At 37.7% G+C, this 57,671-nt stretch carries 47 protein-coding genes and 2 rRNA genes (1 of these 49 running past the window's edge); 44 read left to right on the forward strand and 5 right to left on the reverse strand.

The features are described from left to right. Together A37Q_RS0100005 and rrf are read left to right on the forward strand one after the other, a co-directional pair. A 23S ribosomal RNA gene (locus A37Q_RS0100005) occupies positions 1-111 on the forward strand; the annotation flags it as partial. A gap of 39 nt (positions 112-150) precedes the next feature. Continuing rightward, positions 151-265 (forward strand): 5S ribosomal RNA (gene rrf, locus A37Q_RS0100010). A 535-nt stretch (positions 266-800) separates the two neighbouring features. On the opposite strand, the gene A37Q_RS0100015 is transcribed toward rrf, so the two are convergent. Continuing rightward, a complete protein-coding gene (locus A37Q_RS0100015) occupies positions 801-1,070 on the reverse strand; it encodes a hypothetical protein (RefSeq protein ID WP_018298206.1) in 270 nt (89 codons plus the stop codon). Between the two features lie 232 nt (positions 1,071-1,302). Between A37Q_RS0100015 and A37Q_RS0100020 the strand changes: the two genes are divergently transcribed. The 10 genes from A37Q_RS0100020 to A37Q_RS0100070 all read left to right on the forward strand — a co-directional run bounded on the left by A37Q_RS0100020 (position 1,303) and on the right by A37Q_RS0100070 (position 12,338). Continuing rightward, entirely contained in the window at positions 1,303-2,478 is a 1,176-nt protein-coding gene (locus A37Q_RS0100020) for a class I SAM-dependent methyltransferase (protein ID WP_018298207.1), read from the forward strand. Positions 2,479-2,529: 51 nt separating this feature from the next. Further along, a complete protein-coding gene (locus tag A37Q_RS0100025) occupies positions 2,530-3,918 on the forward strand; it encodes a phosphomannomutase/phosphoglucomutase (protein ID WP_018298208.1) in 1,389 nt (462 codons plus the stop codon). Positions 3,919-4,360: 442 nt separating this feature from the next. Next, a complete protein-coding gene (clpB, locus tag A37Q_RS0100030) occupies positions 4,361-6,928 on the forward strand; it encodes an ATP-dependent chaperone ClpB (RefSeq protein ID WP_026196408.1) in 2,568 nt (855 codons plus the stop codon). Positions 6,929-6,937: 9 nt separating this feature from the next. Further along, a complete protein-coding gene (locus A37Q_RS0100035) occupies positions 6,938-7,609 on the forward strand; it encodes an SDR family oxidoreductase (RefSeq protein ID WP_018298210.1) in 672 nt (223 codons plus the stop codon). 278 nt (positions 7,610-7,887) lie between these two features. Beyond that, positions 7,888-8,622 carry a 30S ribosomal protein S2 gene (gene rpsB / locus A37Q_RS0100045; protein ID WP_018298211.1) on the forward strand — a complete coding sequence of 245 codons (735 nt, stop codon included), beginning with the start codon at positions 7,888-7,890 and terminating at the stop codon, positions 8,620-8,622. Between the two features lie 33 nt (positions 8,623-8,655). Then, positions 8,656-9,525 (forward strand): translation elongation factor Ts, encoded by an 870-nt coding sequence (gene tsf / locus A37Q_RS0100050; RefSeq protein ID WP_018298212.1) that lies wholly within the window; start codon positions 8,656-8,658, stop codon positions 9,523-9,525. 3 nt (positions 9,526-9,528) lie between these two features. Next, entirely contained in the window at positions 9,529-10,242 is a 714-nt protein-coding gene (gene pyrH, locus A37Q_RS0100055; protein WP_018298213.1) for a UMP kinase, read from the forward strand. 9 nt (positions 10,243-10,251) lie between these two features. Further along, the gene (gene frr / locus A37Q_RS0100060) at positions 10,252-10,809 is read left to right on the forward strand and encodes a ribosome recycling factor (protein ID WP_018298214.1); all 558 of its coding nucleotides are present in this window, start codon (positions 10,252-10,254) and stop codon (positions 10,807-10,809) included. An 8-nt stretch (positions 10,810-10,817) separates the two neighbouring features. Then, complete coding sequence (uppS, locus tag A37Q_RS0100065; RefSeq protein ID WP_018298215.1) at positions 10,818-11,537, forward strand: polyprenyl diphosphate synthase; 720 nt, start codon at positions 10,818-10,820, stop codon at positions 11,535-11,537. Between the two features lie 9 nt (positions 11,538-11,546). Further along, positions 11,547-12,338, forward strand: coding sequence for a phosphatidate cytidylyltransferase (locus A37Q_RS0100070; protein WP_018298216.1), 792 nt, complete (start codon positions 11,547-11,549; stop codon positions 12,336-12,338). Here the strand turns inward: A37Q_RS0100070 and A37Q_RS0100075 are convergent. The 3 genes from A37Q_RS0100075 to A37Q_RS0100085 all read right to left on the reverse strand — a co-directional run bounded on the left by A37Q_RS0100075 (position 12,316) and on the right by A37Q_RS0100085 (position 17,841). Beyond that, positions 12,316-12,624 (reverse strand): DUF4286 family protein, encoded by a 309-nt coding sequence (locus A37Q_RS0100075; protein ID WP_018298217.1) that lies wholly within the window; start codon positions 12,622-12,624, stop codon positions 12,316-12,318. The genes A37Q_RS0100070 and A37Q_RS0100075 overlap by 23 nt on opposite strands. A 109-nt stretch (positions 12,625-12,733) precedes the next feature. Further along, positions 12,734-16,027, reverse strand: coding sequence for a translocation/assembly module TamB domain-containing protein (locus A37Q_RS0100080; RefSeq protein WP_018298218.1), 3,294 nt, complete (start codon positions 16,025-16,027; stop codon positions 12,734-12,736). After that, a complete protein-coding gene (locus A37Q_RS0100085; protein WP_205617784.1) occupies positions 16,024-17,841 on the reverse strand; it encodes an autotransporter assembly complex protein TamA in 1,818 nt (605 codons plus the stop codon). Before A37Q_RS0100085 ends, A37Q_RS0100080 begins: the two co-directional genes overlap by 4 nt. A 149-nt stretch (positions 17,842-17,990) precedes the next feature. Between A37Q_RS0100085 and tadA the strand changes: the two genes are divergently transcribed. The 28 genes from tadA (at position 17,991) to A37Q_RS0100225 (ending at position 51,604) form a co-directional block, all read left to right on the forward strand. Further along, on the forward strand, positions 17,991-18,467 hold the full coding sequence (gene tadA / locus A37Q_RS0100090; protein ID WP_018298220.1) for a tRNA adenosine(34) deaminase TadA: 477 nt from the start codon (positions 17,991-17,993) through the stop codon (positions 18,465-18,467). Positions 18,468-18,727: 260 nt separating this feature from the next. Further along, positions 18,728-19,624, forward strand: a complete 897-nt coding sequence (locus A37Q_RS0100095) for a D-alanine--D-alanine ligase (protein WP_018298221.1) — start codon at positions 18,728-18,730, stop codon at positions 19,622-19,624. Then, positions 19,621-20,343, forward strand: coding sequence for a cell division protein FtsQ/DivIB (locus A37Q_RS0100100; protein WP_018298222.1), 723 nt, complete (start codon positions 19,621-19,623; stop codon positions 20,341-20,343). Before A37Q_RS0100095 ends, A37Q_RS0100100 begins: the two co-directional genes overlap by 4 nt. Before the next feature lie 214 nt (positions 20,344-20,557). Beyond that, positions 20,558-21,796, forward strand: a complete 1,239-nt coding sequence (gene ftsA / locus A37Q_RS0100105) for a cell division protein FtsA (protein WP_018298223.1) — start codon at positions 20,558-20,560, stop codon at positions 21,794-21,796. Positions 21,797-21,854: 58 nt separating this feature from the next. After that, positions 21,855-23,093: a cell division protein FtsZ gene (gene ftsZ, locus A37Q_RS0100110; RefSeq protein WP_018298224.1), complete on the forward strand. Its 1,239-nt coding sequence runs from the start codon at positions 21,855-21,857 to the stop codon at positions 23,091-23,093. A gap of 320 nt (positions 23,094-23,413) precedes the next feature. Continuing rightward, on the forward strand, positions 23,414-23,635 hold the full coding sequence (locus tag A37Q_RS0100115) for a Flp family type IVb pilin (protein ID WP_018298225.1): 222 nt from the start codon (positions 23,414-23,416) through the stop codon (positions 23,633-23,635). Positions 23,636-23,734: 99 nt separating this feature from the next. After that, a complete protein-coding gene (locus A37Q_RS0100120) occupies positions 23,735-24,178 on the forward strand; it encodes an A24 family peptidase (protein WP_018298226.1) in 444 nt (147 codons plus the stop codon). A gap of 190 nt (positions 24,179-24,368) precedes the next feature. Beyond that, positions 24,369-25,130 (forward strand): CpaB family protein, encoded by a 762-nt coding sequence (locus A37Q_RS0100125; RefSeq protein ID WP_026196409.1) that lies wholly within the window; start codon positions 24,369-24,371, stop codon positions 25,128-25,130. Further along, positions 25,093-26,460, forward strand: a complete 1,368-nt coding sequence (locus A37Q_RS0100130; protein WP_169710215.1) for a type II and III secretion system protein family protein — start codon at positions 25,093-25,095, stop codon at positions 26,458-26,460. Before A37Q_RS0100125 ends, A37Q_RS0100130 begins: the two co-directional genes overlap by 38 nt. Further along, positions 26,453-26,911, forward strand: a complete 459-nt coding sequence (locus A37Q_RS0100135; RefSeq protein ID WP_018298229.1) for a hypothetical protein — start codon at positions 26,453-26,455, stop codon at positions 26,909-26,911. The genes A37Q_RS0100130 and A37Q_RS0100135 overlap by 8 nt, the downstream gene beginning before the upstream one ends. A gap of 21 nt (positions 26,912-26,932) precedes the next feature. Continuing rightward, positions 26,933-28,192, forward strand: a complete 1,260-nt coding sequence (locus tag A37Q_RS0100140; protein ID WP_018298230.1) for a hypothetical protein — start codon at positions 26,933-26,935, stop codon at positions 28,190-28,192. Further along, positions 28,189-28,641: a TadE/TadG family type IV pilus assembly protein gene (locus A37Q_RS0100145; protein ID WP_018298231.1), complete on the forward strand. Its 453-nt coding sequence runs from the start codon at positions 28,189-28,191 to the stop codon at positions 28,639-28,641. Before A37Q_RS0100140 ends, A37Q_RS0100145 begins: the two co-directional genes overlap by 4 nt. After that, the gene (tadF, locus tag A37Q_RS0100150) at positions 28,589-29,098 is read left to right on the forward strand and encodes a tight adherence pilus pseudopilin TadF (protein ID WP_083906933.1); all 510 of its coding nucleotides are present in this window, start codon (positions 28,589-28,591) and stop codon (positions 29,096-29,098) included. Before A37Q_RS0100145 ends, tadF begins: the two co-directional genes overlap by 53 nt. Before the next feature lie 139 nt (positions 29,099-29,237). Beyond that, the gene (locus A37Q_RS0100155) at positions 29,238-30,767 is read left to right on the forward strand and encodes an OmpA family protein (protein ID WP_018298233.1); all 1,530 of its coding nucleotides are present in this window, start codon (positions 29,238-29,240) and stop codon (positions 30,765-30,767) included. An 8-nt stretch (positions 30,768-30,775) separates the two neighbouring features. Then, on the forward strand, positions 30,776-32,032 hold the full coding sequence (locus A37Q_RS0100160; RefSeq protein ID WP_018298234.1) for a TadA family conjugal transfer-associated ATPase: 1,257 nt from the start codon (positions 30,776-30,778) through the stop codon (positions 32,030-32,032). After that, a complete protein-coding gene (locus A37Q_RS0100165; protein ID WP_018298235.1) occupies positions 32,029-32,958 on the forward strand; it encodes a type II secretion system F family protein in 930 nt (309 codons plus the stop codon). Before A37Q_RS0100160 ends, A37Q_RS0100165 begins: the two co-directional genes overlap by 4 nt. After that, a complete protein-coding gene (locus A37Q_RS0100170; RefSeq protein WP_018298236.1) occupies positions 32,958-33,794 on the forward strand; it encodes a type II secretion system F family protein in 837 nt (278 codons plus the stop codon). Before A37Q_RS0100165 ends, A37Q_RS0100170 begins: the two co-directional genes overlap by 1 nt. A gap of 191 nt (positions 33,795-33,985) precedes the next feature. Further along, complete coding sequence (locus A37Q_RS0100175) at positions 33,986-35,497, forward strand: VWA domain-containing protein (RefSeq protein WP_169710216.1); 1,512 nt, start codon at positions 33,986-33,988, stop codon at positions 35,495-35,497. A 205-nt stretch (positions 35,498-35,702) separates the two neighbouring features. Beyond that, positions 35,703-36,413, forward strand: coding sequence for a tetratricopeptide repeat protein (locus tag A37Q_RS0100180; RefSeq protein ID WP_018298238.1), 711 nt, complete (start codon positions 35,703-35,705; stop codon positions 36,411-36,413). A gap of 9 nt (positions 36,414-36,422) precedes the next feature. Continuing rightward, positions 36,423-37,349, forward strand: coding sequence for a phosphatase PAP2 family protein (locus A37Q_RS0100185; protein WP_018298239.1), 927 nt, complete (start codon positions 36,423-36,425; stop codon positions 37,347-37,349). Further along, on the forward strand, positions 37,346-38,347 hold the full coding sequence (locus A37Q_RS14210) for a phosphatase PAP2 family protein (protein ID WP_018298240.1): 1,002 nt from the start codon (positions 37,346-37,348) through the stop codon (positions 38,345-38,347). Before A37Q_RS0100185 ends, A37Q_RS14210 begins: the two co-directional genes overlap by 4 nt. Continuing rightward, positions 38,344-39,891, forward strand: coding sequence for a hypothetical protein (locus tag A37Q_RS0100195; RefSeq protein ID WP_018298241.1), 1,548 nt, complete (start codon positions 38,344-38,346; stop codon positions 39,889-39,891). Before A37Q_RS14210 ends, A37Q_RS0100195 begins: the two co-directional genes overlap by 4 nt. A gap of 22 nt (positions 39,892-39,913) precedes the next feature. Beyond that, positions 39,914-40,891 carry a glycosyltransferase family 2 protein gene (locus A37Q_RS14215; protein WP_018298242.1) on the forward strand — a complete coding sequence of 326 codons (978 nt, stop codon included), beginning with the start codon at positions 39,914-39,916 and terminating at the stop codon, positions 40,889-40,891. After that, positions 40,878-41,567: a class I SAM-dependent methyltransferase gene (locus tag A37Q_RS0100205; protein WP_018298243.1), complete on the forward strand. Its 690-nt coding sequence runs from the start codon at positions 40,878-40,880 to the stop codon at positions 41,565-41,567. The genes A37Q_RS14215 and A37Q_RS0100205 overlap by 14 nt, the downstream gene beginning before the upstream one ends. A 2-nt stretch (positions 41,568-41,569) precedes the next feature. Beyond that, complete coding sequence (locus tag A37Q_RS0100210) at positions 41,570-41,938, forward strand: GtrA family protein (RefSeq protein ID WP_035404230.1); 369 nt, start codon at positions 41,570-41,572, stop codon at positions 41,936-41,938. Positions 41,939-42,094: 156 nt separating this feature from the next. Beyond that, positions 42,095-42,718, forward strand: a complete 624-nt coding sequence (locus tag A37Q_RS0100215; RefSeq protein ID WP_018298245.1) for an outer membrane beta-barrel protein — start codon at positions 42,095-42,097, stop codon at positions 42,716-42,718. Positions 42,719-43,018: 300 nt separating this feature from the next. Next, positions 43,019-46,306, forward strand: coding sequence for a WD40/YVTN/BNR-like repeat-containing protein (locus tag A37Q_RS0100220; RefSeq protein WP_018298246.1), 3,288 nt, complete (start codon positions 43,019-43,021; stop codon positions 46,304-46,306). A gap of 147 nt (positions 46,307-46,453) precedes the next feature. Beyond that, positions 46,454-51,604, forward strand: a complete 5,151-nt coding sequence (locus A37Q_RS0100225; protein ID WP_018298247.1) for an RHS repeat-associated core domain-containing protein — start codon at positions 46,454-46,456, stop codon at positions 51,602-51,604. Here the strand turns inward: A37Q_RS0100225 and A37Q_RS0100230 are convergent. Then, on the reverse strand, positions 51,591-52,991 hold the full coding sequence (locus tag A37Q_RS0100230) for a S8 family serine peptidase (protein WP_018298248.1): 1,401 nt from the start codon (positions 52,989-52,991) through the stop codon (positions 51,591-51,593). The genes A37Q_RS0100225 and A37Q_RS0100230 overlap by 14 nt on opposite strands. Positions 52,992-53,459: 468 nt before the next feature. On the opposite strand from A37Q_RS0100230, the gene A37Q_RS0100235 reads away from it, so the two are divergent. From A37Q_RS0100235 to A37Q_RS0100250, 4 genes are all read left to right on the forward strand, one after another. Beyond that, positions 53,460-55,208, forward strand: a complete 1,749-nt coding sequence (locus tag A37Q_RS0100235; RefSeq protein WP_018298249.1) for a hypothetical protein — start codon at positions 53,460-53,462, stop codon at positions 55,206-55,208. 10 nt (positions 55,209-55,218) lie between these two features. After that, complete coding sequence (locus tag A37Q_RS0100240) at positions 55,219-55,656, forward strand: hypothetical protein (RefSeq protein ID WP_154648587.1); 438 nt, start codon at positions 55,219-55,221, stop codon at positions 55,654-55,656. A gap of 194 nt (positions 55,657-55,850) precedes the next feature. Beyond that, complete coding sequence (locus tag A37Q_RS0100245; protein ID WP_018298251.1) at positions 55,851-56,639, forward strand: AraC family transcriptional regulator; 789 nt, start codon at positions 55,851-55,853, stop codon at positions 56,637-56,639. 210 nt (positions 56,640-56,849) lie between these two features. After that, positions 56,850-57,671, forward strand: the beginning of a protein-coding gene (locus A37Q_RS0100250; RefSeq protein ID WP_018298252.1) for a hypothetical protein. Its footprint extends 1,317 nt past the window's final position; only the first 822 of its 2,139 coding nucleotides appear in the window; its start codon is at positions 56,850-56,852; its stop codon lies off the right edge, out of view.

Consider the following 57,671-nt stretch of genomic DNA (forward strand, 5'->3'; position numbering starts at 1 on the left):
AATTAAATTCCCCTAAAGGGTTGTTGAAGACTACGACGTTGATAGGCTGGATGTGTAAGTGCAGTAATGTATGAAGCTAACCAGTACTAATTGCCCGAGAGACTTGGTTATTACTCTATGATAGATTGTTAAAGCTTTATGCTNAAAAGTTTTGGCGGTAATAGTGCTGAGGCACCACCTAATTCCATTTCGAACTTAGAAGTGAAACTCAGTTACGCCGATGATAGTGTGGCATTCGCCATGTGAAAGTAGGTCACCGCCAAGTTATTCCAAGCCAGCAGGCTTCCATTATTTATTCAATAGCAAAAAACAGCAATACACCAGAATCAACAAAGATTCTCCATGTGTGCAAACGCTATATTCAATCACAAAATAACGACACAATAAGCACATCATAAATATCACACAACAAAATATTAATTATACGTTAATAGCACCAAATCATATTCGGGTGTTGCACTCATACGGGTGTGTCCTGTTCTAGCTAGGCTTAGTCTATTATAGTAATTCTAATAAATATCCGCATCGCTCAAACCTATATGTAACAAAGGATTGATATGAACACATTTGGTCGGTTATATATTGGAACCACTATATATTAGGCGTCATTGATATACCCGTTCTAATATACAACTAATTCCTGTTTGTAAAAAGACTAGCATTAAAGTATGTGCAGCAGACACTGGAACCACTATAAATAGCTTGTGATTATGTTTGTGCAAAGTAGGTGATATAGGTTCACGCGCCATCAACTTATACTTGTTGTAAGCTAATGGCAAATTACTTTTTAAAGCTAGGCCTTAATTTGTCCACTGGCGTGATAAAAAATTATCTATATTGAGTGTTTTTTTCAGAAACTCTTTGCTTTGTGAAAGCATTGGCGTTGGTTCAGGTTGATGGAAAGTAAAATGGTATTTCCGAGCGATACGCCGCAGATTACTTACACTGCAATTAATCATTGATGCAATTTCATGTGTATCCATCTTTTGATCAAGACACTTTTGAAAAAAATCAACAATTGAGCATTGATAACGTGCTTTAATTTTACTTTCAACAGTTAACTGTTTCACTATGTTCCTCCCTATGACAATATCGTATAATTATTGCTCCATACGGCTAAAAAGAAGCTTGACTCTTTTAGCTTGAGATTACTCTATCGTAAATTGGATAAAAAAACCAGCTAGAAAAATGACAAAAACATAAAAAAAATTAATATAATCATTGGAATTTAATTCTCTGGATTTTGTTGGAAAATATCAGTAAAGTGTCGGTCAGTTCAATAAGAATGACATTAGATTAATTATGGGGCAATTACCGCCATTATCTCATCAAGAGTCTGAAAGAGTTAAAAATTTAACTCAATGTATTAAAAAAGAGATAGATCAAAAAGGTAGAATTTCTTTTCATGATTTTATGCAGCAAGCTTTGTATGCACCAAGTCTTGGTTATTATAGTGCTAATAAGTATAAGTTTGCTGAAAAGGGGGATTTTGTTACAGCACCTTTAATATCACCACTATTTACATATACCTTTGCCAATGTGTTTGCAAACATCTTAAAAGGATCTGATCTTGAAAATGCATCCATTATTGAGTTTGGTGCGGGAACTGGTCAATTTGCAGAAGATTGTCTTTTAATGCTTTCAAAGCTGAATGCTTTACCGAAGAGCTATATTATTATTGATACAAGCCCAGATTTAGTTAATTTACAGAAAAAACGATTGAAAAAGGCATTACCTGAGTACTATTCATCTATTCTCTGGTGTCATGAAATTCCAAATACAGTTTCAAATGCAATTGTATTTGCTAATGAAGTGCTAGATGCAATGCCAGTAGAGCTTTTCAAATATGAAAATAATGAATTCTCCCAGCAGATGGTCGGTTATGATGGTGAAGAATTTATGCTGATTGATAATAAAGTTATAGATCAGCGTTTAGAAAAGGCATTATCAAAGACGGGTATTTTGAGTGCCAAGCCAGATTATTATCTCTCAGAGGTGAACTTATGGATTGAGCCATGGCTTAGCACTATTAAAGATGCTTTAGATAAGTGTATTGTATTTATTTGTGACTATGGCTATCACCGAGAGATGTATTATCAGCTTGCGCGAAGAGAGGGCACGCTTAGATGTTATTATAAGCATCATGTTCATGATAACCCTTTGATTAATGTTGGTGTACAGGATATTACGGCACATGTGGATTTTACGGCTGTTGCGGAAGCTGCGCTTAATAATGGTTTTGACTTGGAAGGATACGGTCAGCAAAACCAATTTCTATTGTCTGCAGGGATTTTGGATTGCTATCAAGCTCTTTTGAAAAAAGCAAGTGGGCGTCAAAAAAACACGTTGACTGAGGGGCTGAAAAAACTGACTTTAGGTGCGGATTTTTCAGAGGTTTTTAAGGTAATGATTCTTTCTTTAAGCTATGATGGTGAAGTTGATTTATTTGGTCGCGCTGATTTGAGTTACTTATTGTAATTTGCCTATCAAATTCTGTGAATATGTGATTATTAAATAGAGGATATGAGAATGTTGAAAAATAAATTACAGGCGCCGGAGTATATCTTTCGAGCCTATGATATTAGAGGGACTTACCCAGAGGATCTTAATCCAGATGTGGTATATAATATTGGGCTTGCTTTTGGTAGTGAAGCGCAGTCTCAGGGACAAAAAAAAGTTATTATTGCTAAAGATGGTCGACTATCAGGCCCTGTTCTGATTAAAGCGCTTGCAGAGGGGCTTAAGCACGCTGGGTGCGATGTTATTGATGTTGGGAGTGTCCCTACACCGGTTTTGTATTTTGCTACAAAGAAAATTGGTACCGGGACGGGAATCATGCTAACAGGCAGCCATAATCCTGCAAATTATAATGGCCTTAAAATGATGATTAACCATACAACGCTTGCAGAGGAAGCAATACAGGCGCTAAAAAATCGTATTGATAGCGGAGAGGTGAATTTTTCTGATCAGGGGAGCCATCATCAGCAAGATATTGCAAATGCCTATATTGATTATATCTGTGAAAATGAGTCATTAGCAAGAAACCTTCATATTGTGATTGACGCAGGAAACGGGATTGCAGGAGAAATTGCGCCAAAGCTATATCAAAGGCTTGGCTGTCAGGTTGAGACACTTTACTGCGAGGTGGATGGGGCTTTTCCAAATCATCACCCAGATCCAAGTAAACCTGAAAATCTGCAAGATCTGATTGAAAAAGTGCGCGAGACTGGCGCTGATGTTGGTCTTGCATTTGATGGTGATGGTGATCGTTTGGGAGTGGTGACGCCAAATGGCGAGAATATCTTTCCGGATAGACAGCTAATGTTATATGCAAAAGATGTGTTAGAGGCAAATAAGGCTCAAACGATTTTATATGATGTTAAATGCTCAAAGAATGTAGAGCTCTTTGTCAAGGCGCAAGGTGGCAATCCTGTTATGTCAAAAACAGGCCATGCACTGATTAAAAAGAAGATGTTGGAAATTGATGCAGCGCTTGCAGGTGAGATGAGTGGTCATGTGTTTTTTAATGATCGTTGGTTTGGGTTTGATGATGGTTTGTATACAGGTGTAAGATTATTGGAGATATTAAGCCAGCATAACAAATCATTAGATGAAATATTCTCTGAAATCCCGCAAAGTATTAATACGCCTGAAATTAATATCACCGTGCCAGAGAGTAAAAAATTTCAGGTAGTTGATGCTTTAATGAAAGGGGCAAATAGTCAGTTTAAGAATGCAAAGATTATCACAATTGATGGCGTGCGCGCTGAATTTGAAAAAGGGTGGGGGCTTGTGAGAGCTTCCAATACAACGCCATGCTTGGTACTTCGCTTCGAGGCGGATACAAAAGAGGATCTTATTGCCATCCAGAGTGAATTTAGCAAATGGGTGAATGAAACAGTTGAACTAATTGGGTAAAAATAAGGTATAACGACTAAACCCAAAGCAAGCACAAGGGGGAGCTTGCTTTGGATGTGGCGTCCAATTTGCTATTGCTAACAAATTGCGTTCCCTTCTCTTTGTAGATATTATCCATATCCACCCTGCTAGCGGCAATAATGTAAATGTATATAGATGTGCGTTAATAATTTTATATTCCTTCTTATCCTATGTGTGGTAAGCGTTTGCGCCATATACAATAATTCTGCAAGATAACTTTTAAATGCTTTTTACTTGAAAAGAATTTTTAGTGCACCTATTTATGTTATGTTGAAATAATATTTTGTTATGTAAAACGGTTATTGTATGTTTTGGCTGAGATGCTTATAAAGTAAGTTACTTTGCCTGATGTGAATATCATGGGCGTTTTCATAAATTGGAAGTGATTTTAAGTAATAGTTAGATAAAAAATAGGATGGATATGAAAGCGGAAAAATTTACAACAAAGTTGCAAGAGGCGCTATCGGATGCGCAATCATTGGCAATTCAAAAAAGTCATACAATGCTTGAACCAGTGCATGTGTTAAAAGCATTATTAGATCAATCAGGTGGTATGATTAGTTCTATCATTACCCAAGCAGGTGGTGACCTTAATAAAATAAAGAATGAGCTTGATAAGTCATTGAGCGAACTTGCCACAACTAGTGCGCAGTCTCAAATTAGCGCATCAAATAATCTGGTCAAAATTCTTCAGGTGATGGAGAAAATCTCATTAGAGAAACAAGATGAGTTTATTTCAAGTGATCTATTTTTGATTGCCGGATTCGGTGATGGAAACCTAAGCAAAATTTTAAAAGCGGCAGGATTGAGTAAAGAAACACTTAGTGAAGCTGTTGATAAAGTAAGAGGCGGAGAGCGAGTTAGCAGCCAAAATGCCGAAGATATGCAAGGGGCATTGCAAAAATATACGATTGACTTAACTGCAAGGGCGCGTGAGGGGAAAATTGACCCTGTTATTGGCCGTGACTCTGAGATACGTCGCACAATTCAAGTGTTGCAAAGAAGAACAAAAAACAATCCCGTGTTAATTGGCGAACCAGGGGTTGGAAAAACGGCTATTGTTGAAGGGTTGGCACAGAGAATTGTAAACGGTGAGGTGCCTGAAGGGATTAAAAATAAACGTATTTTATCGCTTGATCTTGGTGCGCTACTTGCTGGCGCTAAATTCCGTGGGGATTTTGAAGAGCGGCTTAAGGCAGTATTAAAAGATCTATCAAAACAAGATGGTAGCGTTATTTTATTTATTGATGAGCTTCACACTATGGTGGGTGCAGGTAAAGCAGAAGGCTCTATGGATGCGGGTAATATGTTAAAACCAGCCTTGGCAAGAGGTGAGCTACGCTGCGTTGGCGCAACCACTTTGGATGAGTACCGTGAAAATGTTGAGAAAGATCCTGCGCTTGAAAGGCGTTTTCAGAAAGTTTTAGTGCAGGAGCCTTCAGTTGAGGATACTATCGCTATTTTGCGTGGCCTAAAAGAGCGCTACGAGCTCCATCACGGGGTGGATATTACGGACCCTGCTATTGTTGCTGCGGCAACTTTATCGCATCGTTATGTAACAGACAGGCAGCTGCCAGATAAAGCCATTGATTTAATGGATGAAGCAGCAAGCCAAATTCGTATGGAGATTGATTCAAGACCAGAGGAAATGGAAAAACTCTATCGCCGTATTATTCAGTTAAAGATGCAGCGTGAGCAGCTCAAAAAAGAAAAAGATAGTGCAACCAAGAAACGCCTTGGGGTGTTAGAAGAAGAAATTCAAGCTTTAGAGAAAGAATACTCTGGTTTTGAAGAGATTTGGAAATCTGAGAAGGCACAAATGCAAGGCTCTCAGAAACTCAAAGAGCAGTTAGATCAGGCAAAAATTGATTTGGAAGCGGCAAAAAGAGGGGGAGATCTTTCTAAAATGGCAGAGCTTCAATATGGTTTGATCCCTCAACTTGAAGAGCAGATTAAAGATTTAAGTACCGCCGATCCTGTAAAAAATAAGCTCGTTAGAACGACAGTTACCGAAAGTGAAATCGCTGAAGTTGTCTCAAAGGCAACGGGCATTCCGGTTGCTAAAATGATGGAAGGTGAAAAAGAAAAACTGCTTCATATGGAAGAATTTCTGGCAAAACGTGTCATCGGGCAAAAAGAGGCAATTAGTGCTGTATCTAATGCAGTAAGGCGTGCACGCTCTGGGTTGTCTGATCCTAATCGTCCAATTGGTTCTTTTTTATTCTTGGGCCCAACAGGTGTCGGTAAAACTGAGCTGACTAAAGCATTGGCAGAGTTCATGTTTGATAGTGAAGATGCAATGCTGAGGGTGGATATGTCTGAGTTTATGGAAAAGCATTCAGTTGCAAGATTGATTGGTGCGCCTCCAGGGTATGTTGGTTATGAGCAAGGCGGTTATTTAACAGAGCATGTTCGACGCAAGCCTTATTCTGTGATTTTATTAGATGAAGTTGAAAAGGCGCACCCTGATGTATTTAATATTCTGTTGCAGATTTTGGATGATGGTCGTTTAACAGATAGCCAAGGGCGTACGGTTGACTTTAAAAACACACTATTAATTATGACATCGAATCTTGGATCGCAGCTGATTCAAGAGAAGATGAGCACAGAGAGTTACGATGCAGTTAAACAAGAGGTGTTACAAGTTGTATTGCAGCACTTTAGGCCTGAATTTGTCAACAGGATTGATGAAACAGTTGTATTCGAGCCACTTGATAAAGAAATGATCAAGAAAATTGCTGAAATACAGATTAACCGTGTGAGAAAGCGTTTGACTGATAGAGAGCTTAAGCTCGAGATCACTGATGCTGCAATGAATGATTTGGCTGATCATGGTTTTGACCCGGTATTTGGTGCAAGGCCGCTTAAGCGTGCCATTCAGCAATATATTGAAAACCCGTTGGCAACTTATTTGCTGGAAGGTAAATATACCTCTGGCGATGTTATTAAAGTTAGTATTGAAAATGATAGTTTTGTTTTTTCCAAGTAAGGTGACAGTATGACAAAAACAGTACTTATTACTGGCGCAAATAGAGGTGTGGGGCTGACGCTTGCCCAAGTTTACAGCGAAAAAGGCTATCGTGTTATTGCGAGCTGTCGTAACATCTCTCGAGAAATGGAATCACTTAATGGAGAGCTTATTTTTGATGCTGATGTTGCAAGTGATCAAAAAGTGAAAAAGCTTGTAGCGCAATTAAATGGTGAATCCATTGATGTTGTTATTAACAATGCAGGTGTATGGGGGAGTGAGTCACTGTCTAATATGGACTTCAATAAAATGCTAGAAGATTATAACACCAACGCTTTGGGTGCGCTTAGAGTGGTTGATGCGCTTTATACGCATGGTTTATTATCTGAGGCTGCAAAAGTCGCACTCATTACAAGTAAAATGGGATCAATTGAAGATAATGGCTCAGGTGGCCGCTATGCTTACAGGATGTCAAAGGCAGCGCTTAATGCAGCAGGGAAAAGTTTGGCAATTGATCTTAAGTCAGAAGGAAAAGCAGTTGTTCTTATCCATCCAGGTTGGGTGCAAACAGATATGGGTGGGAAGAATGCACTGATTAGTGCACAAGAAAGTGCCAAAGGAATTTATAAAGTGATTGATCACTTATCAATTGAGACGACAGGAAGTTTTGTGGATTATAAAGGACAGGTTATTCCATGGTGATTGCTGCATAGACAGTAAAAATGCTCTTTTTGTATGTCCCTAAAGGTGGTTTTATCAGGAATTTGCTTGTCAATATATGGAAATTGATCGGAGCTATAGCGAAGTCGCTGCTTTTGTGGTACAATCCGCTCGCTTTTTTATGAAATTAAATGTAAAAGAGCAAATGTAAGTAAAAAAACTCACATTACTCGACACGCTTTTTGGGTGCTTTATCTTATCTGGATAAAGTTAAAAAGTGGGGAGTAGTGGCGGAATAACCCTAAAGTGGAGAATAAATAATGTCTTTAATGAAAGATATGTTACAAGCAGGTGTACATTACGGTCACCAAAAGAGATTCTGGAACCCTAAAATGAATGAATATATTTTTGGGATCAATCACGGTATTCATATTATTAACCTTGAAAGTACGGTACCTTTGTTTGAAGATGCGGTTAACTTCATTGGTAAAACAGCGGCAAAACGCGGCAAAATTTTATTTGTTGGTACAAAACGTCAAGCACAAGAAATCGTAGCTGAAGAAGCTTCTCGTTGCGGTATGCCATATGTCAATCACCGTTGGTTAGGTGGGATGTTGACAAACTATAAAACGATTCGTCAATCAATCAAGCGTCTTCGTGATCTTGAGAAAATGCAAGAAGAAGGTGTTTTTGAGCGTTTAACAAAGAAAGAAGCGCTTCAAAACTCACGTGAAATTGAGAAGTTGGAAAAAGCCCTTGGTGGTATTAAAGAAATGGGTGGCTTGCCTGATGTTGTCGTTGTAATCGACAGTAAAGAAGAGCACATTGCCATTGAAGAAGCAAAGCGTTTAGGTATCCCAGTTGTTGCTGTTGTTGATACAAACTCTGACCCTGATGGCATTGATTATGTTGTTCCAGGAAATGATGATGCTGTAAAAGCAATCCGTTTCTACTTAGCTAATTTTGCTGATGCAATTATTGATGCAAAACAAGCTTCTCAAGTTGCAGCTGAAGCTGAAAAAACTGAAGAAGAAGCACCTGAAGATCAAGCATAATTAGAACTTAGATAATATTTTGAGGATAAACTTATGGCAATTACTGCTCAATTAGTTAAAGAATTACGTGAGCGCACAGGCGCTGGCATGATGGAATGCAAAAAAGCCCTAACTGCTACGGGCGGCGATATCGAAAAAGCAATCGAAGAGATGCGCAAATCTGGTCAAGCAAAGGCAGATAAAAAAGCATCTAGAGTTGCTGCTGAGGGTGTTGTTGTGATGGCTGAAGCAAATAACAAGGCAGTTATCGTTGAGATTAACTCAGAGACTGACTTTGTTGCTCGTGATGATAACTTTAAAAAATTCGCGGATGATGTTGTTAAAGCAGCAGCAAAAGAAGGCGTTTCAACTTTAGAGATGCTTTTAAATGCAAAGCTTGAAGATGGCTCAACTGTTGAAGAAGCACGTAAGGCATTGATTGCAAAAATTGGTGAAAACATTAATGTACGCAGAGTCAATGTTTTAGAAGGTGAAACACTTGGTCAGTATAGCCATGGTGGTAGAATCGGCGTTATTGTTGCGATGACAGGTGGCAGTGAAGAACTTGCAAAAGATATTGCAATGCATGTTGCTGCATCTAATCCTATGGTTGTTTCTCAAGATGATGTTCCAAGCGATGTTGTAGAGAAAGAAAAAGAAATTTTTGTTGCTCAAGCACGTGAAAGTGGCAAACCAGATAATATTATTGAGAAAATGATCACTGGTCGTATCCGTAAGTTCTTGGATGAGCAAAGTCTTGTTGGTCAGCCATTTGTTAAGAACCCAGATCAAAAAGTTGCTGAGCTTCTAAAAGCGAATAATGCTACTGTAACTGGATTTATTCGTTTCGGTGTAGGTGAAGGCATTGAAAAAGAAGAAAGTGACTTTGCAAAAGAAGTAATGAGTCAAGTGCAAGGAGCATAATACATGGAGCCTCGTTTTAAACGAATACTGATTAAATTAAGCGGTGAGAGTTTATCAAATACTGGACGAGGCATTAATGTTGAGGCAATTCAGCCAATTATTCAAGATATAAAAACCCTGATAAAAAACGATGTGCAAGTAGGCATCGTTATTGGTGGGGGCAATATTTTAAGAGGCGCTCAAGGTGATTTTAAAGGTCAAATTGAGCGTTCTACTGCTGACACGATGGGTATGCTGGCAACTATGATCAATGCGCTGGCACTTCGTGATTTGATGAAGTTTCATAATATTAATACTACAGCCCTATCAGCGCGCTATGTCGATGCGGTTATGCAAACAGCAAATGCCCCGCTTGCCAATGCGCTTTTAGATAATGGGAATGTGGTTATTTTTGCCGGTGGTACCGGCAATCCTTTTGTAACAACAGATACAACAGCTGCACTTCGTGCCTGTGAGATAAAGGCAGATGCGCTTTTGAAGCTAACAACGGTTGATGGGGTTTATGATAAGGACCCGAATCAATATAAAGATGCTAAGCGCTATGAAGCGCTGTCATTTTCAGAGGTGTTAGATAAAGAACTGAAAGTGATGGATTTAGGTGCTTTTGTGCAATGTCGTGATTTTAATGTTCCTATTTGTGTTTTTAATATGAATAAGTCTGGTGCACTTATTAGAGTTGTTGCTGGGGAAGATGAAGGTACGTGGATACGTAATTAGGAGAGTGTAATGATTAATGAGATTATTCAAGATGCAGCTTCCCGAATGGAAAAGTCCTTGGAAAGTTTGCGCCATGATTTGGCAAAAGTAAGAACAGGGCGTGCTCATCCTGATTTATTAGCGCATGTTTCAATTGATTACTATGGTATTGATACACCCATTTCTCAGGCTGCAAACATTACTGTTCTTGATGCAAGAACGCTTGGCATTACGCCTTGGGAAAAAGGTCTTGCCAGCAAAATTGAGAAAGCTATTTTAACTTCAGATCTTGGTTTGAACCCTGCTAATATGGGCGATACTCTTCGCATTCCAATGCCGCCTTTGAATGAAGAAAGACGTAAAGAGCTTGTTAAGGTTGTCAAAGGAGAAGCGGAGAAGGCGCGTATTGCCATTCGTAATATTCGTCGTGATGCGAACTCAGATATTAAAGAGCTTTTGAAAGAAAAAGAAATTTCTGAAGATGAAGCAAAAAAAGCAGAAGAGAAAATTCAGAAATTAACGAATGATATGATTGCTAAAGCGGATAATATCGCGCAAGATAAAGAAAAAGACTTAATGGAAATCTAAGCGTTTATATGTCTTTAAACCATATGCCAAAACACGTGGCCATAATCATGGACGGCAATGGGCGTTGGGCAAAAAAAAGACTATTTCCTCGAACTTCGGGCCATCGGGCAGGTATTAAGAGCGTTCGTCAAGCTATTGAATATGCTGTTGAGCATAAAATTGAGCGATTGACGCTTTTTGCCTTTGGTCGAGAGAACTGGCAGCGACCACAAGAAGAAGTTGATACGCTGATGAGGCTTTTTTCTGAAGTGCTAGTGAAAGAGCTGCCAATGCTGAAAGAGAATAATGTATGTCTGAATGTTGTTGGTGATCGCTCTCGTCTTTGTGCTGAAGTGCTAGATAATATGAAGATAACAGAAAGCCAAACGCTGAGTAATACAGGCCTTCAGCTTAATATTGCGATTGATTACAGTGGTCAGTGGGAGATTGTTGAGGCAGCTAAGTCTATTGTAAAGGCAGTTCAAGATGGAAGTTTAGGTATTAACGATATATCAGAAGAGATATTTTCTCGGCATTTGCAAACGAATATCACTCAGCCTGTGGATTTGTTCATTCGTACAAGCGGTGAGCAACGTATTAGTAACTTTATGAATTGGCAGTTGTCGTATGCTGAGTTTTATTTTTGTTCTAAGATGTGGCCGGATTTTAGGAAAAAAGACTTTCAGGCAGCAATTGATAGCTTTTTAAAGCGTAAACGTCGTTTTGGGAAAACGGATGAGCAACTATAAGGGAAGGGTGTGAAAGAGCGTATAATCACTGGTATTATTCTTGGGCTTTTGGTCCTATGGGCAATCTTTAAATTAGGAGGCGCTGTCTTTGATACAATTGTTGTCATTGTGCTTTTATTGGCAGCATGGGAATGGAGCGATTTATCACATGTTAGAAAACTAAGCGTTCGTGCTATTTATGTTTTAGTTATTGCAGTACTTATCTACCTTTCATCTTTTGTTCCTCTTTTAACCTTATGGTTGTCTTTGGTGTTTTGGTTATTTGTATGTTGTTTGCTTTATTTTTATCAAAAAGATGTAAAGTACCACCCTGTTTTGTGTCTTGTTATGGGTGCTTTCACTATTGTGCCATTTTTTGTGGCAATTGGTGCGCTTCATATCGAACGTCCCATTTTGCTGCTTTTAGTGATGTTAGTTGTGACCGTTGCTGATAGTGGTGCCTATTTTGTGGGTAAAAAATGTGGAAAGACAAAGCTTGCACCTGTGATTAGCCCAAATAAAACAATTGAAGGGCTTTTAGGTGGCGTTGTGTTTGGCGGTGTTGCTGGCGCGATTTGCAGTATCTTTATATCTACTACTTTATGGCAACATATTGCGGTTATTGTGTTATCGTTCTTAATTGTTTTTATTGCTGTAATAGGGGATTTGTTTGAGAGTATGCTCAAACGTCAACGTGGCATTAAAGATAGTGGCAATATTTTGCCTGGGCATGGCGGTATCCTTGATCGCACAGACAGCATGCTGGCCTCTCTTCCCATTTTCACTTTAGTTTGTGTACTTATTGGGGTGATAACGTTCTAAGGATCCTCCGTGATGCTTTAAAGCGCCCACCAAAGTTCTCAAGTGCTTTTTCACGCATAACTTTTGCATGTAAGCGTAAATATTCCTCTAGGTGATTCATTGATTCTAGTTGGTAAATAATAACTAAAGCTGTTTTCTCATCATCATTTTGTTGTGTATCGACATAGATTTCAGAGTGATTAAACCCTTTAAAACTTAACATCTCTTTTTGATGTTGTTTTAACCATTTGGCATAGCGCTCAAAAATGCCATTATCAATGCTGATATTAATCTCGTAGATGACCAAAGTGTTACTCCTATTTATCCCTATAGCTATTAGCTTAATACGGCAGGTGCATCTTGCAAGTTATATCATTACCACTCAAAGGGAATTCTTATCAATTGTTGTGATTCAGTTAATCATTTGAATGGGTCTGATAGAGAATATCAGCACCTGTATCAAGGGAGGTAACATCACCTTTAAGTTTCCAATTAGGTGTTAAAGCAAAAGTGGCGATACCTTGTTGCTCACCGGTAAACACGCCAACACCATAGCTAACATAGAGTCTATCGGTGAGCTGTTTGCCAATAAATACAGCAGTATTGTTTTGCCCTGAATTTGCACTTGAATTATTTGTAGTATTATTTGTCGTGGTGTCATTGAAGCTGCCAAGTGAAAACTCAGCTAATGACAAACGCTCTTTAAGCTCATTAATAACGCCACTTCCGCCTTCATTGAGAGCTAATAGAAGTGCTGCCTGAGAGACTGAGCTCGATGATTGTTGGGTCTGATCTTTATCTAAAGCTCGACCAAAGAGGATGTAAGATAAAATATCCGTTTGTGAAAGTGTCGGCTCTGAAAAAAGAGATATTTTGGGGTCATTTGCCGTGCCGGTAATATTGATCCCAATTTCACTTGGTGCGTCAGATTGTGTGAGTTGAACAGAGGTCGGTATACTATAGTTAGCTTTGATATCTAACAGCGGGTTGTTAATGTTGCTGTTATTAAAAGAAATGCTTGAATCACTGCTGATGGTAAAGTGTTTCCCGTAAGCGCTAAAGATTCCATCAACAGGTTGCAGCACGCCCACCCCTAAAACAGGCTTATTTGGCTGGCTAATCACATTCACCTTTCCTTGAATTTTAGTATTAATCCCAAGGCCGGATAGATGCGCATTTTTACCAAAATCAACCATAAGGTTCATGTTAAATGGGGCAGTCTTTTGCTCGCTGATAGCTTGATTTTCACTGTTGATATACACAACATCATTTTGGATGGTATTTTGTAAAGCCGTGCTTTTAAGCTCAGCGAGATTAACATTTAATTTGTCAATATTGACGCTTCCTTTAAGATAGCTCTGATCACTTTGAGTGAAAGTTAAATCAGGTGAAGCGCTGAGCACTGTCTCTGGCGTGTTCAGCAGCAAAAGATCATTTCCTTTAATATGAATTTGTGTCTGAAACTGAGCATTTTGATAGCGTATTTCACCCTCGGCAGTAAGTGGTTTGTCTTTAATTTTGGCATTCAGTTGTAGCTTGGCGCTAAAAGGTGGGCTGATAATAAGATTGGCATAGAGTTGATCAATCTGTGTGTTAAGTGGTAAGAGATCAAAGCTGCCATCTGTTAGATGAACCCTACCTGTTACTTTAGGGGATAGCAGTTTATCTGCAAATGTCAGATGAGCATTTAATGCGCCACTATTAACTTGCACAGGAAACTCAGGAAAGAGGCTTGTTAACCAACCAAACTTATCAGCATGGATGCTGAGTTGCCCTGAGAGTAACGCAGAGGAAAGATCAAGCACATTAAAGTTTTTAATGGTGGCGTTTGCTTGTAGTTGGTTATGCGGTAGTATGCTTTTTAAATGCGCGCTTAATAGGTTATTTTCAAGTTTAGCATTTAGTGAAACCTTTGAAATATCCAGCGCCTTTTCAACAGGATTTTTAAGGTATAGCGATTTTCTAAGTTTATCAGAGAAATTGATCAGCTGGCCATGTCCATTGAGTGTAAAGCTCCCAGTTGCAGGTTGGCTGCCAACTTGTGAATAGTTGAATTTGTAATCAACCTTAAAACTGCCTTGGCTAATAGGGGTGTTAGGTAGAAAAAGCCCTGGGGTAATATTGCCCTCAGATAAGATGGTTGTATTATTCGCATGAAGATTAGCTTTAAGACAAATATAATCACTTTTGCCATTTTCAAGGCAAGCATTGCTGATAGAGAAATAGTTTTGCGGACTAATAGAGATCTTGCTTGGTTTATTAAGCTGCCACAGTTCGGATGAGAATGGCTCGTTAATACTGAGTTGGTTGAGTTTTAGATCAGCTAGATTGTAGGTGAGCTTATCAACAACAATATCGCTTTTAAGCGTGGTATTATTGGCAGAAAGACTCACTAAAATGCTTTTGTCTTTTGTCTGTATATCCGCATTATCAAGCTCGATACTATGATAATTGAAATCACGTACCTGTGTGTTAATATGGAAACTCTTGAGCACTTGTTTAACAAAGTGAATGTCTCCAGTGGCGTTAATATTCCCTGTGGCATTGGTGATATAAGTACTAAGCTTATTAATGAACAAGGTCCATTTTGCATGTAAATGCGTGTTATCAGAGGCAAGGCTCAATGAAATGTGATCTTTATTGTTAGGATTGGAAATGGAAAATGCTTTTAAAAAGAGTGCTTGCCCACTGCTAGAAAAATCAATGTTGCATTTAAGTTGCGTATTGGCGAGGTAAATATCACAAAACTGGCTATTGATCGCTGTTTTATTGTCATTGCTATCAATGTTGCCACCGATATTGAGTGTGCCATCGATGTCTTTATTAAGAGATTGAATACTTGCTTGCCAGTCAATTTTATCGCTAAACAGGAAGTTTAGCTTTATCTGTGCATATTTCTCTAAAGAAAGTGATGTTTGAATATGTCCTGCCTGAAATGTGCTAACAAACTTGTAGGGGTAAGTTTTTTTATCGTAATCTAGCTTTCCTTCGGAGTTAATAGTAAATACCTTGCCAAAATCACCAGATATCTCAACAGGTTGATGGTAAAGATGAAAAGGAAGCTTCTCAGTTGTGACATTCAAGCTAAGTTTTGTTGTAAAAGGATCATTTAAAAAAATGTAGCCTTCGGTTAACTCAACTTGCCCATAATTAATTACGTTTGCCTTGATGGTGTGCAGTGTAAGTTTATCGTTGATAATTTGGGTGCGTGCTATTTGAACGTTATCTGCTGAAATAATATGATCTCCACCCATTAAATAGTCGACTTGATGGACAGTCAAGTTCTTCGCATCTAGATCAAAAGGCATGATAAAAGGCGCATCATTATTGGTAATGTCATTATTGCTGCTAGCCGAATCGGGAGAGTTAGGAATATTAATATGAACCTTTTGCGCTTCTAGTGATTCAACCATCAGTTTGTGATCAAAGATAAACTCTAAGAGTGACCATTTAAGGTGAATTTGACTGATATTCAGTTCGATAGCATCATTTTTGATCGTAAGACCATCTAATCTAAGGTTTTCAATATTGCCTGAGATATTGCCTGTAAGTGTGATGCCTTGAGAGCTTAAAATCGAATTGGCAATCGATTTACTCACCTTCAAACCGGGTGTGGTGAAAAGTAAAAGTGCAAGTATGGCTGTTAGTAGTACAACAATAGCAATGACTGTGTAAAGCACTCTTTTGATGTGTTTTTTTAGTTTTTTCATAGCGTGATTCCTATGCTGAAATCAACGCGCCAATGCCGGTCGTTCTGGTTGAGCGTTCTGGAGAGGAAAAACATTAAAGGTCCAAGAGGTGTCTGATAGCTAAGACCAATCCCCGCTGCCTTTAAAATTTCAACATCATGAAAATCAAGATCATTGGTAGCGTTCCCTAGGTTGTAGTATAAAAGGGTGCTGAAGTTGCCGACAATACGCTGCTCAATGCCTACTAAACCTGTTGCTAAATACTTTCCTCCTGTGACATTACCATTTACCTTTGGTCCTTGACTGAGATAGGGATAGCCAAGAAGATTCCCAATACCGCCTGAATAAAAGCGAAAATTAGGGGCAATGTCTTGAATATTATCAACATCAATAGCACCGAAGTTTCCATTTAGTACAACACGATTCCAGTTTTTATCAAGCGGAAAGGTGTAGGTGAGTGTTGCTGCATTTCGGATGAAACTCTGGTCAGAAAAAGGAGAGTTAACCGACACTTGAAAAACATTATTCCAGATAAATCCATTTTTCCAGAACCCATCTTTTTGGGTTGTATCATAGCGGATGGTAAACCCAGGGACCAGATACTTTGAGCGCTCATTTGTGGAGTTTGCAGCGGTAGTATAGCTGGTGAAATACTGTTGAATACCAAAGGTAAGCTTCCAATCGCCATATTTATGCATTCGCCCGACACCAAAGTTAGTTTGCCTTTCATCAAAGCTGTCGGTTTGGGTGTAGCTTTGTTGAGCGTTGATGCTCCAGTTGTCATGTAAGGGATCCTCTCCCGGGAAGATATAGGAAGTTTGAAAGGTGCTATTAGCAGGTGAGGCTTGGATGTTGAATGAAAACTGCTGCCCTGTATCAGTAACATGGCGAAATAAAGTGCCAAAACTCACACGAGGACCTGTGAAAGTGCCATAACCGATACCGGTTGAGTAGTTACGTGAGTAGCCTGCTGTTAAGTTGACGGCAAGCGGAATTAAGTGATTTTTAACATCACGTTTCGCAAGTTGGGGGATAATTTGTGCACTTGAGAAATAACCGCTATCCTGTAGGCGTTTATTGGCATTGGTGATTTTATCTTGCGTGAATACTTCACCTTCTTTTAAGCGGGTAATGCGATCGATAAAACCTAAATCATAGTCATAACGCTTTTGTGTTAGCTGTATTTTACCAACGCGATATTGCCCTTTTGTATCGAGTGTTAATAGAACCGTGCTAGTATAGCTTTTATTATCGATTCGGATTTGATGTACATTTAAGTTTGCATCCAAATAGCCAGCATTTAGTGCTTGGTTGGTTAATGTTGTTTTTGCTTGCTCATAGGCAGCTTGTGTTAGCACATCACCTTTTTGCAAGGGAAAGTTAGCCAGCAGCGTCTTGAAAATAGGATCATCCTTTCCCGGGCCTATGACCTTAACCTCTAAATGGGTGATTCTAAGTGGGGTATTCAATGTGATATTAAACACGGCATGCCATGTGCTCTCAGTATGTGTGAGCTTGGTGGATATTTTTGGTTTGTAGTAGCCGTAGGGCTGTAATAAGGTGTATATTTCCTTTTCACTTTTGCGAAATAAAATGGGAATTTGGGCGGGATGGGTTAGCGCATATTCTTTAAAGTTATTAAGCGTAATGTTGTCCATCAGCACCTTTTTGATGGCATCATCAGCAATACCATTGATTTCAATATCCAGTGAAGCTTTTGGGTTGTTAGCAGGTGAATTTGTCGCACTATCTTTCGCAACACCCACCTGAAAGCTTATTAAAATAAATAAGAGATATAAGCATAGAGTGTGAAGACGTTGCACTTTTTGTTGCACAGCCAAGCCGTAGTCAATTTTCCTTAGCTTAAGTATATACTATGGCTTGTATATTTTGCAGCGCTTAAATTGCAGTTTGCTTACTTTGTCTCGAGGGGGTGGTAAAATAAAACAAAATTAAAATCATACTTGGCACATAAAGAGAGTATATGGCAGCTTTAAAGACAGATGAGCATTGGATGAAAGAAGCATTGAAAGAGGCGCAAAAGGCTGAGGCAATACAGGAGGTTCCTGTTGGTGCTGTGATTGTGAAAAATAATCAGATTATTGCCCGGGGGTTTAATCAAGTTATTTCACAAAATGATCCAACGGCGCATGCTGAGGTTGTAGCACTTAGAAAGGCAGCAGAAGCGCTTGGAAATTATCGGCTGGTTGATAGTGAAATGTACATTACCTTAGAGCCGTGCATGATGTGCTTTGGCGCTATGGTTCATGCGCGAGTCAAAAAGGTGCACTTTGCCACAAAAGAGCCAAAAGCGGGTGTCATTTGCTCACATCTTCATTTAGATAAGGCGCCTTTTTTAAACCATCAAATTGAAGTTGAGTCAGGTGTGCTTGAAGCTGAAGCGGCAGCATTACTAAAGCAGTTTTTTTATCAAAGAAGACAGGAGAGGAAAAACAGTTAATTTCCCTTTTGAGCATCTCTGATAGAGATAGATGTAATCACCTAGAATCGCAAGTTTTACCTTGGCATATTTTTCTAAGTTGATCGATGATACAACAGATGAAAGAGGATATAAGTTTTATCGCAATAATGCTGTGCTTAATGCTTAAAATCTTTTTTGTGAACGTATATAAAAGTAGGCTAAGAAAGGCTGTAAAATGCCTTAGGATGGGTATATTATTAAGCTCAGTTGCGAGTTTGAACATATAAGGCGGTGTAAAGTTGGAAAACAAATTTGGTAGAGTTGGTCTGCTTTTGGGAGGAGATTCCCCTGAGAGAGAAGTTTCTTTAAGATCTGGTAAAGCTGTTTTTGAGGCTTTACTAAGGTTGGGCATTGATGCAGTTGCGATCGATGTGCCATCAAGTAAACTAATTGCCAAAATAAATGAAGAAAAGATTGATTGCTGTTTGATTATGCTTCACGGTGAAGATGGTGAAAATGGCCATATTCAGGCATTGTTACATATGCATGATATTCCCTTTAGTGGCAGTGATATGAGAAGCTCTGCTGTTGCCATGGATAAAGTGCTATCAAAGAGAATCTGGCAGGCATTAGGGCTTAAAACACCAAAATTTACGCAACTAGATGATCAACTTGAAATAGGGGAGCTTTCTTTCCCCATAGCTGTTAAACCTATTGACGCAGGTTCAAGTGTGGGAATTAGTAAGGTATATAAAAAAGATGATCTGGAAGCAGCCTATCAACTGGCAAAGCCCTATGGGCAAGTGATGGCAGAGGAATGGATTGAGGGTGATGAGTACACGGTATCTATCGTTGGCGAGCATGTACTGCCCTCTATTCGCATCGAAGCATCAAATGATTTTTACGATTATGATGCTAAATATATCAGTGGTTCAAATTACCACTGCCCAAGTGGGCTCGGTGACAAGGAAGAGCATTATTTACAAAAGCTTGCCAAAGAAGCGTACTTAGCAGTTGGTTGTAGTGGCTGGGGACGAGTTGATTTTATGCGTGAGAAAACAACAGGGGAGTTTTTATTAATTGAGTTAAATACGGTTCCGGGTATGACCAATTTAAGCTTAGTGCCTCAGGCTGCAAAAGCGATTGGCTGGGATTTTGATGCGCTTGTTTTGAAAATTCTTGAGAGTGCTTTATGAGGGCAAAAACGCTGATTAAAATCATCATTATATGCATTTTGATTATAGGAGCAGCGGCTACAGTGAAGTGGTATATTGCCAACAATAAAAATGCGCTTGGGAATGTTGAGATTAAAACTGAAGGTCAGCTTCAATATATTACGCAAAAAGACATTATCGAACTTGTCAAACCTTATCGTAAGGACAGTTGGTTTGATATTGATGTCACTGCGATTCAAGATGCCATTAAAACCTATCCGGGTGTCAGTAGCGTGGATGTTAGTAAAAAGTGGCCAGATAGTCTTTTTATTGATATTCATGAAGCAAAGCCATTAGCATACTGGCAAAATAAAAATACATTATTGTTAAATGATCAAAAGATCATACACCCTAAAGTGATCATACTTTCAAAGCGCCTGCCTATGTTTTATGGCACACTCTCAGAAGCTAAAGAGATTAATAATACTTACATCAAGCTAAATAGTATTGCAAAGTCACATCAGTTAGAGGTGCTTGAAGTAGATTATGAGGGGAATATCTGGAAAGTGCTTCTGTCAAATGGGGTTAAGGTTGTTTTAGGAAGTGATGATATTTATAAAAAGCTTACAGAATTATTAAATAACTTTGCTAAGATTAAACTACCGAAGGGTAAAAATAAGCAAACTACACAAATAGATGAAATTGATATGCGTTATCGAAGTGGTTTTGCCGTGTCATTTAAAAGTGAGAAAACAGCATAGTATAAAACTAAGACAAACTGTGTATAGCATGTTGTTTTTTTGTTTTTTTATTGCCAATCGGTAGAGAGATAATACTCAGTGAAATAAATTTATGTTACATTGTGTGGCAGTGTGTTTGGATTGGGTCTTTGAGAATGATCATTTGTTAACATAACAAAGAGTATCGTTTATTTAAGGCTATGTGAAGGTGTATTTTAGGTAGAGTATTATAGATATGTCTGATGTCATGGAGAAAAGAATTCTGTGCGCAATAGATATTGGCACATCAAAAGTAGTAGCCCTTGTGGCCGAAGTGAATGACAGTGATGAGCTGAATATCATTGGCATTGGCACACAGCCGTCAAAGGGGCTGAAAAAAGGGGTGATTGTCAATATTGATGCAACTGTCAAGGCCATTCAAAAGGCGGTGCAAGAGGCAGAAGATGTCTCTGGATTTTCTATTAAAGAGGCCTATATCGGTATTGCCGGGAGTCATATCCAGAGTTTTGACTCGCACGGGGTTGTTGCCATTGAAAATTCAGAAGTGTCTTTAACCGATCTTCAGCGGGTTATCGATTCGGCAAAAGCGGTTCCCATGCCGGCAGATCAAGAGATTTTACATATATTGTATCAAGATTTTATGATTGATAACCACAGTGGTATTAAAGAGCCAGTGGGGATGTCAGGTGTGCGCTTAGAGGCAAAAGTGCATATGGTGACAGCTTCTTCAAGTGCGGTGCAAAACATTAAAAAATGTGTGAATCGCTGTGGCATTAAAGTTGAAGATATTGTGCTCGAACAGTTGGCCTCCAGTTATGCTGTTTTAACAGATGATGAAAAAGAGCTAGGCGTGGCCTTGGTTGATATTGGTGCTGGAACAACGGATATTGCTGTTTTTGTTGAAGGTGCGATTAAACACACCTCAGTGATCCCCATTGCTGGCAGTCAAATTACAAGTGATATTGCGCACGCGCTTCGTGTGGCAACAGATACAGCAGAGCGAATAAAGATTCAATATGGCTGTGCGATGACAAATCTTGTCAAATCAGATGATGCCATTGAAATCCCAGGGCTTGCAGATAGAATGGCGCGCCGTGTTCCACTTCAAACGCTCTCAGGTGTTATTGAAGCCAGAACCGAAGAGTTATTTGGCCTTATTTATGAAACCTTAGAGCGAAATAATCTTCTAGAGTCAATTTCAGCAGGTGTCGTGTTAACTGGGGGAGCTGCGAAGATGAAAGGCATTTCTCAACTTGCAGAGGAAGTATTCAGGGTGCCTGTTCGAATTGGCGGCCCAACTAATATCACTGGTGTGCAAGATGTGCTTCATAACCCTGTGCATTCAACAGGAGTAGGGCTTTTAATGTATTCACAAGCACAAGTTGAAGAGGAACAAACTGAATATGATACACCAGAAGATGAAACAAATGGCATGTGGAATAAAATGCGCGGCTGGTTTGGTAAGCATTTTTGATTTAAGGTGACAAAGAGAATTTATTGATTGACATTAAAAACGAAGGAGTACTACTAACATGTTTGAGATTTCAGAATCATTGAACGACAATGCGGTTATTAAGGTTATCGGTGTCGGTGGCGGTGGTGGTAATGCTGTTGAGCATATGCTATCTGAGAATATTGAAGGCGTTGAGTTTATTTGTGCAAATACGGATTTACAGGCGCTTAAAAACTCAAGTGCCAGAGGCGTTATTCAAATTGGTAATGAGCTGACAAAAGGGCTTGGTGCTGGTGCAAATCCTGAAATTGGAAAGCGCGCTGCACAAGAAGACAGAGCACGTATTCAGCAGGCTTTAGAAGGTGCTGATATGGTGTTTATCACCGCGGGAATGGGCGGTGGAACAGGAACGGGAGCCGCTCCAGTAATCGCTGAAGTTGCTAAAGATATGGGCATTTTGACCGTTGCAGTTGTTACAAAGCCTTTTCCATTTGAAGGCAGAAGAAGAATGCAGCTTGCTGAATATGGTATTAACGAGCTGACACAGAGTGTTGACTCGCTTATTACGATTCCAAATGCAAAGCTATTGAGTGTATTGGGTAAAAACATCAGTCTTTTAGATGCATTTAAAGCGGCAAATGGTGTTTTACAAGGTGCTGTTCAGGGGATTGCTGAGTTGATTACTCGACCAGGGCTTATCAATGTGGATTTCGCTGATGTTAGAACGGTTATGTCAGCGATGGGTGTTGCGATGATGGGAACGGCAACTGCTTCAGGCGAGCACCGTGCAAAAGAAGCAGCAGAGGCAGCTGTTGCAAGCCCGCTTTTAGAAGATGTTAATTTAGCGGGCGCAAAAGGTGTGCTTGTTAACATCACAGCCGGCATGGATATGTCAATTGGTGAATTTGAAGAGGTTGGCGATGTGATTAAAGCCTTCACTTCAGATCAAGCAACGGTCGTTGTCGGTACGGTAATTGACCCTGATATGGCTGATGAGCTTCGTGTGACTATTGTGGTAACTGGATTAGATACAGATGAGAAAACAACGTTGATTAGCGGTGGCGCAACAGCGACAAATAATTTTCACAAGCCAAGCCAATATGCTCGCCAGTCAGTTTCATTTGCTCAAGGGGCAGCAAATAAACAAGCGCAAAGCACAAAAGAGGCGCCTGTTATTAGTTCAGTAGGGGCGCTGAAACGCCAAGCTCCAGCAGCTGAGAGTGCTTCATCTGATGCAGAGGCGAAGGTGCAAAGCACTGCCAAAGATGATAATGAATATTTGGATATTCCAACTTTTCTTCGTCGTAAGGCAGATTAATAAAACTTAATATTTGATATTATATGGATACTTTAGAGCAATAAGGATCGTTGCTAAAAACCGCTTAATTATTATTTTTTGCTGCATTTCAAGTGCATATCTGCACGTTTTCACATACATAAACAAACTTTACATAAACTATACATTTATAATTTCAAGCAACATAATTCAGAGTGATTCTTTTGCTACAATAGTGATCAGTTGGCAAGCGTCAGCTATTTAACGAGGGGGGTTGTTCTTGAAGGTCACATGGGTTTTCTTTGTGTTTTAACGTTCAATCCACAATATAAATATAAAGAATAAAATAAAGAGGAAAACTTATGTTGTTAAATTTATATTGTAAAGCGGCAGCTGCATTTATGAGCTTTAAAAATGATCAGCGCGGTGTGACGGCAATTGAGTACGGCTTGATTGCAATAGCGATGGCTATTTTGATTATTACTTATTTTTCGTTCTCAGGAAGCTCAAGTATTGTAAAGCAGCTAAATGACGGGTTTTCTAAAGTAACGAGTAATCTAGCAAGTTGGAATTCTGGGCCATAGTTTGCCCTTGGGATTTGTCTTGAGTATTGCTTGTATAAATAGATAGTCAGTTTATTCACCTACCTAATTAGTGGTGGTTGTATCTAAGGTGGAGCTGTAATGAATATAGTTATGATGGCTGGCTTACTAGCTTTGAGTGCAATCATTAGTGTGGATGATATTAAAAATAGACGCATCAAAAATACATTGGTCGTCGCTCTTTTCCCCATTTTTATTGGGATATCCATTTATAATCAGGTGCTTGGTGCTGGGATAATTAACTTGCTGATCGTTTTGATCGTCGGCAGCGTTTTATTCTTTCTTGGCACTATGGGCGCGGGGGATGTAAAGCTTATGGCATTATATGGTATTTTATTTGAAAATTTAATGAGTTTGCTGCTGGTCATTTCAGTAGTGGGAGGACTCTTAACGGCAAGTTACATCTTATATTATGTTAGTAAAAAAGACTATGCAACGTTAAAAACCAGAGGGATTCCCTATGGTGTTGCCATTAGTGTTGGTGGGTTTATCTCATATCTGTTTGTCTATGTTTATCACATATAATGTAGGAGTAAAGCGTAGAAGCTTTGTTATGGGGTTAATATAAAAATAATAATGCTATAGGGCGAATATCGTGCATTTTTCTTATTTTAGATAACGTGCAAGTGATTTTGGAGGAGTGATACTTATCCTCCTTTGAAAGTAGTTCTTTTAGTGCCTTAATTTATTATCAAAAGTAACTGGGTGGTGTGGTGTGTTTAAGAAAATTATCATTGTGGTATTAATTGTAGGTATAGTCATTCTGGCTTATAGAATGATGAGCCCAAAAGTTGATACACGTGTTGTGTACGAGAAAGCAAAGCCTAATGTAATTAGCTTTCCTATATATGTTGAACATATTAATAAAGGCAAGCTTTTGAAGATAACTGATACGAGAAATGAGACAGTGAAGGAAGGGGCAAGTTATCACGGTGAGATTATTATGTCGTCACTAAAGATTCCCTTTGGCCAAAACCCCATTATGCGTATTGAAAAATCAAAAGGCGAAGTGGTAACAAGGGGAGATTTTGCCTTACCTGATGATAGTGATTATTATGCATTATTACAAGGAAGTCACTACATTGCATTTAGTGTTAATGTGGAACAAAAAGGTCTTGATAAATATGTCCATGTTGGTAGCCAAGTAAATGTTGTTGCATTTTCAAGTCTAAATAAAAATTTATCGGCAAAAAACTCAGTATCTAAGCTCAAAGTATCATCTGATAAACTTGCTGCTGCATTCCTATTAAAGAATGTTAAAGTATTATCAATTAGTTCTAAAGGGGATGGCACTTTTGATGTCAGTTTATCCATTCCGCAAGCTAAGTTGGCAGAGATGATTGAAGCAACAAAAGTATCAACAATAAATTTAACACTTTCTGGGGACGAGCTAGGGAATAAAAATGTCTCCCACTATCTGGCAGAGCTTGGGTTTAATAATGTCAGAGAATATAGAGGGGATGCTGATTATGATTAGAAGTAAAATTGGATTTTTAAGTTGTTCTGCTGCACTTATGTTAGCTCTCTCAAATGCGTATGGTGATATCACCATTGAAAAAGGGCAGATGTATAATTATAGTACAGATAAGATGGTCGGTTCTGTATTAATCGCAAATAAAAATATTGCTGATTACAATGTTATTGATAATCACCATGTGGCTGTGTATGGCAAAGGCTATGGCAAAACAAGCTATGTTATTTATAATAAAAACGGACAAGTCATAACTAACACTGAGATCCAAGTTATCCACTCATTTTTAGGCAAAGTTGAGCAAGATATTGCCAAAAAATTTCCAGGGTCAGTCGTAAAACTTGAAGCAATTAAAAACAACATAATAGCTAGTGGTACTGTGCCGACAAGTCATATGAAAAAAGCCATTGTTGATTATGTTGGTAAAACTTTATTATCGGTTAAAAAAGAGCGTACAGTAGAATATAAATTAGGTGATGATAGTGGCTCTAGTGGCTCATTTTTACTCCCTGAAATGACCTATACTGAGTACAAAAACTTTATTGATAATATCAAAGTTATTTCCTTGAAAGATCAGGCAAATGTACGTGTGATTATTGCTTCTGTTGACAGGCAGGTGATGCAAGATATTGGTATTACATGGAGTAATATTGGCTCCAATGGCGCTTTTATACTAAAGAATCTGACCGTTGGTGATATTTCAAATCTGGTTTCTTTTTTAGATAGAGAAAATGTAGGCAGCATTTTAGCAGAGCCTAATTTAACCGTTGTTTCTGGTAAAGTAGCATCATTTTTTTCAGGTGGAGAGCTTCCCTATGCTACAACTTCAAGCTTAGGTCAGACAACCATACACTATAAAAAATATGGTATTAATATGAGTATTGCTTTACAAGTCAATCAGGGGGGAATTATTGATTTGCAGCTTTCTGCTGGTATGAGCGGAATCGATGCCGAGACAATGACAAATTTAGGCTTAACTAGTGTCGTGCCTTTAAAAGCAAATTCAGTCACATCAAATGTACAGCTGCGTGATGGGCAAAGCTTTATTATAGGCGGCTTGTTAAATAGAACGGAAATGCAGCGCCTTGAAAAAATTCCATTTATTGGTGATATTCCTCTTTTTGGTGCTCTTTTCAGACATACGCATAAGGAGCAAAAGCAAAGTGAGCTAATTGTGATTGTCACTGTTAACACTGTGCATCCAATGAACCGTATAACGAATTTACAAATACCATCAGTGAAGCTGCAATCATCACTCAAAACATTATTAGCTATTGATGATGATAGTGATCAAGATGCAAATCATTATTTGGAAAAAGGAGGCTTCGATGGCTAAGCATGCTTTAAGTATACTATTATTAGGAACAGTACTCTCTGGATGCATGACGCAACCACTTAATACACAGGTGAAAGATTCGCCGAGAGTTACTGTCTATGAGTCAACACATCGCTTTGCAATGACAAAAACATTCAACTCTGATTTAAAAAGTTATCTTGAGAAGCATTTGTATTATTTGCATGAAGGCGTGAAGGCAAATGTACACGTTAAGACACAAGCACGTTTTAACGATATACAAAATATCCTTTTGCAATATGGTTTTGTGGAAAAAAACATCCACTACAAAAAGCAGGTTGAGAAAAGCGCATTTATTGATTTCACAACCTACAAGGTGAAAAATTACCGCTGTCCACAGTACCAAATCAATCAAAAAGTACCACCTGGGTGCTTTGTTGCACAGAATCGCTGGCAGTCTTTTGATGCACCACAAAATGCACTGGGTATTTAAATTTTAGCAAGGGGGTTAGAGATGCTTTTTAAAAAAGACGCGCATAGCGATCGTATTTTTATTTTTACAGATACTGCAGATCACGAAATTGAAAAGATTGTCCAAGAGGCACAAAGCATTTCCAGCTATGAAGTGCAGAAAAAAGCCAAAGAAGAAGTGTTTTCTGTTATAAATGATGACAAGCTTGCTGGGGTGAATGTGATTGACTATCGCACATTAAGCTTTGTGGATTTGCAAGCACTTGTTGAAAAGCTAAGCCTTTTGATTCCAAAAGAGCAAAAAGAAGAAGTGATTATTCTTGGTGCAGATGAGAGTATTCAGTGTAAATTATATGTTGAAAAGCACGGTTATCGCTATTTATCATTACCTTATCAGCTAGATAGTTTCGCCAAAGAATTAAAAGCATCGATTGAAAAGTATAAATTTGGTGAAACAGCAAAAGTTAGCGAAGGAAATAAAAGTGCCTTTAGAGTTGCTTTTATTGGTGCGGGCGGCGGTGTTGGTGTAACAACGCTTGCAGCTTCGTTAGCGAAACGACTAAGTGAGCAAATCAGAAGTCAATTATTGTTAGTAAATCATAACTTTGACAGTAAAGCATTACGTTTTCAACTCAGTATGAATGATGAAGAAGCTAATGAAGTGTTGCAACCAATGTCACAAACTATAACTAAAGAGTATGTATATTCTTCGTTAGCATCAACAAAAAAAGAGCAATTACGTTTCTTATTACCAAAGTTATATGAAAGTGAGAGTTATAGCGAGCATAGTGAGAAAGTTAGCAAAATGCTTGCTCATATTGAACATGAGTTTAACTTTATTATTGATGATTACTCTGCCTATCAGCAGCATGTTATTGATCAGCAAGGGATTGATAGGTTCTTGGATAATAAAGATCGAGTCTATATTGTCACCGATAATACGATTCCTGCAGCACAAAATGCCTTAGCATTATATGAAAAGCTAGTAAGTGCATCTGAGCGTTATAAGAAAATTGTACAGTTTAATATTATTGTGAATCAGATTGGCCTTCGAAAAAATGATATTTTAAATGATGATATGCTTAAAAAAGTATTTTCTAAGCCTTATATCAAATTTCACTTTGATAACAAGCTTTATACAGAAGTACTGTCAGCAAAGAAAAACAAGTATGCTCTTCCAGCAAAATTGGATAGAGATATGGGAGGGTTTATTGAGAATGAGCTTAATTTAGGTGTAAGCACAAAGCAAGTTATGCCTGATTATCTAGAGAAGCTTAAAAAGCTATTAGGACGCACAAAATGAAGCGTTTAAAGCAGCTCGTTGTCAATAATCAGGGGGTGTTTGCACTTGAGTTTGCATTGACATTTTTGCCATTTATATTAACGATTTATGTGATGTTTAGCATTTTTTATCAAGCAATAATCAATGAGCAAGTACGTTTTGCAGCTAAGTTTGTGACAAGAGATACTAAGGTTTGGTCGGGGTCAAACGATTACCAATCAAGGGCTGAAGGTGTATGGAGTAGTTATGTCAAAACAAGTTTTTTAAACAAAAGTAATATGACAATTACGGTTTCAGGGTATCACACATTGGGTGATGTTATAAGCGGTACTACAGCAGGATTGGGTAGTGCAGAGTATGCGCTTTATACATTTAGTTACAAATCACCATCGCTTTTTAATTTATTTGGGGGGTTAAATGATACACAAGTCTATAGCGTACTTGCTGTGCAAGAAGCAAAAACTCCTTAGTAATGTGCTTGAAAAATTTGTTGTAAATAAATCGGGCGTTGCGGTAATAGAATTTGCGTTGTTGTTGCCATTTTTTGTGATTTTAATAGCGGGATTTTGGTTTTATGCTGAGTATCAGTTAAAACGTGCGATATTGGATGATACAGCGTATTCATTGGTGAATTTGGTTAAAGAAAACCCAACTATTCATGTGGGTCAATTAAAAACTTTACTAAGCAATACTTTGTTAAAAGGAAAAACGGTAAAGTCGGCAGATGTACAGCTTGGTCTTAATGTGAAGGGGGTTAATGATCCAGCTAATGATATTACCTGTCAAACTTACTCGCCTCCGGCAGGATTGACTCCAGAGGTCGCAGTGGTTTGTTTAAGTTATCCGATGTTTAGTGAGGACCTTTTAGGCATGAATTTACATCGATTTACGATTAGAACCCAAGCTGTGATGTATATACGAAAGTAGTCATTGTGCTGTAAATGAGCGTAAGGCACAAACAGATGTGTTGAGTGAATTAAGAGCATAGATAGCTGATTTGTAGACGATAAAGTTGAAAGAGATAAAAAAGATAAAAAAAGAAGTTTTGAAGAGGGTGGAGGAAAAAATGCAAGTGAGTAGCAAGTTTAAAAAAACATTAATTTCATTAGGTATCATGGCTGGAGCAACATGCTCAATCGGTTTTGCAGATACAATTGGTAAAAGCTATACGCTTGAGCTTGATAACAACGGTTATTATGCACCAGATCAGGAAATAGAGGTGCATAACGATGATCTTAAAGATGATCTTAAAATTAACATTGCAGATGCGCCTGAGACTAAAGCTGTCACAAGCGCACAAAAAGTGAAAAATGTGCCGACAACTGTGGTGACTAAAGCAGAAAACAAAGAGGCGGTTGTATTACCAAAGTCTAAAGAGAATGATAAGGTAATGGCTGGTCAACTTGACAACCAAGATACTGTAACTTTACATACTGCTCAAGTTCTTGCTAAGCATGCAAACAGTTCTACAGAGTTAAATAGTAATAAGAAGGTAGAAACTGTGCCGAGTTCCACTAATGCAAAGAATGTGATAGTAGAGCAGACAGTAGCTACTCATCCATCGCAAAAATCTCTTTCTGAGCATAGTGTGGAAGAGACGAGCAAAGTCAAGAAAGACAAGCCTCTGAAAAGTGGCAAAAAACTGTCAGAAGTGAGGATAAAAGAAAATACGCAGGGTACTAAAAAAGATGAGCCATTGCAAAAGCCTGTCACAGAAAAGAAAGGTTCAATTAACCCTCCTCAAGTGCATAAGGCAGCAAAAGTAGCAACACCAGTAGTATCAAACAATAAAGTTGATCCAAATGAAAAGCCTATGCTTGAGAACACAAAAAAGATAATGGCAAATGCTGTACCTAAAAAAGAAAAACCAAAGGCAGTTGTTGCTGAAAAGGCATCAGTTATAGCAAAAGATGACGCAAAAACAATGAAAGCACTCAAAGAGGAAAATGCCAAAAGGGTTCAAGCACTGCTAAATAAGACGGAAGCTGGTGATGCTATACAAACACCAAGAGGATTAAAAGCATCTGAAGGAACTGAAGCCAAGTTGGACCATGATACAAATAAAATATTACAAAGTAGCAAAATGCCTTTAGAGCCTGCAAATAATGTAAAGGAAACAAAGGACGTTTTAGCAAATGTTAAGCCTAAGCATATGACAGTAGCTAATAATCCAGAGCATGAAAGTCAGGACATTATCAAAGCGCTAAGCACACAAAAAGTTGTTTATGGCAATGTTGTTGCCTACTTGCTTGAACATCCGGCGCATCCATATCGCGTGTACTTTAATTTTGATGAGGCCGCAATCAAAGACAAGCAAGACAATGTACTTAAAGTGTTTATTCATGATTACACTAAGCAGAAAAAAGAAAATGAAATCGTGCTTGTAGGGCGTACAGATGAGCTTGGTTCTGATAAATATAATTATAATCTGGGGTTACTGCGTGCAGAGCGTGTCAAAGAGATGATGGTGCATCGATATCATCTGAGTCCTGAGAATATATATACCTTTTCTTATGGCAAAGGTGCAGCACTATCTCCTGCTAGTGATCATATGCTTAACCGCAGCGTAACAATGTTGTTTTTAGCAAAAAAATAGGGGGCGGTATGAAGCACGAAAATACACAAGAGTCAAAATTTAAAGAAGAAATTATGAGTCAGTTGGCTGATGTTGATCTTGAAGATGTTGATAAATCAGTATTACAAAAAGATATCCAGCGTGCGATTAATGTGCTCTCTAGAGAAAGACGTTATTTGATGACAGAAGAGCAAAAACATAAGCTTTCAGATGCGATCTATGATGATATTTTTGGCTTTGGTGTGCTGCAAGATTTCATTGAGGATGAATCCATTACAGATATATTAATCAATGGTTGTAGGGATGTCTATTTCGAACAAGGCGGGATGTTACAACGTTTTGATGAAACATTGTTTAATAATGAAAATGAGCTTAGAAGGTACGCACAAAGACTCGTTGCCAAGGTTAACAAACGGATTGATGAAGTAGTACCATATTGTGATGCACGGATTGATGGGGTCGGGCGTGTAAATGTGATTATCCCGCCTATTGGTTTAGATGGAACACTCATCTCTATTCGTAAGTTTAAAAAGTCGACTTTTGGTTTAGAGGATCTGGCAAACTTTGGTGCCTTTACACCACAGATGTGTATGCTGTTTGATTTATTTGCAAAATCAAGAGCTAATATTATTATCAGCGGTGGGACAGGCTCTGGTAAAACAACGCTTCTTAATGCTGTATCACAATCAATCCCTTCGCAATACCGGATTATCACCATTGAAGATACCGCTGAGCTTAATCTAAAACAAGATCATGTGGTTCGAATGGAAAGTCGACCACCTAGCATTGAAGGCACAGGCGAGGTTAGTATTCGAAAACTTCTTGTCAATGCACTTCGGATGCGGCCTGATTTGATTGTGGTTGGGGAGTGTCGTAGTGGTGAGGCCTATGATATGGTGCAGGCAATGAACACAGGACATGATGGGTCAATGTCAACGCTTCACTCCAACAACTCTCGCGATGCGATTAACCGTATTGTAGCAATGTCAATGATGGCGCAGGGGAATAACTTCCCTGTTCGTTATATTCAGCGCCAAGTGATAGAGTCTATTAATGTTATTATTCATGTTTCTCGTATGCGTGATGGCAAAAGGCGTGTGACAGAAGTCTCTAACTTAATTGGTCTTGAAGGGGATACGCCGGTCATTAATAACATCTTTCGTTATAATCACACATTGGATAGATATGATATCGATTTAATCAGTCAGAACTCACAGCTTTATCAAAAGATCATTAACTCTGGTTTTGAAAGTGAGCTTCATGGGGTTTTTAGGGGGGTAACATGATTTTACTTATTATCTTTCTTCTTGCATTAGCCACGGTGTCTATCCTTGGGTATTTAGATGCGAGAAAGCAAAATGCGATATTGAGGCTTTATTTTGGTTATATGTCCAAAAAGGTGTTAAAAGAAAGCACATACATTCGAACAGAAAACTTAATTAGTCAGACACGTTCGAGAAAAAGTGGCTTTCTTATCTGGCTTAATGCAGTATCGTTTCGTATCGGTGGAATGAAAGTGATGGCAATTACTTTATCTATCTGTATGGCTGTCTCACTTGGTGTGTATTACCTTGTTTCCCACTACACTATTATGAGCCATTTTTTTATTCCGTTAGTGGTATTTTTATTGTTATTTATTTATCTATTTTCTTATTTGAAGCAAAGACGTCTAATACGTTATGTTCAAGATATTCCAACAGCGCTTGGTGTATTAAGTAGTAATATTTCGTCAGGGAAAAGCTTAGAGGCGGCTTATGATACAATGCTAAAATCACTACGTGAGAGTATCTTTTCACAAGAGTTAAAACGACTCAATAACCAGATTAAATCAGGCAAACCGCCCGAGGAAGTGTTCACGCATTCACTTACACGTTTTCCTTATCGCCCGTATGTGTTGTTTGTGGCTACCATGATGGCGTGTTATAAAGGTGGTAACTCGTTTAAAAAGTCGCTAAATCGGATTGCAAAAATTGTCCAAAATGATCAGCGTTTGAATAAGCGAAAAAGAGCAATTTCAGGTGAAGCAAGAGCCTCAATATTAATGCTTGCCTGTTTTCCTTTTGTCTTTTTTATTCTGATGTCATTTGTTAACCCTGAGAGTATTCATTTTCTATTGAATGATTCAACGGGTATTTATGTTGTTTACTATCTTCTTATCAGTGAAGCCTCCGGTATCCTTATCAGTTATATTCTCTACAGGAGGGCAGGATAATGGCGTATATTATTTTTTTTGTACTCATATTAGCACTTGTTTATATGCTTTATTCGCCATCTGATCGCAGAGTAAAAGCATTTATTAATAATACTCATAAAACAGATGAGAAGGCAAGTTTGTTTGGTGGTTTTAAAGCCCTGTATACTAGAATATCGCTTTTAAATCGCACTAATGCACTTGAGAAATTCGGTGTAAGCAAATTCAATATATTTGTTTTTTTTCATAGTAATAAGCTCTATTTTGGCTTTGCTGTTTGTTTACTTTTAGTTATAACACATCATTTATTGATGGGCATTTTTGCTTTTATTATATTTTTATTTATACCTGATATATTAGTTTCGTTTCGTGAAAAACGACTATACAAAGATTTTTTGAATGATCAGCCGATTGTAATGGAAATGATAGCTATTTATATTCAGGCAGGAAATAATTTTGAAAAAGCCCTAGGCCTTGTGATTAAAGATATTGCGCCGATTAACAAATCTTGGCTTTATCAAGTCAATTTACTGATACAAAATACACGATTGTTTGGACTTAGAGAGGCAATGGAGTTATTTGGTAAAACATTTATTGATTCAGATAATATTACAAAGTTTGCCTATTCTATGATTGCCGCTTTTGATAATGGCACACCGATTGTTGATATGTTATTAACCGATGCAGAAGATTTACGAGAGCTAATATATCTTGATATGGAGGAAAGAATGTCGTCATTGCCTACTAAATTAAGCGTTCCAATGATTTTGTTTTTTCTGATGCCAATTCCAATTATTATTTTGGCGCCACAATTTTTAATGTACTTAAAGCCAGTGCTAGGGGGCTACATGCACTAAAGTTAAGCTTTTATAATATTAAGTTGCATTTAATACACAGTGGCAAAATTGCAAATTTTAACACTTACAGAGCTAAGCTCTTCTATGATTTTGCTAGTTACCCATAAATAACTTTGGGGGAAGTTATGAAACAATATGTAATAAAGTTTATTCAATCACAACGCGGTGCGTATACAATAATGACAGCGCTTATGCTGCCGGGTATTTTGCTTTTTATGGGCTTAGGCATTGGTATACTAGCGTTGTTAAACGACAAAGCAGAGCTCGGTGATGCCAGTGAAGCTGCTGCATTTGCAATGGCAGAGGAGAATAAAGGGAATAATACTAGTGTTAATAATGCAATTAGCCAGTCGATCTATCAATTTTATTTTCCACATTTACATAATATTGGCAGTAGTAATCAATTTGAAGTTGGGTTTAGACAAGCACCTAATTCTGGAGGGGGTACTCACTTGGAAAATCATTGGAGCTACTATTGTCAGGTTACAGATCCTATATATAGTGGTGGGAAATATTATCGGGCTTCAGGAGAAAACTTTAAATTTAACTCTTTTGCAGGAAATCTATTTGGTAGTATGGGATTTAAAACACTGGAAAAGGTTGTAAATACCGGATTGGCAAAAAATGGCGGAGGAAATTTAGTTACACCGGGGAGTAGGACTTGCTTTTGCGCTTATGGGTATACGGGAACGTATCCACATTGTACTAAAGTACCTAGTGGTGGGGGTGCGCATAGGTTGGCGATATCTTTTGTGATAGATGTAAGTGACTCAGTTACGTCTGGTGTTTTTTTGCAGGTAAAAGAACTTATAAAAAAATTAGCACAACGTCTATCTCATTGGGGTGGGATAAATATTTATGGAGTACGTGTGCAAGCGATTTCTTTTAGTACCAATATGACTATTAATGGGGTTTCTCCACTATCAACACTGAAAGGAAAACTTGCAGATACTATAAACAATAAATCTTATCTAGATTCTTCTATATATACGGAATGTGCTGCTGGTTGTAAAAATAATAGTGCAACAAGATTTTATGAATTATTTCATACAGATGAGTATAATAAATTTATAAATAACTTAAACAGCTTTAGCTTTTCAGGTGGCAAGTCTACCCTATCTGCGCCTTTTTTATATGCAAGTAGAGAGTTATATACAAAAACGGATAATCGAGATACTATAGTTGTTCTAATCACAGATGGTCATACAGAAGGCAGTAGCTCTGCTAAACGGTGTTCAGTAAAAAATGGGACTAAATGTGAGGAGTTAGAAAAGTTGGATGAGGAAAGTGCGTTTGCTGAAATTAGGAAACGATTTAATTTAAAATATAAGGGATACAGTGCTTTATTGATACAAGTTCCGGGGAAAAAAGGCAATAGGAACTATTTTAATGATAATTTTTTGAGGAGTATTTTTCCAAAAAAGACTTACGGATCTCACCGTCAGAGTTTAACAAGTGCTGATATGAATAATCTTGATAGCCTTGCTTATCGGCTTCAGAATCTGCTTTTACGTATTTGGAATGATCAGGGAAGCTCTAGTCTTTCCCCTCCAGTAAAAACAATTTCTCATGCATACCTTCCTGATAGTGAAGGTGCGCATAAAATCACTGGAAAACTGTCGCACAGCGCTTTTGCGGTGTCGACAAGTTCTCCGCAATTAATCTACCGCTGGAATCAATCTGAGGTACCTTTACCGCATTAGTAATTTGTTGCGTATCGTTACAGTAAAACTTGAAAATTCAGTAGGAAACTATCTCTTTTTACATCTATTTACATTTTTTTCGCAAAACTATAAATCTGCCTTTCAAGCCGAGTTTAATCTATTGATTGACGTTAGAGGGGATGCGTCATTTGTCACTTGTGATGAATTCTAATGTTTAACTGGGGAGTAAAAAGCAGGTTGGGGTATGGGAAAAGCGATTAATAGTATATCTAAAGTCATTCAATTGAGCGCAATTTTAAGCATGTTCACATTAGTTGGATGTACAACTGTAATCAGTGGAGAGGTAAGTAGGACAGCGAATATTAGTGATGCAAGTAAAGAAAGGTTATTCAATGAGACAAGTAATTATCAGGCATTAGCTAAGTTATATCAAACGGAACTAAAGGCACAGCCATCGAGTGTAAAAGTAAGGCTGAAGCTTGTTGATACCTATATTCAGATGCACAACACCATTGCCGCAAGTTTCTATTTAGATCCCTTATTAAAAGCCTCCCCTGATAATGCAAAGGCGCTGTTACTCAAAGCTAAAATATTCTACAGCAAAGATGATTTGCATTTGGCAAAACAATATGTTGAGAAGAGTATTCAAATAAATAACACCGCTGTCGCCAATGTGCTCCTTGGGAAGATTTATACCAGAGAGAAGGATTATAAAAATGCAATAGCATCCTTTAAAACAGCATGGCATCAAGACTTCGATCAAGATAAGTCAATTAATAACATTGCAGTTGTTTACTTAGCAGAGAAAAAATATCACGAAGTTATTGAGCTTTTATATCCGCTTTATATCAATGGAAATTACGATAAAAAAGTTATTAATAATCTGGCATACGCTCTTTATAGCATTGGCGAGAAGGAAAAAGCGCGTGTTGTTTCTCAAAGCGTGTATCGATAGGGAGGGGGTATGATTTTATCTAAAGAGAAAGCATCTAAGAATCTTGTGGCTATCACTTTTTTAACAGATCCCATTATTGTTTTAGCATTAATAGGGTTTCTTATGGTTCAGCTATGGGCATTTATTATTGATTACCATGGCATTAGTGTACAAGATACGGTGCTTTTTTGGTTTTTAGGGGTGTTTTTTTATTATTTGGCGCACCTATTTTATGAATTTTCGAATAGGTATGAGAAATTAAACTATATTGCAAATTCATTCAAAGCTATCTCTTATATTGTGATACTGCAATTATGCTTTATTGCTTTTATGGTCACTTATGCGCCACTGTCACCTTTCCCCTACTTTGATCACATTGTAAATAACTGGGATTTGACTCTTGGGTTTAATGTTGCAAATTTTTGTCAATATTTTCAGCATCAGCAGCCTGAGACGTTTTCATTTTTTTATTATATTTATGGTACTGGATTAAAAATAGCAATTGCCAGCTATTTAATTCTTGGTATTACCTTGTTTACAAAGCGATTTCAAAAAAGTTTAGTGTTATTTGCATTGATCAGTGTAATTACGCTTCTGATTATATTTTTTTTCCCTATACTGTCTCCTGTTTCATCCTATCCTGATGCTAAACATTGTCTGGTGCACTTTTATGATTATGTTACGCCAATACTTAAATTTAGAAAAACACATCTTAACCCTGTAAATGACGATGTGTCGTTTCCAAGCTATCACGTTATTTTGATTCTAACTGTTGCTTACGGCTTATGGTCACGCTTTAAGTGGATGAACTGTCTGTTAGTTCTAATGGTGATTCTAATTACTTTAAGCACGCTTGTTTTGGGGCAGCACTATTTGGTCGATGTGCTATGTAGTTATTTATTGTTCTTTGTAGTTTGGTTAATTGAGGCTTTTAGAAGCAAGAGGATAGTATTATGAGCTATCAGGGGAATATAAATCAACCTAGTCGTGATGCATTATTTACTTTTAGAGTCTGCGTTATTTTAATTTTAGCGATTGGTATTATAACTACTACTATTAACTTTGTATTTACAGACTATCAGCTTTATCAAGGTCAAGCAGGGACATTAGGAGTTCTTGTTTTATTTGTTGCTGTAATGTTAATATTTTTTATTTGCCGTTTACCGAAATATCTTAATTTTAGTTATCGTTATTCTAAACGCACTGGTATTTTACTCCGTGTGCTGGCTATTTTACTAATAGCTTCAACAGTGATGAGCTTTTTTGCAGGCTCTGTTGCCTTAACGCCTTTTAAGCCAATTGATAAGGTTTTATATCATCTAGATATGATACTCGGCTTTCAGCAAAATTATTGGTTGTCAGTGGTGTATAAAATGCCTTGGCTGCATGAGCTTCTAACAATTGCATACTATTCATTAACCCCGCAGGTTTTAATATTGCCTTTTGTTGCGGTATTTTTGACATCAGAGGAAAGAATATATGATTATTTTAATAAGGTGTTTTTACTCAATGTTATTGGTTTTAGTATCTACTACTTCTTGCCGACCGCGTCGCCAGCAAGCCTTTTAAATCATCAATACCTAGTTAAAGGGCAAATTAACTTGGCACAGCAGTTTATTACGCTGCACTCAGGAAAGTTGCCACATGTATTAGGTGAAGGACTTATTAGCTTTCCCTCTTTTCATGTGATTTGGAGCTTAATGGTCACGTTGCTATTTAGGAAAACATGGCTCTTTTATCCACTGCTAATATTAAATATTTTTTTATGGTGCGGGACGGTACTTTTAGGCTGGCACTATATTGTTGATGTTATCGCGTCATTTATATTAGTTGTAATGGTTTATATCCCATATAAGAGGCTACTTCGAGTGCTCTATTTTGCGATGACTCAAGTAAAGAGAAGGGCGCTACGAGGTCAAAGCCGTACTATTAAATCTCAGGGAGAGACTGCATGATAGGCGGATTAGTAAAACTTCAAGGAGCATATTTTCGCTGGTTGTCTATTGGGGTTATTTTTCTTCTTGCAATCTATATGGAAGCTGGAGCATATATGAACTGGGATACCAATTGGTATTTGGTGTCTACCGGTTGGTGGTTAGGAGGAGTTAAGCTATATAGCCAAATTAGAGAAGTTAACCCGCCTTTAATGTTTTATTTAATCATCCCACCAGTCCTTATAGCTAAGTATTTTGTATTGAATAAGATTATGGTAATGAAGGCATATACCTTTGGAGTTGCCTTGGTATCAGTCATTATTTGCTCAAAAATCATCAAAAGAGCAAGGGCGCTTTCTGATACACAGATGAACTTGATCTTACTAGTAATCAGCATAGGGTTTGTATTAATTCCTGTTAATAGTTCAGTGTTCAGTGAAAGGAGTCATTTTATGGTAATGCTTTCACTTCCTTATATTATTCTAGGAACAAGTAATATATCTGAGCGACAGGACTTGTCAAAAGGAAAACGATTTTTTATTGGTTTGTTTTCTGCTGTTGGCTTGGCAATTAAACCTTACTATCTTATTATTCCAGTGTTAATTACAGTTGTTCACTGTGTTAAACATAAATCATTTCGTCCAGTTTTGATATCTCAAAATATTGCTATTTTATTGTTTTGTGTGTTCTATCTTTTATATTCATATACTTTCCATTACGCATATTTTTCCGAAATAATTCCAAAAGCACTTTTAGTTTATGGAGCGTATAAAAGGAGTATATTTGTACTGATTATTGATGTACTACCTTTTATGCCATTTTTTATAGTAGGAGTGTATGTAGCTTTCTCAGATTCTAAGAATCATGTAAATATGTTTTTAGTGACCTTAGTAATGAGTTGCATTGCTGGTTTTTTTATTTATTTTGTTCAAGCAAAAGGATGGACATATCAGCAATATCCACTTCGTTTCTACCTATGGTTCTTTTTAGGTTCTGTTAGTATTGTTTTATTTAATAACTGGAAGGATAAAAAAGAAAGATTGCTGATTATTTTATCAATAACAGCAATGCTTGCATTTGTAGCACCCAATATGGTGAAGTTTACAAAGGAAGGTCCTTATACTATCACAAGCGCTAAAGCTCTTACCCGTTACTTTCTATGTCCGGTTAACCATCAAAGTTATCAAGCTTTTAGTGCCAGTGTCTCATTGGTATTTTCACTTTTAAATAATACAAATGCGCAGGCAGCAAACCACACACCTGCTTTATGGCTTCTTCCTGAAGCTGTCGATATGCTATCAAAGCAAAGTATAACAAATTTTCAAAGAAAGCAGTTTGAGCGTATTTTATCGGCATCAAGAAATGCAAATGTAGCTGATTTTTTACGTGTCAAACCACAAGTTGTTTTTATTGATGCGAGAATTAACAAGCCATATTTTCATGGCGTTCAATTTAGCTATCTAGATTTCTTTAAAGAGGACAAGCGATTTAGTGAGCTATGGAAGAAATATAAATATGTTGGTGAAACTATGGGTGTGAAGGTTTACCGACGTAAAGGTTGCTAGAAATAAAGAGGGGGAGATAAGTATGAATATCTGTAGGTATAGTTTTATCATACCATGTATGAATGAAGAATGTGTATTACCAGCTCTTTTTGAGCGACTAAATGGAGTGTTAGAAAAGTTAGATGGTGAAAGTGAAGTTATTTTTATTGACGATGGAAGTAGAGATAAAACAGCGGATTTAATTTATCAAGAGATGAGAAAAAGCAGTTACATAAAATTAATTCGATTGTCACGTAACTTTGGACATCAGTCAGCGGTAACTGCTGGTTTAGACAGAGCTCAAGGAGATGCAATCATTATTTTAGATGCAGATTTGCAGGACCCCCCAGAAACGATTCATGATTTAATAAGAAGTTGGCGGGCTGGAAATGATATTGTTCATGCTCAGAGGGTTAAGCGACAAGGTGAAACATGGTTTAAAAAGAGCTCAGCATCACTATTCTATTATTTTCTATCGAAGCTATCTTCAGTTAATATCCCACAGAATGTTGGTGATTTTCGCTTAATTGATAAAAAAGTGTTACATGCGCTTAGAAAAATGCCTGAAAGAGATCGTTTTTTAAGAGGAATGTTTTCATGGGTTGGCTTTAAACAGTCAATAGTCCAGTTTGAGCGTTCTTCTCGCTATGCAGGGAAAACTAAATATTCATTTAGTAAAATGCTTAAACTTGCTATAAGTGGAGTAGTCGGGTTTTCAGATATCCCTTTAAAGCTTGCATTATGGCTAGGTGGTTTAGTGTCAATTGGTGCTTTATCCTATGGTCTTTATATTGTAATTATGGCGCAGTTATCAGACATAATGGTCAAGGGCTGGGCATCAACCATTGTGATTTTAGCGTTTTTAAATGGAATTAGCCTATTAGTTAATGGAGTTATTGGCTTATATATTGGACGCATTCATACTGAGAGTAAAAGTCGACCTCTTTATTTGGTTTCCAATGAGTACAACTTTGATAGTAATGTGAAGCATATGGAGAGATACGCAAATGAAACAAAGTGACTTTGATAAATATGAAGATAGTTATGTGGAAACTGTTGAACGTTCTATTCAGTTTTCAGGCTTAAAGCATGATTTTTTTCAGCAAGCAAAACAAAAAATGTTAAGACAGGTTATCTATAAGCACTTTAGAGGGAATGAAAAGTTATCACTATTAGATGTTGGCTGTGGTGTGGGCTCACTCCATCCTTATATTAAAGAGCTTGTTCACTCTATTGTAGGTGTTGACATTTCACATCAAAGTATCAAACGTGCAAAGTTAAATAATAGTGATAATCGGTACTTTTCTTATGATGGTGAAAGATTACCATTTGAAGCTAATAAGTTTAATATTGTAATGGCTGTATGTGTTATGCATCACGTTCATCCTGATAAATGGTCGTTTTTTTTGTCTGAGATGTCAAGGGTTACTCAAGAGAATGGATTGGTCGTTGTAATTGAGCACAACCCTTTAAACCCTTTGACAAAGTTTGCAGTGTCTCGTTGTCCATTTGATGTTGATGCCACTTTATTAAGTGCAAGAAGAGTAAGTAAGTTAATGAAATATAATAACCTTAACCATTTAGACTCTAAGTATTTTATTTTTTCTCCTTCAAATAAAAGTTTCGTTAACCAAGTGGAAAAAAGATTAGCTTGGCTGCCTTTTGGTGGGCAGTATATCGCTGTGGGAATAAAATAGTTATGAGACTATTTATACAAAGTATTCGGTTTACAGTGGTTGGGGTGCTTTCAACGAGTCTTTATTATTTGTTTGCTTTATTTTTTCAAAAGCTGTTTGTTGATAATAGAGTTGTTGCATCTATCCTTGCTTATTGCCTTTCTGCGGTATTCTCATTTTCTGCACATAAACAATATACTTTTATAGGGTCAACAGGAAGTTTAAAGGGGGAGGTAATTAAGTTTATGATTGTAACGACTGTTGGCTTAATGCTTGCAGCATTAATTCCTTTTATTCTTTCTAATTATGACTCAAAATATATTTATTTAATTACTGCATCAATTATCCCGGCTGTGACATTTGTTTTAATGAAGTTTGTAGTTTTTAAGTAATTCATTTCGCATATTGTTGCTTTATCCATATGAGTTTACATTCTAAGTGTAACTATAAATATTTACTTTACATTACTGGTGCATACTGTCTTTTGCTAAGCATTTCAAAATACAAAGATGTTTTAGTATCAAAATAAATAATGGGGGATTTATTTTATGAAGAAGTATTTATTATTATCAGCAACGTTATTCACGCTATCAAGTGGTGCAGTTTTTTCTGCTGATAATCATATCACAAAAAGCGGTTTGGTTGTCGGTGTTGAAGGTGGCTATGGTCAAATTCAAAGTAGCTTTTGGGATGACCCTAATTTGGATAAAAAAGAAGGGGGCGCGATAGGGGGCGTCACACTTGCTGGGCAATATGCAATTAACTCTTTTTTGGCAACAGGCGTTGAAGTTGGAGCTCAGTATGGGCGTAGGCTACTAAGTTATAGCTATGGTGGGGATACGCTCATTAACTATAAAGATACGCTGATTTTTCCAATTCAAGCATTTATTAAATTCCAGTCTGCTTTTGGCTTAAATACTACCTTGGGTGCAGGCTATGCTTACATTGCGCAGCATGTGACTTATGGCAGCGGTAATAATCAAGATGAAGAGGTTGCTAAGAAGTTTAAACCAGTTGTTAGTGTAAAAATAGGCTGTCAAATCACCCAGAAGCTAGAGGTGTATGGCAAATACCAGTATGTATTTGGGGATAAAGACAAACCAGTTACTCATGAGATAAATAAGCCCAATCCTACTCAGGCAATTATGCTTGGTGTTTCTTATACATTGTAGTGATGAAGAGACTGCGCAAATTACGCATTTTTCTTTAAATAGAGATAGATATGATATTAGGTAAAAAAGGAAAATGCTTGAGAAAATAAAGGATATAGAGGTATATTCGGTATCAATTGTAAAGCCAAGCAATTGATTTTTACATTAAATACATATCTTTTCATAAAGTAATCATACCTGCCTGTTAGATTTATCATCAGAATGAGTAATCTTATTTAGACTATAATTCATCTATCAACTGTTTAATTTTTACTAAACAAATTGGATTACTCAGAGAATAACTTTATTGGAGAAGGTAGGATGAAGAAGATAAAAATAAAAGCACTGGCCTCAATATTGGCATCTATTATATTTGCAGGTATTTTAGCAGGCTGCCAAGGAAGTGATGGAGATAGTAATAATCAAGATGAGTCTAGTTACTCTGTTTCTGCAAGCGCTGAGCCAACCACTGCAATTGGAAAAACACATGAAATTAAAGTTACCGTACACTCTGAACATAAAATCCTCAGGGTGAAAGGAGAAGATCAGCTCGCGATTTCAAATGTTAGGCTACATTTTTTAGATCAAGACATAAATAATGATTTCACGGTGAATTACTCAGACAGTTGCCAGGTGCTATCTGATACAGCAAGCTGTATTATTAAACTGGTGCCACATCAAAATGAGATGAAGATTCTCAATCGTGATATTTATTATACTATTAGTTATAACGTCAATGGTGCGCAGAAAACCCTAGCAAAATCATCATTCAAAGTTGAGTCGTTATCCTTCTCTGACCCATTGGTGGTGAGCGCTGGAGACAGTAAAGTTTTTTCGCTTAAAAATGATACAAAAAGTGATTTCCACCTTAAAAGTGATGAGTTTTCTATAGAAGGTGCTCTGGCAAGCCAGATACAGCTCGCCAATAATACTTGTGTGGGAAAACTTGCTGCAGGGGCTAGCTGCTCTTTTACATTAAATGCAGATAGTCAGCTCTCTTCAAATGAGCAAAAGCTTGTGATAAAAGAAAGTAATGGTGTTTCTATTTTATCAGGTGAGATAAGTGTTATTCGCCCTGAGATAACAATAGAGAATAAGCTTGGTTTAATTAAGCCGCATACTGAGATGAATCGCTTACGTATTGTAAATAATACTGATGCAGATATTATTGGGCTTCATGTAAAAACGCCTGATTTGACGGATGTTGTCGTGCGAAATGGCTGTACTGATGCACGTTTAGAAAAGCATGCAAGCTGTGAGATACAGTTTATTGGTGATGCTGAACCAGAGGGGAAAGGCAATATTACAATCAGTGCCAATAATGCAGATAGTAGATCGGTTGATGTTAATGCATACACGCCGTCATTTAGTGTGAGTCTGCCTAAAACACAAACAACACTATCGGCGAGAGAAGAAGATAGCTTCACTATTTATGTTGAGAATAACTATCTTCAAGAAGAGATAAAAAATCTTCAATTAAAAGGCCTTAACCAATTCCCTAAGTTTTCACTTTCTGAAAAAGAAAGTACCTGTTTATCGCACTCAGTGCTAAAAGCAAAAGAGCAATGTATCTATGTTGTGAAGTATAATGCCTCCAATCCATCACAAGTGAAGAACTACGCTGTCAATTTAAGTGTTAGTGCAGATAATATGAAAACTGAAAAAGCAGCGTTTCAGCTTAAAGTTTATCCAAAGTTCTATGCAGTTCCTTATGATTTACTTTCCTATAAATTACTGCCATCTCTAGCGATCAATAGCATTGCTACCAGTGGAAGTGATTTATATGTAGCAACGGATAATGGTATAGCCAGCTCAAAAGACAACGGGCAAACTTGGCATAATTATCGGGATTTAGATGTCAATCAGGAGCGTTTTTCAGCTATTGCTGTACAAGATGGTACGATATATGCAGCCAATGAAGCAACACTATATGTCTCTAAAGATGATGGGCAGTCATGGGTGAAAAAAACCTATCAGCAGATTTCAGGCAAGATATTACCTAAGCATTTATCACTTTATCGTATTATAAGTACAGCACGCAGGGTATATGTAATTTATATGAGTGAAGTGAGTGCTGAAGTCTATCAATCAATAGATGGCGGGGATAGCTGGAGTCCTGCACCAGATGCACTAAACAATGTCATTTCTATTACTCAAGATAAGGCAAGTGGCAAGCTTTATGCCATCTCACCGCTTAATGGTATATCGGTTTCGGATAATGGTGGTAACACATGGCAGGTTAAAACAGACATACAAACTGAAATAGGTGAAAAAGGCGCTCTGAGTTACTATCAATACGGAGAGAATGCTTATATTGTACCGTTTAATAATCAGTTTGAGCCAACAGGTTTATATATATCCCATGATGGTGGTAAGACTTGGGAAAAGAATGAAGCAATTGAGTCATTATTAGTTGAAGATGCCCCTACATTTATATACGGCGATCAAAATGAAATCTATGTCACTGACTCAAATGGAGAAAAGCTACTGGTTTCCAAAGATGCTGGCAAAAGCTGGCAGGTAATAGGCGCACAAACAGACTTCCCTGATGAGGTGAATGTTAGCGGAATTGTGTATCAGGCTGATAAAACCTATGTAGCAACTGATAAAGGCTTGTACCTTTCTGAAGATCAAGGTGCTACTTGGCGTATTGTTGGTGGCGATGCAGATACTATTATGACAGATGATGATAAAGTGGTTGACTATTATGATGGTGTGCTTTATAGCACAACAGACTATGGCGTTATTGTTAAAGCATCTTATGATCAGGGAAAAACGTGGAATGTGCTTGTAAGAGGGCGTGATTTACCACCAGAGGTGCTTGATATTCATCACAGTGGTTTAGCTTCAAAGACTTATGTACATGAAGGGAAAATCTATATTTGGAATCCAGAACATCAGAAAAACTGGGTTTATATTAGTAAAGATCAGGGTCAACACTGGGAAAAATCAATGTTACCTTCGTCAGGAAATGATGTGTCAGTCAAAGATTCCATGTATACCCATGGGGAGAATATCTATTTTGCAACAGGAGGCGGCATATATCTCTCGCGTGATGGTGGAGTGAGTTGGAAATATGAAGATGTTAAAACATTTTTCCAAGCGGATAATGTGTATGCTATTAATGCAGTTAGCGGGTTTGGAGATAATGTTTATGTCATGGGAAGAGGAACCTATCGAGTCTTTATGGCTAGAATATCACATGATAATGGTGTGAGCTGGGAAAGTTCAAACTTTAATATTCCCACAGGCGAGGACAGTCCGATTATGGGGCTCACTACTTGGCAGGATAAAGTCTGCTTTATTAGCGATGAGCCAACGATTTACTGCTCCGATGATAAAGGAAAAAACTGGAAAGCGATTAAGCACTTTGCTGATACGAATAAATACACATTTAGTGATATGTACATGTATGACAACAACTTATATCTATACACTGGAAGTAATGAGCTACAAATATTAAAAGAAGATGGTAAGTTACTCAGTTACAGTGAACAAGATGGGATAAAAGGCGTACGAATTGAAAATGTACTTGTTGCAGGGAAGTATCTTTATGTATCATCAAGCTCAGGCATATACAGAGCAAATCTGCTAAGTGTATTATCGTAGTGAATGTAAAATCAGGCTATTTACAAAAACTACAACTTCTTTCAAATTAACTACATAACTGACTGTTACCTTTTCTACGCCCAAATAAAGAGATGATTTTTATTTGGGTTTATTTCATCCACGAGGAAACCAGAAAAGGGAGAATAAATGTCACTGATAAAAATCAATCGCTTTAGTGCTTATTTCGTTGCTGCTGGCGTTGGCGCTATGCTATCGCAATCACTGTATGCATCGCTACCTAATGTACAAAGTGTTAAAGCTGTGCTAGAGAGAGATAATACACAAAAAAGTATTAATAATGGGGAGAGTATTCTAGCTCAACCGCATGCTTTTGCTCAGCGCTTTAATCAGAGTAGCACCAATCAGAGAATTACCTCAGATGCACTTAATCAAGCACTAAAGGGTGACTATCAGGTCGATAGGCAAACAGGGGTTTTAAATCTTAAGTATAAAATAGGCAGTATCTTTGCCAATTTTGGCTTAGGGCCCAATTACACGCCAACGTTGATTTACCAACAAACCTTAAAAGATAAAGATACAGGTTTTGGTAAGGGCTGGTTTTTAAATACAACCCGCATTATCCAAGTAGGAAATAGGCATTTAATTGTATTTTCAGATGGCTCAAGTCAGTATCTTACAAAGCTTGGAGAAGGCGGTAAACTTCAGTATCATAAAGAAAATGATATTAAGCTCCAATGGTTAACAAACTCGCAACATAACCTTCTTAGAATTCGCTATAAATCAGGCATAACAGAGACTTTGGATAAAGAAGGTAGGCTGAAGTCAATTAAAAATGAGGCGCATAAGGGCTTACGTTTTTATTATCGGGATGATGGCCGCATTGAGAGCATTGCAGACGATGATGGTAATGAGGTTTATTTTAGCTATGGCACAAATGAAATTACTGTTAACTCCGGCAGATTTATTAATAATAAAGACAGTAAAGTTGTCTTGAGTTTATCCAATGATCGTTTAGAGGATATTGCTTTTAAGGGAGCAAGTGAAAATGAGCTTCTTAGTACAGCAATAACTTACAATGCTTTAGGACTGCCAGAGGAGCTGAAAAATCATCTTAAAACAGATCATTTCACTTACCAAGCATTGAGCATGCCTGATGGAAGTAGTGTTTATGCAGTAAAAGAGCAAGAGATGAGTGCTTTAAATGCAAAAACTTTACTGACAAGTTACAGCTATGATGGCAGTAATTATACAGGCTATCCGTTAGCAGCAGGTATGCACTATCAAGCTAATGAAGATAATGCCTATGCTCAGTCAGCTGATTTTACTTATACAACCAGCCAAATGCATGCTGGTCTTAAGATTGAAAACACATACAATAAATGGCACCTATTGGTATCACAAAAAAAGATTAACCTTTCAAATAATCAGCTCTTGAGAGAAACGAGCTATCGATATAATCTAAATGATGCCACAAACTACGCTGAGCTTGCTAAAAATTATAGCCTCCCAGTAGAAATTAAAAAGACCTATTACAATGATATTCATGCAAATCAGCGTGTAGGAACTCATTTTAACACTCATGATAAACGTATTGAAACGACTACAAAAAGCTATGATGATAATGGCAATTTGCTTGAGGTGATTGAGAGTGATGGCACAAAAAAGCGCTTTCGTTATTTGCCGGCTAATCGTTATGGCTTTGTGAGGGACTTAGAAGAGGAAAGATATTTTCCAAGAAATAGTAACACACCAAATGATATTGAGTATTACATTACCCAATATGGTTATGAGGATTATGGTCAAGATGGGTATGATCATGTGAAACTATTAACCTCGGTTAAAAAAGGCGCAAAAAGGCGTGATAAAGAAGCACAGTATTACTTAGAGAGCGTGAATACGTATTACTCAAATCCAGATGAAGAGAGTCTTTATACAAGGCTTAAAACAACGGAGACTAAAGATTTAGTAGGTGATCCTGATTTAAAGGCAGTAAAAACAAGTTATCAATATACGCTTAATAGGAAAGCGGGCGAGCTTAATTATGTCATGCAAAAACATTTGAATAAAGCACAGAATAAGGTGGATCAAAGCGCCACAGAAGCGGCAGCAGTTACTAATACAATTGATATTAGAAATGGCAAGCTGTTACGTATCACCAAAGGTGATCAGGTACAAAAAATCTTTGAATATGATCCTTATAATCGTTTGAAAAAAGAGGTAATACACCCTGAAAGCCAGTATGCAAAGGAAGTTAGCTATAGCTATATCTCAAATGATCATGAGCTCTCTACAACGGTGATTAAACCTACTGATGAAAGAGTGAAAACGCGCTTTAATGGTTTTTATCAGAAGGTCGCCCAGTATGTGCAAAATGCACAGGGTGCTGATAGTTATAAACTTATCAACATTAAATATAACCGTAAAGGGTTGCCACATGAGTGGATTGAGTATGATAATTTAACAGCTGATAATGCGGCAGATGTGGTGAATGATCAAGAGACTTTCTATGATGTGCTTGGTCGGGAAGTAAAGACACTCTTAAATGACAAACTAGAGAAATACACCTTTTATAATGATGTTGACAACCTAGAAGTGAGTTATTTAAAAGAGAAGGGCTCATCTGTAATAGAACGTGTGGATAAAAAAGCCTATCGTAATGGTCAGCTTGTATCTGAAGGCACTTATAAACTAGACAGTGATATTAATCATTTAACGCCTTTAAGCAAAACAGACTATGAGTATGATGGTTTTAATCGTCTCTCAAAGACACTTTTGAGTAATGGCAGCACACAAGAAAACCACTATGATATTGCTGGGAACCTGATTAAAGAAATCACATCTTCTCTAGATAAACTAGAGCAAAGTGGAACATACAAAAAATATAACCTATTAGGACAGGTTATTGAAACTGGGCGATTATCAGGCGATCAGCTTGAAGTTGAGAACCCATATGGCACTCGCCAGTACAATGCTTTGGGTCAGCTTGTCAGTGAACAAGATCTGAAAGCCTCTCAAAATCGTAAAACCTACACTTACAATAGCTTCGGCACACTGGTGTCCAAAGTAGATTTATCTGGAAATCAGATCAAATATGATATAGATCCAACTTTGCAGCTGCCTATTTTAGCGTACAGCACTACAGGTGGTAGTAAAGATACTGAAGGTGAAAAGCAGTTTGAATACAATCACTTTGGTGAGTTGAAAAAATTAACAGCCAATGGTTATAGCATAATCTATGAACATGGAATAAATGACTTAATGGACACTTTAGTTGTACTCAAGGGTGATCAATTGATTCAAAATGAGCGCTATAAGTATACCAAGGCAGGGCGCTTATCACAGTCAAACAAGGAATATTACAATAATGAGCAGTTATTACTTAAAAATGATGATACATATCACTATGGGGACTTTGGTCGCATAGAAGAAAGAGAAATTAATCTCACAAAAGAAGGTGAGAGTAAGTCATTTGGACTTATTTACGCATATGATGGATTAGGTAGGCAAACTGGGATCTTATTAAATGATTTCATTGATGCTAACTATCATTATAATGATAAGGGTTTTTTAGATAAAATAGCCTATTCACAGTCAAAAGGTGAAGTACAAGATTTATATGCTGTGCAATATGGTCGCTCACGCAGTAATAAGACTGGGTTTTATACTGGCAATATAGCCTCTCGTGAAATAAAAACACCTTATTATGCAGGGGAGAGATCTTATAGTTATGACTATCTCAATAGGCTTAAGACGTTGGAGTGTAACTCAACTCAAGGTCGTGTATGTTATGCAGAGAATACATCTGCCAGTGGGGTTAGGCATGATGCAAAGAATAATTATTTCTATGATGAAAATAATCAAATAAGTTCGGTAGAGTTTAGTAATATAAATGGTGCTCAACAAGCAACTACAAGCTATGATTATGATGGAAATTACGCATCACGTCTTCAAAGCATAAACCATTCAGTTGGAGGCGCGCGTGGGATGGTGTACTATGATTCAGGCAGTTTGGAAAAAACCTGCTTTGCTTCAAACTGTATCGGTCAATACCGCTATAGACACTATGAGTATAATAAATTCTCTAAGCTTGATTCAATTCAAACTATTGCAGGTGGTGCCATAGCTGATAGCACAGAGTATAGCTATCTTCCGAATGATCAGTTGGTCAATGTATTGTATCAAAATGATAGAGGGAGGCTGAATACTAAACTATTTTATAGTGATAATAAGCTTTCAGCTATCTATACCAAGGATCCTGATCATAGTGAAAATACAAACCTAAAGGGCTATATTTATGCCAATGGTATGGCCGTTGCTTCGATAAATAAAGCTTTGCAATTGAGCTATTTGTTGCATGATGAGAAAGGTAGCGTTGTCGCTGAATATCAAGAGGATAGCGAAATACAAAACAAGCTTAATTGGATGAAAGCTTCTGAGTATACCGCCTATGGGGTCGCTTATCATCCTATGCTAGAGCGTCAATCACGCATAAAAAGGAGCATCTCTGCAACTTCGAATATAAGTCCACTTGGTTTTCTTGGTCAGTATACGGATAACAATACCAATTTGCAGTATCTGGGTAATGGGTATCGAGCTTATGATGCAAAGGTAGGAAGATTTATTTCACCTGATGGTCTCTCTCCCTTTGGAAAAGGTGGACTAAATGCGTATGCTTATGGTGAAAATAACCCTGTTTTATACTCTGATCCAGATGGGCATGCAATTATTATTTCAATGCTAATCGCCTCAATTGTTTCAGGCGCTGTGATTGGCGGAACAGTCGGTGCCATTACAGCGGGGATAAATAGTAACTGGGATTTGGAGAAGACTTTATTAGGTGCACTTAAAGGCTCACTTCAAGGTGCTGTAACAGGTGCATTTATAGGTGCAGCACCTGTCTTTGGCGCAGGTGCGTTTATTGCGGTTCCAGCTTTAGCGAATGGTGTGAATTTTGGTATTGATCTTGCCTTTGGTGTTCCAGTTGAGGAAGCACTAGTAAAATCAGCAATTGGAACCTTGACAGGCGGCATGCTGGGCGCAGGTGGATATGTTGGTACCTTGAGTCGATTTGCAATTAAAAGTGCCGTAAAAAGTGCAGCGAAATTTTCCACACCAATGGTAACAAAATTTGGAGCAAGCTATCTCTCTTCTGTAGCCTCTCGCATGCCAGCTTTTGCAGCAACCATGCTGATGAGTAAAGAAGCAATGGTTACAAATGCAGCAAAAGCTTTTGCAGGTGTTAGCTCACGCACGATTAGCTCTTATGCATATAAAGGGATTTCCATTCTTAATATGCAAGATGACAGTACTTCGCTAGATCCGCTTATGTGGGGCTAGTTATAGCGCTATTCTCTAATAAAATAGTATTCTTTAGCGCCTTCTGGGCACTGATAACACCATTTTCTTGTACGGATAATTGTAAAATCTTTCTCACATAATCAACATTGGCATCTGGATTTAATGCATAGATCAGTGAAACAATGCCTGCCACATGAGGCGCTGCCATTGATGTACCTTGCATATAGCCATAATCGCCATTGACTGTAGAGAGGATCTTACCTTTTTCTCCATAGATTTTATCATCACCACCAGGCGCTCTGACAACCAGTGATTTAACTGGCCAGCTATAGGGATCATTGTAGGTTGAATAAAAACTAAGTGCACCTGTTGGGCCACTTGCTTCAACAACAATGGCGTTGATATCTGGGCAACCAGAGGGGATGCTGTAGAAAAGGGTGCGGCTATCATTTCCAGCAGCAAGGACAACAGTGGCATTCATCTTATTGACGGTATTAATTGTATCTTGCCATGCGCTACAAAGTGATGGCATATAATAGTATTGCCATGCACTGTCAGACACATACCATGGTTTACTCATTCCAAGGCTTAAATTGAGCACTTTTGCAGGGTGTGGGTTGTCTTTAATGTTAGCAATATTCAGTTTGTCACCTGCTGCCCATTTTACGCCATCCATAATCGAGTATGTCCCACCTGAACCATCGTCACCTAAGACTCTAACGGGGGTGACTTTAATCGCTGAAACAGACCCTATTACGCCTGTGACATTGGGTCCATTTGCTGCAATGGTGCCTGCAACGTGTGTGCCATGAAAGCTGCCATTATCATAGATATTATCCGATATAGCGACACTTTGATTATTCATATAGAAGTAATAAGTCGTGTCCATATAGAGGTTTTGTTGAATATCAAAAGGCGCATTTTTGGCGATGCCGCTATCAACAACAGCAGTGTAAATAGCTTCTTTGGCTTGGTTAACTAATTGCCAAGCACCATCAGCGCCAACGCCTATACCATCATTATGCATATCCCATTGATCATCCCAGCGTGTAACATTCATTGTGTGACTGTTATTGACCTCAGTGTAGGCTTTCATGGTTGAGTTTTTAGGAATGGCATAGATAACCTCAGGGTGTTTTTTCATAAATTCACTAGCAAGTTTATAGGCATTGATCTCAGCTTGTTCTTTCATGCTGACAAGTGGGGCTAAGGCCATATCCTTATAGGCACTATTTTCAAGGCTTAGAATATAGGTGTTATTACTGAGCTTTTCCTTAATATGATAGTCACTTTGCGCTGTTAGATTGGATGTGCTTTCAGCGTCAGGTTTATATTTGACAATAAGCTCAATATTTCCACTTCCATAACCTAAACTTAAAGTGACAAGTAAGCTGATACTGGCAAGAATAATGGACAGTTTTTTCATTTCTCTCTCCCGATTGATTAAAGCAATGAACCATAGGTATGATTCAAAGTCAGCTCTAGTTTAAGATTTTTACAGTTGCAAGTAGTTGGCTTAAAAGCATGGGCTTTTGTCTTATTTGGTAAGTATTTTGAGCTTTTTATAATCACTTTCTATTGCTTGGGAATAGTGCATTATTAATGCTCAGTGTAAAAATATGAAATCTGAGGAAATTCACTTTATTTCTATCACTATTTGACTACGATTTATTTCGAACAAGGGAAAAGGTAAGTTTTAAGATCAGGGAGATTTGTGTGCATGCGTTTTATCATATTCATATCACTTTATAAAGAAAGAGTGAGTGTCCAAATATGTATGTCTTTTGCCCTTAAATGGCATTTACACATTAGAAATGAATCTCTAGCTTTTTAAATCAGCAAGCTTGTCTTTGATAAAAAATCTATTTTGAAGAAGAGAAAAAGGAGAGAGATTGTGAAATATAAAATACGGTGCATCGCTGTTTTCCTAGTGATTGTTAATAGCGTATCACTTGCTGAAGCTGAGATTATCCCACAATACGAGCGGCTTAAAAGTCAGCTGAGCCCCGTAAGCTTTATGGCCATGGACGCAATAGGCAGTAGTGCCTATTCGGTGCTTGATTTTGCGGAGCTTGGCTCGGGTGTGATGCCAGCGGATAATTCAATGGCGCCAATCATTTGCATTAACAGGCCGAAAGACAATGAGGTCTCTTTAGGTAGCACAGAAAGTCAACTTCGTTTTAAATTTATTAAAGATACGAAAGAGCTCGCATCTGAGTTAAATCTAAACTCATCTTTAAAGGCCAACTATGGTCTTCTCTCTGGTAGCATACAAGCAAACTATTTAAGTCAAACGGAAAATAACTCAAACACCCTGAACTTTTCTTTTTTATCCAAAAATATCACCAAAGTCAGGTTGAACACGAATGTGAGGCTAAATGATAAAGGCGCGTTGTATCAGGCTGAGCCTTTACTCTTTGCCAAACGCTGTGGAACAAGCATTGTAACGGCGCAGTCATTAGGGTCATATCTATATGCAAGTTTAAGCATTCAAACTGCCTCAGAGATGGAAAAAAGAGAAATTCAAAGTGAGCTAAAAGTCACCTATTCATCTTTAGTGGATGCGTTGGTATCGGTAAAAAATGCGGTGACCAACTCAGGTTTACGGGCAAGCATTGTACTTAATATTCGCCAAATTGGTGCTAATCCTGTGATGCTAAATTCAATTCTGGCAAAAGAAAACATGAAAGATGGCGTTTTAAACTGTAGTGCTAAGAATATTGAACCTTGTGTTAAAATTGCAACTGTGGTGATGGATTACATTGGCAGTGATAGTGATAGCACGGGCTATTTATATCAATTGAAGAAAATTGGTGAAGCCAAAACTTACAGTCAACTGAAGGCCGCTGGCGCAGTTAATATCGGATCTCCTTATACCATTTCAAGTGATGATATTGTGGAGGGAGCAAATGCTCCAGCTGACTTTGGAGAGAATTCAGAGGCACTTTTTACACGCTATCAGCACCAAGCTGAGATCTATACAGCAGCAGATAGTTTAAGAAGCTTATTACCTGTACGAAGCAGTTTGTACCCTTATGCGCAAGCGATTACTGAAACAGCGCGTCAGAACTTACAAAAAATAGAAAATGCACTTAGAAAGTGTATGGGATCACAAGGGTTATATAGTTGCTCTGACGCGGTATCTTTGCGTTCATATAACAAAGAAAACTTAAGTGCATTAAGCGCGCTCAGTTCCAATGGGCTTTTGAAAAACAACTTCCAGAGTTTTTTGATGTATCCATGGAGCGCAAGCTTGAGTAATAACAAATCTTGGATTATATCGCTTGTAAATAATACACTTTTATTATCTGGGGACTTTGGAGAAAATCAAAACTATTACTATCAGGGGATTAATGCAAACAATACTGAGGTCGGTAAGTTATATAACGACAAAGCAATTTATGCTCAGAACGTTGATAGCTTTAATTTCAGCGGTAAAACCTATTATTTGACCTATGCGGCAAAAGATCAGCTCCAATTAGAGGCGCCAAGTATAGGGATCAGTGGCTTGCCTAGAGTGCCATCCAGCATGTTTTTTTGGGATCCACAAAATGATAAGGGTTTTGGTGGAATTATCTCATTTAATTACAGCTACATTCCTGAAAATCAAGATTATAAGACCTTGCAAAGACTCATTAATTAAGGATAGAGAAATGATAAAGCGATCGATTCAATTATGCATGTTTTTAGCGATGCCGATGACACTTTTGGCATCAGCGGGCGTGGAAATTTATGTCAAAAACCTATGTCCAAAGAGTGTGATTGTTACAACCTGTTCAAACGACATAAAAATGGCTCTGGATGTACAGCAAGAGAAGAAGCTTGGCTATTTTACTACTGGGTCTATCTCACGGACACTTGAGGAAACAATCAAAGTAAAAGAGTCAGGTGATGGCATTATTTATACCATTGGCGAGGTAAGATTTCTTTTAAGTCCAACGCTCTATACTAACCATATCTCTGTTGCGCCGATTCAAGGTTGGCTAAAAATGGCAGTATATGACTGGTGGGAGGCAGATTTAGATGATAGCAGTGAATGGTGGAGTCGACCTTCTGGCACACCAAAGGTTCGCATTACTGTATGTGGTTAAATAAAGTGTATTACTGTTTACAAGAGCATGTGTCTCAAATGGTAATTATTTTGTCTAAAATAGGCATTTTGCTGTGTAACGATATCCATTAGGCTATAGGTGTGACTGTTGCAAACTCCTTTCCAAACGTACTAACTTTGCAGCAGTTACTTTGATTATGCACTTAATGCAAGCAATCAAAAATTGGGAGAGATATGACAAGTGTCAGTGAGCTAGAGGATATAGCTTTAGCAAGATACATTGAGGTTGATTATTTATTATTATCTTCAAATGTGACAGATACACAAAGAAAGACAAATACATCAGGGCACCTTCTGTATGTCGATACAGGGCAGATGATTATTACCGTTGAGGGTAAGCTGTCAGTGCTTTGTCAGGGGATGGCGATATGGCTACCTGATAATATATGTTATCAGCTTTCCTCAGTACACCATTGTCAGTACTATTTTGTACAGATGCTGTCAAATTTCACTTGGAAGTTGCCTAAAAAAATCAAACTTATGAATGCATCAAACTTACTTGAAGTATTGATAAAACGGCTGATTGCACATAAAGGTGAGCTATTTGACAAGGTGCATGAAAGCTTCTTTTTGTTAATGATTCAAGAGGTAAATGGAAGTGTTACTTTAAAGTATCATTTGCCGTATTGTTTGCACCCCAAAATTCAAAAGCTAACCGAGTATATTCTAAGCTTTGAAGATAGAAACTTCTCTTTGGAAGAAGCGGCAAAGTATTTAGCGGTTAGTAGTCGAACGTTAACACGCATATTCAAAACAGAATTCGGCTATGGCTATGGGAAGTGGTATCAGCAGCTAAAGTTGATAAGAGCGATTGGGATGCTACAACAAAATAAATCAGTTACCACCGCAGCTTACTCACTAAATTATAATAGCGACTCTGCGTTTATAAGAATGTTTAAACGATTAACTGGAGAGACTCCCGCAAAATTTTTGGCGCATATGAAACTGGAGTCAGGGAAGTAATTCGTATTTTTCTCAGAGGGGTTAACACGCATTAAGTGTTTCTACACATTTATTACACATTTTTCATTGATATTGAGAAGTTGAGAATGCCGGAAGAGTAGACATGGAGTTGTTTCAAGGGGGCTTTATGCAGCAATCCTCTTATTCTATTTTACGAGTATTCTTGTTTGTTATTTTTTGTTCAACAAATAAGAGTAAAAGGGAAATAATATGAAAGTTCTTTCATTATTGGTATCAGCATCATTAGCATCCATTTCACTGCCACTAATGGCAAGTGATGCTGTAGACAATGCGACTGAAATAAAGGTGCAAAACTCGCTTAATCAGTTATGCTCAAGCATCACGAGTACTACCGGCAAAGAGGTTAAGAGAGATACACTTGGCAATTATATTCTCACAGCAGGTGAGCATGCAGTAAATAACTATCTTTGTACTGTCTCTGAGAATAAGGCTTCAGATAAGCTGTATATTTATCAGATAGAACAGCATAAGGCAAATTGGTATGCTTCTTCTGACTATCAAGGTCATGATAACTGGAAAAAGAACCTGCAAGCAAATCAAAAAGCGCTTGATATTTCCAAATTTATCGACAGTAATAATTGGCTGGCGCTTAGTAATAAAGAGGGTGTCATTCGTCTAGGGTTTAAGACAAATGTACAAAGACAAAACCGCTATGCAATTAAAGTACATAACAATACCGCTGAAAACTTTAAAAATTGCCAGATAAAGCTAAATGATAAAGAGCTCTCATTTGCGGAGCTTCTACCAAAGCATGTGACAAACTTGTCAGTTGAATATGATGAAAATGTAAATTTGATCAAGTTAAGCTGTGATGTTAATAGTAAAGAGCTTGATATTTTTATAACAGGTGGCAGTAAACATGATCGCGAGTATAAATGGGCTAAGAACTTTGCCAAAACACACTATTATACGCTTCATAAGGAAAGTCATAGCACACCAAAAGGGCAGCTATATGATATAAATGTAAATGTATATCAAAAAAATACATCGAAAGCTAACTTGCTTATGCAA

This window comes from Fangia hongkongensis FSC776 = DSM 21703 (genome assembly GCF_000379445.1).
GTDB lineage: Bacteria > Pseudomonadota > Gammaproteobacteria > Francisellales > Francisellaceae > Fangia > Fangia hongkongensis.

Bases quoted from the DNA above. Each gene is read 5' to 3' on its own strand.
- A37Q_RS0100185 (WP_018298239.1), top strand. From the start codon at position 36,423: ATGATTTTATCTAAAGAGAAAGCATCTAAGAATCTTGTGGCTATCACT.
- A37Q_RS0100100 (WP_018298222.1), top strand. From the start codon at position 19,621: ATGAGGGCAAAAACGCTGATTAAAATCATCATTATATGCATTTTGATT.
- A37Q_RS0100245 (WP_018298251.1), top strand. From the start codon at position 55,851: ATGACAAGTGTCAGTGAGCTAGAGGATATAGCTTTAGCAAGATACATT.
- A37Q_RS14210 (WP_018298240.1), top strand. From the start codon at position 37,346: ATGAGCTATCAGGGGAATATAAATCAACCTAGTCGTGATGCATTATTT.
- A37Q_RS0100240 (WP_154648587.1), top strand. From the start codon at position 55,219: ATGATAAAGCGATCGATTCAATTATGCATGTTTTTAGCGATGCCGATG.
- frr (WP_018298214.1), top strand. From the start codon at position 10,252: ATGATTAATGAGATTATTCAAGATGCAGCTTCCCGAATGGAAAAGTCC.
- ftsZ (WP_018298224.1), top strand. From the start codon at position 21,855: ATGTTTGAGATTTCAGAATCATTGAACGACAATGCGGTTATTAAGGTT.
- A37Q_RS0100215 (WP_018298245.1), top strand. From the start codon at position 42,095: ATGAAGAAGTATTTATTATTATCAGCAACGTTATTCACGCTATCAAGT.
- A37Q_RS0100140 (WP_018298230.1), top strand. From the start codon at position 26,933: ATGCTTTTTAAAAAAGACGCGCATAGCGATCGTATTTTTATTTTTACA.
- ftsA (WP_018298223.1), top strand. From the start codon at position 20,558: ATGTCTGATGTCATGGAGAAAAGAATTCTGTGCGCAATAGATATTGGC.
- A37Q_RS14215 (WP_018298242.1), top strand. From the start codon at position 39,914: ATGAATATCTGTAGGTATAGTTTTATCATACCATGTATGAATGAAGAA.
- A37Q_RS0100035 (WP_018298210.1), top strand. From the start codon at position 6,938: ATGACAAAAACAGTACTTATTACTGGCGCAAATAGAGGTGTGGGGCTG.
- A37Q_RS0100165 (WP_018298235.1), top strand. From the start codon at position 32,029: ATGATTTTACTTATTATCTTTCTTCTTGCATTAGCCACGGTGTCTATC.
- clpB (WP_026196408.1), top strand. From the start codon at position 4,361: ATGAAAGCGGAAAAATTTACAACAAAGTTGCAAGAGGCGCTATCGGAT.
- pyrH (WP_018298213.1), top strand. From the start codon at position 9,529: ATGGAGCCTCGTTTTAAACGAATACTGATTAAATTAAGCGGTGAGAGT.
- A37Q_RS0100195 (WP_018298241.1), top strand. From the start codon at position 38,344: ATGATAGGCGGATTAGTAAAACTTCAAGGAGCATATTTTCGCTGGTTG.
- A37Q_RS0100120 (WP_018298226.1), top strand. From the start codon at position 23,735: ATGAATATAGTTATGATGGCTGGCTTACTAGCTTTGAGTGCAATCATT.
- A37Q_RS0100175 (WP_169710216.1), top strand. From the start codon at position 33,986: ATGCTGCCGGGTATTTTGCTTTTTATGGGCTTAGGCATTGGTATACTA.
- tadA (WP_018298220.1), top strand. From the start codon at position 17,991: ATGGCAGCTTTAAAGACAGATGAGCATTGGATGAAAGAAGCATTGAAA.
- tsf (WP_018298212.1), top strand. From the start codon at position 8,656: ATGGCAATTACTGCTCAATTAGTTAAAGAATTACGTGAGCGCACAGGC.
- tadF (WP_083906933.1), top strand. From the start codon at position 28,589: ATGATACACAAGTCTATAGCGTACTTGCTGTGCAAGAAGCAAAAACTC.
- A37Q_RS0100025 (WP_018298208.1), top strand. From the start codon at position 2,530: ATGTTGAAAAATAAATTACAGGCGCCGGAGTATATCTTTCGAGCCTAT.
- A37Q_RS0100170 (WP_018298236.1), top strand. From the start codon at position 32,958: ATGGCGTATATTATTTTTTTTGTACTCATATTAGCACTTGTTTATATG.
- A37Q_RS0100145 (WP_018298231.1), top strand. From the start codon at position 28,189: ATGAAGCGTTTAAAGCAGCTCGTTGTCAATAATCAGGGGGTGTTTGCA.
- rpsB (WP_018298211.1), top strand. From the start codon at position 7,888: ATGTCTTTAATGAAAGATATGTTACAAGCAGGTGTACATTACGGTCAC.
- A37Q_RS0100205 (WP_018298243.1), top strand. From the start codon at position 40,878: ATGAAACAAAGTGACTTTGATAAATATGAAGATAGTTATGTGGAAACT.
- A37Q_RS0100230 (WP_018298248.1), bottom strand. From the start codon at position 52,991: ATGAAAAAACTGTCCATTATTCTTGCCAGTATCAGCTTACTTGTCACT.
- A37Q_RS0100160 (WP_018298234.1), top strand. From the start codon at position 30,776: ATGAAGCACGAAAATACACAAGAGTCAAAATTTAAAGAAGAAATTATG.
- A37Q_RS0100225 (WP_018298247.1), top strand. From the start codon at position 46,454: ATGTCACTGATAAAAATCAATCGCTTTAGTGCTTATTTCGTTGCTGCT.
- A37Q_RS0100020 (WP_018298207.1), top strand. From the start codon at position 1,303: ATGGGGCAATTACCGCCATTATCTCATCAAGAGTCTGAAAGAGTTAAA.
- A37Q_RS0100080 (WP_018298218.1), bottom strand. From the start codon at position 16,027: ATGAAAAAACTAAAAAAACACATCAAAAGAGTGCTTTACACAGTCATT.
- A37Q_RS0100180 (WP_018298238.1), top strand. From the start codon at position 35,703: ATGGGAAAAGCGATTAATAGTATATCTAAAGTCATTCAATTGAGCGCA.
- A37Q_RS0100135 (WP_018298229.1), top strand. From the start codon at position 26,453: ATGGCTAAGCATGCTTTAAGTATACTATTATTAGGAACAGTACTCTCT.
- A37Q_RS0100220 (WP_018298246.1), top strand. From the start codon at position 43,019: ATGAAGAAGATAAAAATAAAAGCACTGGCCTCAATATTGGCATCTATT.
- A37Q_RS0100210 (WP_035404230.1), top strand. From the start codon at position 41,570: ATGAGACTATTTATACAAAGTATTCGGTTTACAGTGGTTGGGGTGCTT.
- A37Q_RS0100155 (WP_018298233.1), top strand. From the start codon at position 29,238: ATGCAAGTGAGTAGCAAGTTTAAAAAAACATTAATTTCATTAGGTATC.
- A37Q_RS0100115 (WP_018298225.1), top strand. From the start codon at position 23,414: ATGTTGTTAAATTTATATTGTAAAGCGGCAGCTGCATTTATGAGCTTT.
- A37Q_RS0100130 (WP_169710215.1), top strand. From the start codon at position 25,093: ATGTCAGAGAATATAGAGGGGATGCTGATTATGATTAGAAGTAAAATT.
- uppS (WP_018298215.1), top strand. From the start codon at position 10,818: ATGTCTTTAAACCATATGCCAAAACACGTGGCCATAATCATGGACGGC.